The sequence below is a fragment of the Streptomyces sp. NBC_01217 genome, assembly GCF_035994185.1.
Classification (GTDB): domain Bacteria; phylum Actinomycetota; class Actinomycetes; order Streptomycetales; family Streptomycetaceae; genus Streptomyces.
In genome coordinates this window covers 5148133-5203769 of sequence record NZ_CP108538.1, presented here as the reverse complement: position 1 = coordinate 5203769, position 55637 = coordinate 5148133, and the positions used below count along the sequence as shown (strand labels likewise).

Genomic DNA, 55637 nt, shown 5'->3' with positions numbered 1-55637 from the left:
GTGAGACCGTGAGGGCAAGCCCGCGAACGTGACGTCGGTGGCGCGGGCGATGACTTCGAGATCGCTGCCGAGGGCCCACTCGGCGACCCGCGAGACCGTGGCGGCCGGTACCGCATCGCTGATTCCGGGCGCCGCCGGGATGTCCTGCGTCGCATGCGCATCGTGCGGCATGACGACCCGGTACCCCAGCGCCAGGGCCGTACGCGCCGTTGCCTGTACGCACATCTCGGACATCACACCGCAGATGGCGAGCGCCTGCACCCCCGAGTCGGTCAACAGGCGTCCCAGGGACGTCTCGTCGAAGCCGTCGTCCTTGGTCTTGCGGATCACGGTCTCCGTGAGGCCGGCCTCGACGGGGTGGTGGAGTTCCCAGCCGGGCGTGTGGGGCTCGTCGCCCGCTCCGGCCTTCCCGTCGTTCTGAATGTGGACGACGAGCGCCCCGCTCCTGCGCGCCCGCGCGATCAGGTCCGTCGTACGGTCCAGGAGCCGGGCCACCTCGGGTACCGCCCTGGCACCGGAGACGGCGGACGACTGAACGTCCACGACCAACAGGGCCTCTACGGGCAACGCGCGACTGCTCATGGCCGCCATCATCACCGTCGGCGCCGCACACCTCCACGTGATTTCGAACGGACGCAGAGAGTGCGCCCCTCCACTCCGCCGTGCATGTTGGTAGGATCGTCAGCTCAATATGGCGTGAACGCATGCATGGACGGGGGAACACCGGCATGAAGTTCGACATGGGGGCGCAGGTTCTTTCGACGTTGTCGTCGAAGTCGCGTGGGTCGAGCACTGATCTGGGGACGTTGATTCGGCAGTTGGTGCAGGCTGCGCAGCCGTTGGAGGGGAAGTTCAACGGTGCGGGGCGTGCGGCGTTCGATTCGTTCAAGGGTCGGTCGGATGAGATCACGGCGGCGTTGAACGGTTCGTTGTCGGCTCTTCTGGGTGGTCAGTCGGGGATGGAGTCGGCGTTCAGTTCGGGTGATCAGGAGCAGGGTGACAACGCGCGGCAGCAGATGTCGGCGGCGAACTTCGACGCGGCGCGCTTCGGCGGCCGTTGACAGACGGGGGTTGGGTTTCTGATGGCTGGTCAGAGTGATCGTCGTTCGTACGACACGGGTGCGTCCGCGGACGCGCAGGGCAACATCCAGGTGGTGATCGCGCAGCTGGAGTCAGTGATCGCTGCGCGTGATGCCCAGGTGAAGGCGGCGATGGCGGACTTCGCGGCGGATGGTGTGGCGGATGAGTACCACGGCAAGGAGCTGCGGTGGAACCGTTCGTCGCAGGAGGTCAAGAACATCATCCAGCTGCTGAAGACGACGCTGGAGAAGAACGACGGTACGGCGCAGCACACGATCACGCGCGCGAAGGCCGCGGTCGACAACATCGGCTGACACCGGTCTGGTTGGCGTTGTGTCCGGTGTTCGGTTCGTAAGTTCACGGGGGTGTTCTGATGACTGGGTGGGATCTGAAGCCGCAGGGTATTTCGGGTGTGCTGAGGACGACGGGTGAGGCGGCGGGGAAGATCCAGACGTATGCGACGGCGTACGGGGATCATCTGACGTCGGCGGCGTCGAGTGCGGGCACGATCACCGCCGAGGGCGGTGGCGAGGGCGGCGAGAAGGCCACGGGCGGGCTCGTCGCGCTCGCCTTGTCGCAGTTCGCGGAGCACACGACGTCCGATCTGAAGTACGTCGCGGCGCGGGCGGGCAAGTCCCTCCAGGGCGCGGTTGATGCGACCACCGCCTACCTCAACGGTGATCTGGAGATGGCCGCCGAGGCCCAGCGCAAGGCGCTGGGTGCGGTGGACCTGGATCCGAAGAAGCCCGGGGTGCAGGAGCGGTGATCAAGCCCGAGGCGATTCCGCAGTTCACCGGTGATCTGGGCCAGCTGGAGAAGGACCACGCAAGCCTGAAGACCGATGCCGGTCACATCCGGGACACCGGTTCCTCCGTCCACACCCACTTCCAGGGCCTGTCCGCCTACTACCAGGCGCCCGAGGCCGAGCAGCTGTTCGCGAGCACCAAGCCGGTCCAGGAGCGGGCCGACGGCTTCGCGGACGACCTGGAGAAGGTCGCCTCCTCGCTGTCGGACTACGCGACCGAGATCCGCCCCCTCGTCACCAGGCTCGCGCAGCTCAAGACGGATGCGGCGACGTTCGTGAACGCGAACAAGGACGACGACGAGTGGGAGTACGACGAGGACAAGGTCGAGGAGCACAACCAGCTCCGCGACGACATCACCGCGGCCGTCGCCGCGTTCTGGGCCGCCGAGCGCACCTGCCACAACAAGATCACCGCCCTGTTCGGCGGGACGCAGATGGTCGCCGGTGACGGCTCCGAACGCAAGGACCAGTACGGGTTCAACGCCGACGACCTCAAGAACGCCAAACTCCCCTGGGGCGACCCCGTCGAGGAGAAGCACCACGCCTGGGAAGTCGGGCACTGGGTCAAGTCGTTCGTGTGGGACGGGCTGATCGTCGACGGGGTCTGGGGCACCATCAAGGGCCTGGGCACCCTCGTCGGGTTCGGCGGCTGGGACGCCATGGGACAGGCCTGGAAGGGCCTGGCCCAGCTCGCCACCGGCCTCGTGATCACCTCGATCCCCGGCGCGGGCACCCTGTTCTGGGCCCTGCCCGACGACAAACTCCCCTCCTGGCTGCGCGACTCACGCACCGCGATGAAGGAGACCGGCAAGGCCCTGGTCGCCTGGGACGAGTGGGGCAAGAACCCCGGACGGGCCGCCGGAGCCGTCACCTTCAACGTCCTGACCACCGTCTTCACCGGAGGCGCAGGCGGCGCAGCAGCCGGAGCAGGCAAGGCCGGAGCCGTCGCCAAGGTCCTCTCCGTCGCCGGGAAGGCCGGCAAGGTCATCGACCCGATGACCTACATCGCCAAGGGCGCGGGCGCCGGACTCTCCAAGATCGGCGACATCACCAAGGGCCTCAGGGGCATCAGCAACATCGAGATCCCCAGACTCCCCGACGACGCGATCGTGCTGCCCGAGGGCTCCCTCAAACTGCCCGACGGCACCGTCCACCTCCCCGAAGGCGCAGCCATCCCCGACGGCGGCATCAAACTCCCCGACGGCAACATCAAATTCCCCGACGACGCCCCCCTCCTGCCCGAAGGCACCACCAAGCTCCCCACCCACACCGACGTACCCGTCCAGTACTTCGACCACGACGGCAACCTCCTCGACGAGAACGGCGGCATCGTCCAGCACGCCGACGACGCCCCCGTCGAGCCCTCCCCCGACGTCACGCGCACCGACAGCACGGACCCCACCACCCCGCACACCAACTCCCCGGTCAAGGAACCGGTCCTGGTCGGTGTCGGCGCCCACACCGTCGATGTCTCGGCCCACATCGGTGACAACGCCGCCCACCTCGGCAGCGACCTCGGCGACGCCGGCCGTCTCGGCGACGACCTGCCGGGCGGTCACACGGGAGACAACCTCCCCGGCGGCCACGCGGACGACCTCGGCCACGGCCCCTCCGCAAGCCATGAACCGCCCACCGGCGGGCACGGTGGCCACGGGGGCGACGGACCGAACGGACCGCACGACCCGCCCCCGCCCCACCACAATGACCACACCCCGAACAGCCATGCCGACGACGCCGCGCACCACGGTGCGGACGAAGGTGCCCCGCACCACGACGGCGGCAGCCACGACCCCGGCTCAAACCATGGCAACGAGGGCAACGGATCGGATGGTCGGCCCGACGGCGGGAGTCATCACGACGGCGGGAGCAATCCGGAGCCGATCCAGATCGGGGACACCCCCATGCCTCCACCGGGGCCGGGGCAGAAGGTTCTCGGCGTTCTGCCCGAGGAACTCGTCCGCCGCACGGAGGACGGCCTCATCTCCCATGTCGGCGACCAGCCAGTCAGCGAATTCATGGACCAGCTGTCGCACCAACGCGCCGAGGACTACCTGAGAGCCAAGGAAGCAGGGACCTTCCCCCGTTCGCAGACCGGAGCCTGCGTCGGGTCGGTGATCGACCTGCGGACCGGCAAGGTGATCGAGGGAATCAACGGTCCGAAGAAGGCTCCCCAGCTGATCGGTATGGACCAGTTGCACCCGACGCTCCTGGAGCGTTACGAACAGATCGCCGACGCTCCCCCTCACCACGCCCCGATCCTCGCCCACGCCGAGGTCAAGGCCGCCAACGAGTTGCTCTGGGCGCGCAAGGAACTCGGCCTGCCCGACGACGCGGCAGCCCTGACGGAGATGCGCGCATCGGTGCAGTTCCCCTTCATGATCGACGACATCACAGGAAAGCCTCCCCGCCCCGCACCGTTCTGCGGAAACTGCAACCATATGCTGGAAGGCGTGCCCAGTAGCTTCGGGCGCTTCCTCAAGGACCCGCCCGGACCTGAGAACTGGATTCCGTAATGACACTCCCACGGATCGACATCGACGACCCGGAATTCGAAATGGATGAAGGCGAGGTCGTCTTCTATCGAGGAGAGCGTTTCACCGGCGAGGTGGTCGAATACCAGAAGGGTGCGCTCGTCAGCCTCGTCACTTACAAGGATGGGCTGGAGGATGGCCCTTCCAAGGAGTGGTACATGGATGGAACCCTGAGGTCCGACGGAGTGTTGCGAGGAGGGTTCCCGGTCGGTGAGTCCAAGGATTGGCACCCCAACGGGAGGCTGGCCGCGCGTGTACTCATGAGCGAGAACGGGCTGCGGCAGTTGGAGATCACCGAGTGGGACGACGAGGGGAATCTGACAAAGGAGTGGCGCGCCGAGCGCGGTTGACGCCGGGCCGGGTCGACATCGACGACCTCGATGTCGACATGGACCAGGGGCAGCGCCTGCTGTACGGGGACGAACTCTTCACCGGCGAGGTCGAGGAGCGCCTGGGCGGTGCCGTCGTCAGCCTGGACTCCTACGTGGCGGGAGTGCAGCACGGCCCCAGCCGCGAGTGGTGCGAGGACGGCACGCTCCAGTCCGAGGGGACGGCCCGCGAGGGGCGTCCAGAGATCCGGGACGACTCCACGCCGTCACCGCACTCGCGCGCTCTTCACGTGGACTCGGCCGAGTTCACCGCGAGGGCAGCGACGCGTTCGCGCCACGGGACGTGAGGAGGCTGTTCTGCGTACGCGGCTGCGTGGGCGGCCCAGAATGCCCGCGCCTCCTCCTGACGGCACGGGGCGCAGTGTGTCTCGTCGCCCACCGCCCGGAAGACGTGGTCCTCTCCGGGGCCCGCGCACGGGACGAGTTCCCTGACGCGGGATGGCGCGGCGGCGTGGGCAGCGGTGGGTGCCGGGGGTTCCGGGAGCTTCTGTACGAGGCGGTGGCGCAGGAAACCGACCGCCGATCGCACACCGTCCGGGGGCAGTTCGCTGGTCAGGGCCCGGCGTAAGTCGGTGGTCGTGATGCCGCGCCGAATCCACTCCGCAGCCAGCTCGGCGAGGCCTTGGGCCTCGCGAACTCCCAGGTGCAGTTGAGGTGCTGCGTGGCGGAGCGACAGCAAGAGCCTTCCCGACACGCTCAGTTCGGGGTCAGGAGCGCTGTCGGGCTCAACTTCCGGCTCGGCTTCGGAGGGTGGGTGGGGACAGTTCTTCTCACGTTCTTCTTCTACCGGTGGTGAGTCACCGACCGGCCGAGCCCCCGGCCGACCGACCGTCCGTTCCTGCGCACTCGGCTGCGGCGCATGCGCCACCACCGGCCCCTCCTGGACCCGTCGGGCCTCTTCCTCCGTGAGCGGTACGTTCGAGCAGAGCTGGTCGGTGGCCCAGTGGCCCCGTCCCGCCTGCCGTCGCCGCTCATGCACGAAACCGTGCTCCACCAGCTGCTTCTTGGCCTTCTGGTACGCCCGCCCGGTGATCCCGAGCCGCCCCGCGTGCTCACTGAGCGCCCGCCCGGCCCGGTCTTCGGGAAGCCCCTGTACGTAAAGGAGGAGGATCTTCGCGTCACTGCCCAGACGCGGATGGCGCACAACATCGTGCGAAGCCTTCGTGAAGCGCCGAGACGGCGCGATAGCATGCCGAAGCATCCTGGTGGACCTCGGTATCCACTCGTGGTGAAGGCCCTCGGAGTGGTGTTGGTAGCACCCCCGGGGGCCGCCCCATCCACAGGTGTGGACAGAGCGTGATGACGCGATCACCGTACCGCACACCACGAGGAGCCTCGCCTCCTTCGCGCACATCGCTCGCGTAACAGATGTACACCTGATACATTCGCTACATGAGCGAGCCTGTCACTGAATCCATGGCAGAGGTACGCCGCCACCTCGCCGACGTCATCGACCGCGCGCGGCGGGACGAGACCCCGACGATCATCACTCGCCGCGGCAAGAGCGAAGCCGTGCTGGTCGACATCGACGAATACCGACGCCTGAAGCAGGTCGCGGAGCAATACGAGGACGAGTGGCTCAACCAACTGGCCGACGAGGCCGAATCCGAGGGCCCCGACGGCTCGGTCTCCATCGAGGAGATGGCCGCACTACTCCGATCCGCGCCCTGAACTCATGGGATACGTCACGCGGTTCACTCCGCATGCACAACGGAACCTGCTGAAGATTGCCCGTCAGGACGCGCTGCGCATTCTGTTCCGTCTCACCGAACTCCAGAAGGCATTGGACGCGGGAGACACCGCGACCTTCGACATCAAGGCTCTCCAGGGGCACGCGGACCGGTGGCGGCTGAGAATCGGTGACTACCGCGCCGTGTACACCCTTGAGGACGGTCAGCTCATCCTGTGGGTGCTGACCGTCGCGCACCGCGGCGAGGTCTGCCGCCGCGGCGTGTAACCCACCCCCTGCGCCTGCGGAGCCGTGCCCGCTGCCGGATCTCTACCCCTCCCTGGCCGTCACCTCCAGAACCAGTTCGTGCAGCACATCAGCGTCCACGAACGGCGTCTCGGCCGTGGGCAGTGAGCGCCAGTCGAGCGGCCAGGTCAGCCCGTTCAGCGCCGGCACCCCGACGAACGCCGCGTTCTGCCCGTAGCACCCCATCATCTGCGCCCCCGGCGGCCATTGGTGTGCGCGGGCGCTTCGCGGGGGCAGCAGGAAGTACATGCTGCGCTCCCCGATCCCCGACCGCACGATCGGGCCCGCCCGGAAACCCGTGAACTGCATGATCTCGTACGCGACTTGCTCGCCCAGTACGCCCGTGATCCGTACGGCGTCGAAGTGAACGCCGACGTGCCGAAGGGCATGCCCGGACGCGGGAATCCACGAAGGGGCCGGGGTGAGTGAAGTTTTCCGTTCCATGCGGAAAGCGTTGCGGTCGACACCTAATGTGACCAGGGATACAGGGCGTCTGTGCACTGTTGTGTACTCGGGAGGTGGAGTTGTGTACTCCGGTGGCCAAGGGAGCGAAAACGCTGAGATGTTCGGGGCGTTGATGCGTTTCTTCCGGGACCGAGTCGGGCTGTCCCAGGAGGCCCTGGGCCTGAAAATTGGTTTCTCCAAGTCGCAGGTGGCGATGGTGGAGCGGGGGGAGCGACCGCCGAAGGGGAACTTCGTACCACGTGCGGACAAGGTTTTGGCTGCACAAGGTGCACTGGTGGCTGCTGCGTCCAAGTTGCCAGTCAGCCATTTGGCCTCGTGGTTCACGGCGTTCGCCAAGGAAGAGTCGCGCGCTTCCAGTCGGCATGAGTACGAGACACACGTGGTGCCTGGTCTGCTTCAGACCGAGGACTACGCCCGCACAGTACTCAGCCATACGTACCCGCCGGTCGACGACGAAGAAGTCGAGGGGCGAGTCGCGGCCCGTCTGGAGCGCCAACGTCTCTTCTCTCGCAAGCCCGTTCCGGATATCGGCTTCGTTCTGGAGCTGAGCGCTCTCACCCGTCCTATCGGCGGCCACCAGGTGCGCAGAAAACAGCTCCACCACATCCTGGAGATCGCGCAGCTGCGACATGTACAGATGCAGGTGATGTCTCCGAACCGGAAGACTCATGCCGGTCTGGACGGACCATTCGTCCTGCTGGAGACCAAGCAACGACGCCAGCTCGCCTACATCGAGGGGCAGGGCGGCAGCTTCTTCATCAGCGAACAGCCGGACCTGGGAAACCTGTTCGGGAAGTATGGCATTCTGCGGGCGCAGGCGCTCAGCCCGGAAGCGTCCGTGAAGTTGATCGAACAGGCGGCAGAGGAACCATGACCACCGACCTCAACTGGTTCAAAAGCAGCTACAGCGGCAACGACAGCGGCAACTGCGTAGAGGTCGCCACGCGCCCCGAGGCCGTCCACGTCCGCGACTCCAAGGATCTCGCCGTCCCGGCCCTCGTCCTCTCCCCCGCCGCATGGGCCGACTTCCTCCCGTACGCCGCGCGATAAGTACGCCTCACCGTCGCTCACCCCGCCCGACTCGGCGGGGCCGTGATCCGTACGGTCAAGCGATGTGATCACTCGATCGTGAGTTTCTCCCCTCGTGTGCCCAGTGTGTCGCGATCCTGCAAGGACGGCGTGCAACCGGCGCCGCCCGGACGGGCTGTGGGTGGGGAGTGGCATGACGCACGATGCGGGACGACGCGGGGGCCTGGACGAGCGGGCGGTCCTGGTGGTGGCCGGACTGGCCGATCTGGCGGTGAGCACGGTGGGCTCGGCCCTGGGGGCGGTGCGGGGGCTGCTGCGGCGTTCGGACGCCGCGGAGCTGGCGGCGGAGGCCGAACATGACCTGATGGCGCGCGGGCGCCTGGTGCTGGACCGGTACGCGGCCGTGCCCCCTGCGCATCTGGAGACCCTTGCCCGGCACACCCTGGCTCGGCGGGCCGCCGATGACGTCTGACCGATGGGAGCCGGCCGTGTTCAAGGCCCGCGTCGACGAGGTACTCCATCGGTTCGTGGCCCAGGAGGCCGAGCAGTTCGCGGCGATCGATCCGGTGCTGGGCCCGGTGGCCGAGCAGTTGGAGGCCGCGGTCACGGACGGCAAGCGGCTGCGGGCGGCGTTCTGCTACTGGGGCTGGCGCGCGGTGGGGCAGCCGGACAGCGATGCGCTGGTGCGGGCGGCGGCGTCGATGGAGCTGGTGCATGCCGCCGCGATCGTGCACGACGACCTCATCGACGACAGCCCGTTGCGGCACGGCAGGCCCACCGCACACATCGCCCTGCGCGGTGCCTTACGCCGTCGCCCGCGCGCCGTCGCGGCCGCCAGGTCGCTGGCGATGCTGGTGGGGGATCTGCTGATGGGACTGGCCGGGCAGATGTTCGCCACCAGCGGTCTGCCCGCGGCGTATCTCGTCCGGGCCCGCCCGCTGTGGTCGGTGCTGGCCCGGGAGCTGATCGCGGGCGAGTGCCTGGAAATCCTGCGGACCGGAGCCGAGCCGGACACCACGGCGTCCCTGAAGGTGATCCGGTACAAGACCGCCAAGTACACCGTCGAGCAGCCCCTGCTGATCGGCGGCGCCCTGGCCGGGGCGGGCGGGCGGCTGCGTGAGGGTTACTCCGCGTACGGGCTGCCGCTGGGCGAGGCGTTCCAGCTGCGGGACGACGTCCTCGGCCTGTTCGGAAGCCCGGAACGCACCGGCAAGGCCAACGCCGACGACGTACGCGGCCACCGGCCCACGGCCCTGCTGGCGGAGACCTGGAGTGTCGCCGGTGATGACGACCGGGCAATGCTCCGCACCCTCCTGGGCCGACGCGACCTGGACGGGGAAGGTCTGGACGCGGTGCGCGAGGTGATGCGCCGACTGAAGGCACCCGAACGCGTCGAAGACATGATCACCGCTCGGGTCGAGGAAGCTCTCGGCGCTCTCCACGAGCTGGACGTTCCCGCGCACGCGGCCGCCGCCCTGACCGCCCTGGCGCAGTCGGCGGCGGTCCGCCTGTCCTGAACACCCGCCCGGAGGCGGCGCAAGCCCCTGCCGTGGACCACCCCGTGCAAAGACGAGGAGCCTGCCATGACCTACACCGAGACATCGATGGACAGCCTGCGCCAAGCCGGTGACGAACTCGCCGACGCCACCGTCGCCGCACTGTTCGACCGCGGGGAAGTGGGCAAGTTCAACACGCTGATGCGCTACGTCTCCACCGCAGGTGCTCCCCTGCCGGACGGGCTGCCCGATGTCGCCCGGGAGTACCTGGAAGCCACGAGTGCTCCGCCGGCCTGGGTCGACTGGGGGGAGATGGAGAGGGCCCGGCTGTTCTTCATCGACAACAACGTGCACATCTCCACCGCCCTGTCCTTCGCCTCCATGCCCGCCTGCTACGTCGTCCCGCACGTGGCGAAGCTCCTGTCGGCCACCCACGGGCTGAAGTACCCCTCCAAACGGATGGCGGAGACCGGCCAGTTCACCGTCCACCTGATGCAGCCCGGCGCGTTCGAGGCCGGCAGCCGCTTCATCCCCGCCGCCCAGAAGGTCCGCCTCCTGCACGCCTCCATCCGCCACCACCTCACGCGCGAGAACCGGTGGGACACCGACGTACTCGGAACGCCGATCTGTCAGGAGGACATGATCGGCGGGCAGATGTTCTTCTCCCTGCTCGTGCTGGACAGCCTGCACCGCCTCGGCATTCACATGTCGACGGAAGGCGCGGAAGCCTACTACTACGCCTGGCGCGTGGTCGGTGCCATGCTCGGCATCGAACAGGACTCCGTTCCCAAAGATCTCGACGAGGCCCGCCGGTTCCTCGACCTGTACATGATCCGGCACATGGGGCCGTCCGAAGAAGGCGCGCACCTGACCCGGCAGCTGATCGACCTCTACGAGGAGGTCGTGCCCGGGACCGTCTTCGACCCCATCGTCTCCGCGCTCATCCGCCATCTCGTCGGCGACACCTGCGCCGACTGGCTCCACGTGCCCCGCACCTCGTGGGACACCGTCGTCAAGGTTGTGCCCCACCTCCTCGGCATCCTGGAGACCATCGAGGACAGGTCACCCCTCGGCGCCTGGGCCCTGGACCGCCTCGGCCATCTCACCACCGTCCTTGAGCTGTCCTCACTGACCCGCGGACGCGTCATGCACTACGCCATCCCCGAACACCTCAAAAAGGAGTACGACATCTCCGACACGGTGCCCCGGTCCCGCCGATGGACCCCGCCGGCCGCCACGGTCTCCTGCTGACGCACGTGCTCGGGCCTCGCCTCACCCCAGGCCCGCGGGAAGACCGATGCTCCCCTTGAACACCCCGCGGTTCTCCTCGCCCACGTTCTGCCGGTAGGTGATGTTCCCGCCGTTGTACGGAATCAGGAAGCCGAACGTGAGCCGGTGGGCCTGGATCCGCCCGGTCCCGGCATCCAGCGTCAGCGTCTCGGTGAGCCGGGAGAGAGTGATCTGATCCTTGCCGGTGGCGACTCCGGCGCCCCGGAGCTGGGTGAGGACCGGATCGAGTTCCCGTACGGCGTTCTTCACATAGGCGCGATCCTGTACCTCGGTCAACTTCCTTGATACGAGCTTGACCTGAAGCTCGACGGTGGCGCCCTTCCGCACCACGGTGACGTCGTCGTTCCCCGCCTGGAGGTATCCCCGGTACGCGTCGATGGCGGCGACGGAGTCCTCGATCTTGTTCTTCATGGCGGGGTCGGTGGAGGCGCCGTATCCGAAGATCTCGGCGAGCTGCTTGTAGTCGCCGGGCAGCCGGATACCGAGCCGTGCCTCGACGGCGGCCCAGTCGACCGCATGGGCCTCACCGACCCACCCGGTCACGGCGACCACCCGCTCCACCCATGTGGCGTCGGCCGGCAGCCCCGCCACGTCGGGCGTGGCCCGCTCGGCGACGAGAACCACATGCCGTACGTCGCCCCGCACCCGTACCGTCCCGGCCCCGATCCACTGGTCGGCGTGCGCCCAGGCCCTCATGTCGACGACGTCGGCACCGAAGGGAGTGAGCAGGGGCAGCCCGGTGGTCGCGTCCACGGTGGGGTCCGCATGGCCGCGCGTGGCGAGGTTGCAAGAGGAGCCGAAGCGGCTGCTGATCCCGTCGATCACGTCGACGAGGTCGAGTTCCCCGGACGAGGCGAGGCACACGTGCCCGGCGCCGTGCCTGCGCTCGCTGCACTTGAAGCGCCGCGCGCCGGTTCCGACCAACCGCGTGACGACATCGACCAGTTCAGCCGACTCCATGGACTTCCTCCGCCTCCTGCGCTCACCCGTCCCGGGGAGCCGGGCCGGTTCTACAGCACACCGCCCCCGGAACGCGAGCGACCGGACCTTTCGGACATCGCGACCCGCGCGGCGAGGCGAGGCGAGCCGTCACGAAGAGCCGGGCCGTGTCGCGCTCCCTGTCAGCCTTGCGCTTCCCTTCCCTCCGGGGCCCGGCTCCAGCACAGAAGCCACGGCAGCGCTGCCCAGGCCACCGGGATCAGGATCCACAGGACGTACGCGATACCCATCGGTCTCCTTTCCTGCCGCTCAGTCGCCGAGGAGTGGACCGCGGAGCGCTCACCGCTCCGGGAACCGCTCCCCGCACCGGCTGCAGAACACCGGCTCCGGGTCCTGCGAGAGCCGGCCGCATCCGGGACAGACCCGGTCCAGCATGCAGGGCGCCTCGCCGCCCTCGTCCGCCGGTGAAGGCGCGACCGGGGCCGCGGCCGAAGCCTTGGCCAAGGGCTTGATCGTCAGGCCCGGACGGCGGCGGTGGACCGTCACATAGGCCAGCCCGTCCGGTCCCGCGACGAGGGCGCGGCGGGAGGTGCGGGGCAGCCAGAGAACGGTGGTCGGGGTCAGGTCGAGCGAGTCTCCGCCCCCGGCGACGACGACCCGGCCGCTGCCCGCGATGACGACGGCAAGGACGTCCAGGACGTCCTCCTGGTGCTCGCCGACCTCCGCACCCGGCGGAAGGCGTACCAGATTGGCGTCCAGCTCCCGGCCCTGTTCGGCCAGTTGCCACAGTGCCCCGCGTTCGTCGTGGGCGGCGGCGGTCAGCAGGTCGTCGAGCACGGCCAGTACCCGGGGTGCGGAATTCACAGCAATCAGGCTACGCCCGCCCTACGCTGGCCCCTTTGCCCGCCGAGCCGAGAAAGGCGCCTCGCCATGGACCGTGAGCCCGACGAGAAGTACCCGCCGGTCGAACCGTACGAGCACGGCATGCTCGATGTCGGGGACGGCAACCTCGTGTACTGGGAGGTGTGCGGGAACCCGGACGGCAAACCCGCCCTCGTCGTGCACGGCGGTCCGGGGTCGGGGTGCACCGAGCGGCCCCGGCAGTACTTCGACCCGGACCGCTACCGCGTCGTCCTCTTCGACCAGCGGGGCTGCGGCCGCTCCACCCCGCACGCGAGCGACCCCGCCACCGACATGCGGCACAACACGACCGCCCACCTCATCGCCGACATGGAGCGGCTGCGCAACCACCTGGGCATCGGCACCTGGCTGCTGTACGGCGGTTCCTGGGGCTCGACGCTGATCCTGGCGTACGCCGAGCAGCACCCGGAGCGGGTCTCGCAGATCGTGATCCCGGCCGTCACGACGACCCGGCGCTCCGAGATCGACTGGCTGTACCGGGGCGTGGGCCGGATCTTCCCCGAGGCCCGGGAGCTGTTCCGGGCCGGGGTGCCGGAGGCCGAGGGGGACGCTACGCCGGACGTCCTCGCCGCGTACGCCCGGCGCATGGAGAGCCCCGACGCCAAAGTGCGGGAGAGGGCGACTGCCGACTGGTGCGCCTGGGAGGACGCGGTGCTCTCCCAGGAGACGTACACCGGACCGCCGCCGTACAGCGGGCGCCCCGGGCGGGACCGGCAGGCGCTGGTGCGGATCTGCTCGCACTACTTCTCCCACGGCGCCTGGCTGGAGGAGGGGCAGCTGATCCGGGACGCGGGCCGGCTGAGAGGGATTCCGGGCGTGCTGGTGCACGGGCGGTTCGACCTGGCCGGGCCGCTGATCACCGCGTGGGAGCTGGCGAAGGCATGGCCGGACGCGGAGCTGACCGTGATCGGCGACGCGGGGCACCTGGGCGGTGCGGCGACGAGCCGGGCGGTGCTGGCGGCGCTGGACCGGTTCGCCCGGCAGCGGTGAAAGGACGGGCCGGAGACAGGGGTGGGGGTCCTGTTGTCACCGGGACATGGCAAGCTGTGCCTCCGTTGCGCACGCGCCAGCACTCGTACCCCCCACTGGTCTCGTCATGAGCCAGTGCTGTCGCCGCACGCAGCACCTGACGAAGCCGCTGTCCGACACGACCCGTGGGGTACGACTTGAGAGCGAAGAAACGAATATGGGTCACGGCTGCCCTGGCCACGTCCGCCGTGGCGGGTGTCCTGGTCTTCGAGGGGGTGACGGGCAACTCCTCGGTGGACTCCGACGCCAAGTCCGGCCCCGTCGAGGCCGCCGTGCACAAGACCTCGCTGAAGGTGGACGGTGACGGCACGTCCGCCGTCCTCGGCAAGCAGGACACCGAGCCGTTCAGCATGCTGGGCATCACCTGGACCGACCCCGCGGCCAAGGTCACCGGAGCCGTGGAGGTGCGGACCCGGTCCGCCGCCAAGGGCGACTGGTCGTCCTGGCTGCCGCTCGAAACCGATGTCGACGGGCGTACGGAGACCGGCAGGTCCGGCGTACGGGGGAGCACCGAACCGCGCTGGGTGGGCCCGTCCAACGGTGTCGAGGTCCGGATCAACGCGGGCGGCAAGGTCTCCGCGAAGCTGCCCGCGGGGCTGCGGCTGGACACCGTGGACCCGGGCCGGGGCAGCACCGTGAACGCGGACCCGGCCGCTTTCGCCGCCGACATCCCCGCGGCCGACGAAACGACCGCACCCGCCACCGATCCGACGGACACGGCCACGCCCGAGGCGCCCGCGCCGAGCGACAGCACGCAGCCGCCCGTCGAGCCGACGCCGGCCGACACCACGTCGCCGACCCCGTCCGCTCCCACCACGGAGCCGACCACACCCGCGCCGAGCGCGAGCACCACGGCGCCCACGAGTCCGTCCCCGTCCGAAACCCTGCCGCCCGCGCCGACCTCCACCGTGCCCAAGCCTCCGATCACCTCGCGTGCGGGCTGGGGCGCCGACGAGTCGATCAGCCCGGAGGCCCCGGAGTACCTGGACACGATCAAGGCGGTCTTCGTCCACCACACCGCGGGGACGAACGACTACTCCTGCGCCGACTCCGCGGCGATGGTGCGCAGCGTGTACGCGTACCACGTCAACAGCAACGGCTGGAAGGACATCGGCTACAACTTCCTGGTCGACAAGTGCGGGACGATCTTCGAGGGCCGTAAGGGCGGGGTGGACCGGCCGGTCCTCGGCGCGCACACCTACGGCTTCAACCGGGAGTCGACCGGCATCTCCGTCCTCGGCACCTACACGGACACGGCCGCCCCAAGCGCGGTGACCACCTCGGTGGCCCGGATCGCCGCGTGGAAGCTCGGCCAGTACAAGGGCGACCCGGCGGGCAGCACCATGCTCACCGCGGGCGCCACCGGCAGCAACCTCGCCGGCACGAAGTTCACCGCCGGTCAGCAGTACTCCTTCAAGCAGATCTCCGGCCACCGCGACGGCTTCGCGACCGAGTGCCCCGGCACCAAGCTGTACGGGCAGCTGCCCGCGATCCGCAGCCTCGCCGCGGGCCCCGTCACCGGGCTTGCCATCAAGTCGGTGACCGGCGCCGGGCTCGCGGGCACGACGTACTACACCAAGTCCTCGGTCACCGTGGGCTGGTCGGCGAGCACCCCGAGCGTGTTCATCTCCAAGTACGAGCTGCTGGTCGACGGCAAGTCCGTGGCCACCACCACGGGCACCGCCACCTCCGCCAAGGCCGCGCTCGCCATCGGCAGCCACCAGGTCGCGGTCCGCGCCACGCACCAGTCGGGCAAGGTCACCACGTCCACGGCGGCCACCGTGGTCGCCGAGCAGACGGCGCCGACGTTCAGCACCAAGCCGAACCTGGCCCTGCGCACCGGCACGGTGAACACCACGGCCGTCCCGGTCACCCTGAAGTGGAAGGCCACCGACGCCGCCTCGCTCAAGGAGGTCAGGCTCACCGCGCCGCTCGCCAAGACCTACGGCCCGACGACCACCAGCGCCTCGCACACCGCGAAGTCGGGTGTCGCGACCAGCTGGGCCATGACCGCGTACGACCAGGCGGGCAACACCGCCGCCGCATCGGTCTCCGGCACCCCGGTCATCGTCCAGGAGAGCTCGGCGACGAAGACGGGCACATGGACGACGAAGTCCTCGACCAGCTACCTCGGCGGGAAGTCGTACTCCAGCTCGTCCAAGGGCGCGAGCCTGAGCTGGACGTTCACCGGCCGCTCGGTCGCCCTGGTGGCCTCCAGGGCCAGCAGCTCCGGCCAGGTGTACGTCTACGTGGACGGCGTGAAGGTGTCCACCGTGGATCTGAAGTCCAGCACCACCAAGTACCGCGACGCGCTCTGGACGAAGAGCTGGTCCAGCAGCGCCAAGCACACCGTCAAGATCGTCGTCGTGGCCACCTCGGGCCGGCCGACCATCACCACCGACGGCATCGTGTACCTGAAGTGACCGGCGCACGGCAGCATCCGTAGAACGAGCCCTTGCCCCCCGGCAGCTGTCCGGGGGGCAAGACTCCTACCGGCCATCCTTGCTTCGAGCGGACTCGAAGGCGTTGGCTTGGTGTCCATGAAGTACACGCAGCTCGGACGCACCGGACTCAAGGTCAGCCGCCTCGTCCTCGGCACCATGAACTTCGGCCCGCAGACCAATGAGGTGGACAGTCACGCCATCATGGACGCGGCGCTGGACACGGGCCTGAACTTCTTCGACACCGCGAATGTGTACGGCTGGGGCGAGAACAAGGGCCGCACCGAGGAGATCATCGGCACCTGGTTCGCCAAGGGCGGCGAACGCCGCGACAAGGTGGTCCTGGCCACCAAGATGTACGGGAACATGGCCGCCGACGGCGAGGCCTGGCCCAACCACGACAAGATTTCCGCCGTGAACATCCGGCGCTCGGTCGAGGCGTCGCTGAAGCGGCTCCAGACCGACTACATCGACCTCTACCAATTCCACCACGTCGACCGGAACACCCCCTTCGAGGAGATCTGGCAGGCGATCGACGTCCTGATCCAGCAGGGCAAGATCCTGTACGCGGGTTCGTCGAACTTCGCCGGTTACAAGATCGCCCAGGCCAATGAAGCGGCCGCCAGGCGCGGCTCGTTGGGACTGGTCAGCGAGCAGTGCATCTACAACCTGATCGAGCGCCGCGCCGAGATGGAGGTCATCCCGGCCGCGCAGGAGTACGGCCTCGGCGTCATCCCGTGGTCCCCGCTGCACGGCGGCCTGCTGGGCGGTGTGCTGAAGAAGGAGCGCGAGGGCACGGCGGCGCGTTCGGCCTCCGGCCGCAGCGGGGACGCGCTGAAGAACTCGGAGCAGCGCGAGCAGATCCAGGCGTACGAGGACCTGCTCGACAAGCACGGGCTGGAGCCGGGCGAGGTCGGCCTGGCGTGGCTGCTCGCCCAGCCGGGGGTGACGGGTCCGATCGTCGGACCGCGCAACCAGGAGCAGCTGGACTCGGCGCTGCGGGCGCTGGAACTGGAGCTGTCCGCGGAGCTGCTGGCGTCGCTGGACGAGATCTTCCCGGGTCCGGGTCCTTCGCCGGAGGCATTCGCCTGGTGAGAATCACCTGACGGACCGACGGACCGACGGTCCGTCAGGTTCTGCGGTCACGGGCCGCCGCTGCTCTCGCTCCCGAAAGGGGCGGGGCAGTGGCGGCCCGTTTGCGCGTCAGACGGCCGACGCTTCGAGTCCCCTCAGCGTCTCCCCCAGCCAGCTCAGCTCCGCCTCGCTGGTCGCACGGGCGATCCTCAGCAGCCCCCGCCGGAACGGGTCCGCGAACTCCTCGGCGCCGAGCGGCTGCTCGCCCTCGTAGAAGAAGCTGCTCGGCTCCTCCAGGAACGCGAGCCGGCGCCGCAGCACCTCCGCCTGCTCGGCCGGGGACGCCAGATGGCGCAGGAAGGCGAGGACGGTGAACCAGCGGTTCTCGTCGCTGATGTCCAGCTCCCCGGCCTCCCGCAGCCGGCGCCGCAGCTCCTCGCGCCCCGGCTCGGTCAGGGTCAGCGTGTGGCGGGGGGCGGCCCTGCTGCCCGGCTCGGTCCGGCGCTCCAGCCAGCCGGACCGTTCCAGGCGCTTGATCGCCGGGTACAGCGTGCCGTCCGCGATGGGGCGGACGTGCCCGGTGAGCTGGGCGACCCGTCGCTTCAAGTCGTAGCCGTGCAGCGGCTGTTCGTACAGAAATCCCAGGATGGCCAGTTCCAGCATGCCTCTATCATCTCCGATGGCGTTATACATCGATGCCGATGTATAGTCTCACCGATGCTTTAACCGTGCACGGCGACGAGGAGGAAACATGCGACACGCTCAGGTGACGGCCGACGGCGCACGCATCCGCTGGGTGGAGCTCCCCGGCCGCCCCGGCACGACCCGCACCCGGGTCTATCTGCACGGGCTCGGGGCCTCGTCCGGCCCGTACTTCACCGCGAGCGCCGTCCACCCGTTGCTGGCCGACAGCCGGTCGCTGCTCATGGACCTGCTCGGCTTCGGGATCAGCGACCGCCCCACGGAGTTCGGCTACACCCTCGAAGAGCACGCCGACGCGGTGGCGGCGGCGCTGGAGGCGGCCGACGCGTACGACACGGATGTGGTCGCGCACAGCATGGGCGGCGCGGTGGCGATCGTGCTCGCGGCGCGCCATCCGCACCTGGTGGCCCGGCTGGTGCTGGTCGACGCCAATCTGGACCCGGTCGCCCCCGGTCCGGCGCGGCCGGGCAGCAGCGGCATCGCCGCCTACACGGAGGAGGAGTTCCTGACCGGCGGCCTGGCAAAGGTGCGCGAGCGGGTGGGTCCGCACTGGTGGGCGACCATGCGCCTCGCGGGCCCCGAGGCGCTGCACCGCACCGCGGTGAATCTCGCGCGCGGGACGACGCCGACGATGCGCGAACTGCTGCTGGACCTGAAGATTCCGCGCACGTATCTGCGCCCCCTGGACAACGGACCACTGCCCGGCGAGGACGCGCTGATCGAGAACGGGGTGCGGGTCGTGGCGGTCCCGGAGTGCGGGCACAACATCATGCTGGACAACCCCGAGGCGTTCGCCAGGCAGACGGCACTGGCCGTCGGGGCCTGACGGGGGAGGTACGCGGCCGCCGTACGCGTCACCCGCCGACGGCGGCTGCCACGGCGACGACGACGAACATCAGCACGAGCACGGAGGCCATGATGCGGTTTCTGGTCTTCGGATCCACCCCCCGAGCGTAACCGCCGGTCTCAGCGGCCCAGCGACCAGGATGCGGTCACCTCGTACCGCGGCTGCTCGCCGGCCACCCCGGCGACCGGCAGATTGCTGCGTACGAGGGCGATCTCACCGACCTCCCACACGGTGCCCTCGAAGCCGCCGAGCGCCTCGACGTAGGGGCGCAGGTCGGCCTCGGTGCGGCTGCGGGCGAGGGTGAGGTGTGCGGCGTAGCGGCGGTGCTCCTCCATCGGGATGCCGGTGCGGCGGGCGGCGGCGTCCGCCCGTTCGGCGAGAAGGCGCAGCGTATCCAGTGCTCCCGCGGCCCCCGCCCACAACGCCCGCCCGCCGAACCTGCCCGCCCCGTGGATGCGCAGCGGGAAGGGCTCGGTGCGGCGGGCCGCCCGTGCGAGGCGCTCATGCAGCTCGGGCAGCACGTCCTCGTCCACGGAGCCGAGGAACGCGAGCGTGAAGTGCCAGCCGGGCGTACCGGTCCAGCGCAGCTTCCCGGCGCCGGGGAGCGCGCGCAGCGGGTCGACGGCACGGCGCAGCTCCTGGACCGCGTGGTCGGGCGGCAGAACGGCGACAAAGAGTCTGAGGCGGCTCATGGGCCGAGTGTCGCACCGTGACGGCGTGTCCCGGGCTCCGTGCGTATCGTTGTGCCGGGCGGCTGCCCGCGCGCCCGTGCGGCAGCGGGGAGGAGCGCCACGGTGACCATCGCACTTGACGACGACAGGACCGACATGGCCGACAGCTACGGGTTCAGCTTGGACGAATGGTTCGAGCGGCTGAAGCAGATGCCTGTCCCCGAGGGTTACAAGGTCGAAATCGTCGAGGGGGCCATCACGATGTCGCCGCAGCGGGACGTCCGCTGGGAAATCATCCGCAGGATCGTCCGCGAGCTGGAGGACCGGTTCGGTATGGACGTCCGAGTGCTGTCGGATGTCCGGATCGACTTCGGGGAACAGAACGGCTTCGCACCCGACGTGGTCAAACTCGCCGCAGGCGCCAAGAAGGACATCCGGGGGCGCTGGCTGCCGCGGGACATCGAGTTCGTGGCCCAGGTGATCTCCAAGGGGACGGCGGCCTCGGACTACGGTCCGAAGAAACTCGCGTACGCGGCCGCGGCAGTGCCCGTCTACCTGATCGTCGACCCGTACACCGGCCAGTGCCTCATCCACAGCGAGCCCAAGGACGGCACGTACCACAAGCAGGTGTCCATGGACTTCGGTCTGGACATCGACCTGACCGGTACCGTCGTCGACCTGACGCTCAGGACGGACTGGTTTCCCCGCGACTGAAACTCCCGATACGTGACGCGGCTCCGACCGGTACCCACCGGACAGGGCCGCGTCACGTGCTCCGTGGACGGCCCTCAGGCCGCCGTGGCCAGCTCCTCACGCGGGACGAACCGCACGTGCCGGTGGCCCGGGCGGAGGTCGACCTTGAGGCGGAGGCCGCCCACGCGGGCCAGCATGAAGCCGACGCCCAGCGCGGCCGCCATGGAGAACGCACCGCCGACCGCCATGGCCGTACGGACCCCGTAGGCGTCGCTGATCCAGCCGACGATCGGGGCGCCCACCGGCGTACCACCGGCGAAGACCATCATGTACAGGCTCATGACCCGGCCGCGCATCGCCGGATCCGCGGCCATCTGGACGCTCGTGTTCGCGCTGATGTTGGTCGTCAGGCCGATCATGCCGATCGGTACCAGCAGGACCGCGAAGAGCCAGACGGACGGCGACAGGGACGCGACGATCTCCAGCAGACCGAACACCGTGCCCGCGGCCACCAGCATCCGCAGCCGCGAGGAGCGGCGGCGGGCGGCGAGCAGGGCGCCCGCGAGGGAACCGGCCGCCATGAGGATGTTGAAGAAGGAGTACATACCGGCGCCGCCGTGGAAGATCTCGTCGGCGAAGGCGGTGAGCCAGATCGGGAAGTTGAAGCCGAACGTGCCGACGAAGCCGACCAGGACGATCGGCCAGATCAGCTCGGGGCGGCCGGAGACGTAACGCAGGCCCTCCCGCAACTGGCCCCTGGCGCGCGGCACGACGGTGGTCTTGTGCAGTTCGCTCGTGCGCATCAGCATCAGGCCGATGAGCGGCGCCGCGAAGGACAGGCCGTTGAACATGAAGGCCCAGCCGCTGCCGACCGTGGTGATCAGGACACCCGCGACGGCGGGGCCGATGAGCCGGGCGGACTGGAAGTTCGCCGAGTTGAGGCTGACCGCGTTGCGCAGCTGGGCGGGGCCGACCATCTCGGAGACGAACGACTGACGAGCCGGGTTGTCGACGACCGTCACCATCCCGAGCAGGAACGCGATGAGGTAGACGTGCCACACCTGGACGACACCGGAGAGCGTGAGCACCGCGAGGGCGATCCCGCACAGGCCGAGCGCCGCCTGGCTGACGAGAAGAAGCTTCCGCTTCGGGAGCCGGTCGGCGATGACGCCGCCGTAGAGGCCGAAGAGAAGCATCGGGAGGAACTGGAGGGCCGTGGTGATGCCGACGGCGGCGGCGGACCCGGTGAGGCTCAGGACTAGCCAGTCCTGCGTGATGCGGGACATCCAGGTACCGGTGTTGGAGATCACGGCGCCCGTGGCGAACAGGCGGTAGTTACGGATCTTCAGCGACGAGAAGGTCCCGCCGGGCTTGCTCTCGTAGGTGGATTGCGGTGCGGGGGCGGAGTCTGCTCCGGGTCCCGTACTCAAAAGGGTTCGCCTCCTCGGGCGTATACATTTCGCTGACTGACGGGGATGCGGCGGCATGGACGGTGCGCCGGCTGTCGTCCGGCGCGGCCGCTGCCGCTACAGATGGGCGAGCTTCTCCAGCACGGGCGCCGCCTTGCGCAGCGTCTCCCACTCGTCCTCGTCCAGGCCCTCGGCGAGGGTGGTCAGCCAGGCGTTCCGCTTCGAGCGGCTCTCTTCGAGCATGGCTTCCGCCTGTTCGGTCTGGCTGACCATCTTCTGGCGACGGTCATCGGGGTGCGGTTCCAGTCTGACCAGTCCCTTTGCCTCCAGCAGCGCGACGATGCGGGTCATCGAAGGGGGCTGCACATGCTCCTTGCGGGCCAGCTCACCGGGCGTGGCCGAACCGCAACGGGCGAGCGTGCCCAGCACCGACATCTCGGTGGGGCTCAGCGACTCGTCGACGCGCTGGTGCTTCAGGCGCCGGCCGAGCAGCATCACGGCGGAACGAAGGGAGCTCACGGCGGCCGCACTGTCGCCGTCGTGGATCAGGTCAGGCATGTTTATTAGAGTAACTCATTACCTACCCTAAAGACCATTCGTGTGACGCGCACGAGAGCCACCTCACCCAATCGATCACCCAAACGAGTGAGTCGGATCCGGAAAGTGACGCGAAATGGCCTCCGGGGCCGTAACCCTGCTTGCCATGGGATCGACTGTGCTCAGCCTGCGTATAGACGGTGAGCTGCTCGACCGGCTCCGGCAGCATGCCGCCAGACGCGGAATGAGCGTCCAGGACTATGTCGTCCGGACGCTCATTCGCGATGACTTCGACGAGCGCTTCAAGGCGGCCGTCGACGAGACGGAGAAGTTCTACGGCGCGGAAGGGACCGCGGGAATCAGGGCCGAGGAGGTCACGTGAGGCCGAGGGCCGGCATCGCGTAGTAGAAGACGAAGACCGCTGAGACCACATACATGGCCACGGGCACCTCGCGCCCGCGCCCGGCCACGATCCGCAGCACGGAGAAGGCGATGAAGCCGATGCCGATGCCGTTGGTGATCGAGTACGTGAACGGCATCATCAGCATGGCCAGGAAGGCCGGGATGGCGAGCGTGTAGTCGCTCCAGTCGATGTCGCGCACCGAACCCGCGATGATCAGGAAGCCGACCGCCAGCAGCGCCGGGGTGGCGGCCTGCGACGGAACCATGGTCGCCAGCGGCGTCAGGAACAGCGCCACCGTGAACAGCAGACCCGTCACGATGCTCGCGAAGCCGGTGCGGGCCCCCTCGCCGACACCCGCCGTGGACTCCACGAAGCAGGTGGAGGCGGAGGAGGAGCTCGCACCGCCCGCGGCGACCGCGATGCCGTCCACGAACAGCACCTTGTTGATGCCGGGGAAGTTGCCGTCCTTGTCCGTCAGCTTCGCCTCGTCGCCGACGCCGAGGATGGTGCCCATCGCGTCGAAGAAGCAGGACAGCAGCACGGTGAAGACGAACAGGACGCCGGTGAGCACACCGACCTTGTCGAAGCCGCCGAACAGGCTGACCTTGCCGATCAGCCCGAAGTCCGGGGTGGCGACGGGATTGCCCGGCCACTGCGGGACGGTCAGGCCCCACGCCTCGCCCGGCAGATCGGCGATCGCGTCGATGGCCAGCGCGACGACCGTCATCGCCACGATGGAGATCAGGATGGCGCCCGGCACCTTGCGGACGATCAGCGCGAGCGTGAGCAGCGCGCCGATGACGAAGACGAGGACCGGCCAGCCGTTGAGATGACCGTCGCTGCCGAGCTGCAGCGGAACGGTGGTGTGCGCGGCGTCCGGGATACGGGAGACGAAGCCCGAGTCGACCAGGCCGATCAGCAGGATGAAGAGGCCGATGCCGATCGCGATGCCCTTGCGGAGCGACTTCGGCACGGCGTGCATCACGCGTTCCCGCAGTCCGGTCGCGACCAGCAGCATGACCACGATGCCCGCGAGGACGACCATGCCCATCGCGTCCGGCCAGCTCATCCTGGGGGCGAGCTGGAGGGCCACCACGGTGTTGACGCCGAGACCGGCGGCCAGCGCGATCGGCACATTGCCGATGACGCCCATCAGCAGCGTGGAGAGCGCGGCGGTCAGCACGGTGGCGGTGACCAGCTGGCCGCTGTCGAGCTGGTGCCCGTACATGTCCTTCGCGCTGCCGAGGATGATCGGGTTCAGCACGATGATGTACGCCATCGCGAAGAACGTGGCGAAACCGCCGCGGATCTCGCGCGCGACCGACGACCCCCGCTCGGAGATCTTGAAGAAACGGTCCAGGCCGTTGTGCGGCTGTGGAGCTATGGGCTGCCTGGAGTCGACCGAAGCGGTGGCCGAGGGGGACATGTAAGACCTCAGTCGTGCGTAGTGGGGGGAGAAAAACAGCCAGCCTTGGACTTTCACACGAATGAATCGAGCCAGCCGCAAGCAGTTTCAGTATGAATACATAAGGCGAAGATCGCTATCTCCGCGCGTAGACCCTTGGGCCGACTGGTCCGACCTGCTCTACATGGAGGCCGCATACACTGACCCCATGGCGAAGTGGACACCGAAGCACGAGGCACCCGAGCCCCTGGAGGGGCCCGTCGTCGCCACCATCACCGGCGGCACGATCCTCTGGTTCGTCCTCTTCCTGGTCCAGCTCCCGTTCTACGGCTGGTTCGACGACCACGGGCATCTGTGGTGGGTGTGGACATGCCTGGCCGGTGCGGGACTCGGCCTGATCGGCATCTGGTACGTACGGGGACGCGACGCGGCGATCAAGCGGGCGGCGGCCGGGGAGCCGGCCGGAACTCCGGCGCCCGGCGCCGGTACGGACACCGACTGACGCCGTCCGGCATCAGGGTCTCCCGTAACCGTCTCCTACCACCGCAGGACCATCCCCCTCCTCCCCCGGTCTGATCTTCCGATCCTCGGTGGGTGAATCGGACCATCGACCCGTACCGTCGGAACCATGACGCAGCGGGCACCCCATTCCTCCGGCGAACAGACTCCCGAGTCATCCGGTCCAGGCGGCCCCCCGGGGCCGGCCATGATCGACGCCGGGTCCGAGCTCGACCCGGTCCATCCGATGAAGCTGCCGACCCTGGCCGTCGACACCCGTGGGCTGACCGCGGCCGAGGTGGCCGAGCGGATCGCCCGCGGCGAGGTCAACGACGTACCCGTCCGCTCCTCCCGCTCCGTCACCGAGATCGTCCGCGCCAACGTCTTCACCCGGTTCAACCTGATCATCGGCGTGCTCTGGCTGATCATGCTGTTCGTCGCGCCGATCCAGGACAGCCTCTTCGGCTTCGTGATCGTCGCCAACACCGGCATCGGCATCGTCCAGGAGTGGCGGGCCAAGAAGACCCTCGACAGCCTCGCGGTCATCGGCGAGGCGAAACCCACGGTGCGGCGCGACGGCGTCTCCGCCGAGATCTCCACCTCCGAGATCGTCCTCGGCGATCTCGTCGAGCTGGGCCCCGGCGACAAGGTCGTCGTGGACGGCACGGTCGCCGAGGCCGACAGCCTGGAGATCGACGAATCGCTGCTCACCGGCGAGGCCGACCCGGTGCTGAAGCAGCCCGGCGACCCCGTGATGTCCGGCAGCTTCGTCGTCGCGGGCGGCGGCTCGTTCGCCGCCACCAAGGTCGGCCGCGAGGCCTACGCCGCGCAGCTCGCCGAGGAGGCGTCCCGCTTCACCCTCGTCCAGTCCGAGCTGCGCACCGGCATCTCCACCATCCTCAAGTACGTCACCTGGATGATGGTGCCGACCGCGATCGGCCTGATCATCAGCCAGCTCGTCGTCAAGAACAACGACTTCAAGGAGTCGGTCGCCCGGACGGTCGGCGGCATCGTCCCGATGATCCCGGAGGGGCTGGTGCTGCTCACCTCGGTCGCCTTCGCGATCGGCGTCGTACGGCTCGGCCGCAAGCAGTGCCTGGTGCAGGAGCTCCCCGCCATCGAGGGCCTGGCCCGCGTCGACGTCGTCTGCCTGGACAAGACCGGCACCCTCACCGAGGGCGGCATGGACGTCACCGAGGTGCGGGCGCTGGGCGATGCGGACGACGCGTATCTGCGCCGTGTGCTGGGCGCCCTCGGCGCCTCCGACCCCCGGCCCAACGCCAGCCTGCAGGCCATCCTCGACGCCTACCCGGACGGCGAGGAGTGGCGGTGCACGCAGTCGCTGCCGTTCTCCTCGGCCCGCAAGTACAGCGGCGCCGCGTTCGACGAGGGCAGCGGCCGGGCCTCGGCCTGGCTGCTCGGCGCCCCCGATGTGCTGCTGCCCGAACAGGACCCGGCGCTCACCGAGATCGAGCAGCTCAACGAGCAGGGGCTGCGGGTGCTGCTGCTGGCCCGGGCGCGGGGCGGACTGGACGGGCCGGACATCGCCGCCGGGGCCGTACCGAGCGCGCTCGTCGTCCTGGAGCAGCGACTGCGGCCGGACGCCGGTCAGACGCTGGCCTACTTCGCCGAACAGCGGGTCGCCGCCAAGGTCATCTCCGGCGACAACGCGGTCTCCGTCGGCGCGGTCGCCGGAAAGCTCGGCCTGCCGGGCGCCGAGAACACCATGGACGCGCGCCGGCTGCCCACCGACCCGGACGCCATGGCCACGGCCATGGAGGAGAACGCGGTCTTCGGCCGGGTCACCCCTCAGCAGAAGCGGGACATGGTCGGCGCGCTCCAGTCCCGCGGCCACACCGTCGCGATGACCGGCGACGGCGTCAACGACGTACTGGCGCTCAAGGACGCCGACATCGGCGTCTCCATGGGTTCGGGCTCCGAGGCGACCCGGGCCGTCGCCCAGATCGTGCTGCTCAACAACAGCTTCGCGACGCTGCCGTCCGTCGTCGCCGAGGGCCGCCGGGTGATCGGCAACATCACCCGGGTCGCCACCCTGTTCCTGACCAAGACCGTCTACTCGGTGCTGCTGGCCATCCTGGTGGTCTGCTTCCAGGTCGACTACCCGTTCCTGCCGCGCCATCTGACCCTGCTGTCGACGCTGACGATCGGCGTTCCGGCGTTCTTCCTGGCCCTCGCCCCCAACACGGAACGCGCCCATCCGCACTTCGTGCGCCGTGTCATGCGGTACGCGATCCCGTCGGGCGTCATCGCGGCCGTCGCCACCTTCGTGACGTATCTGATCGCCCGGCACCACTACTCCGGTACGGGTGCGCTGGACGCGGAGACCAGCGCGGCGACACTCACGCTGTTCCTGGTCTCGATGTGGGTCCTGGCGATCATCGCCCGCCCGTACACCTGGTGGCGGATCTGCCTGGTGGCGACGATGGGACTGGCGTTCCTCGTCGTGCTGGTGGTGCCGTGGCTGCAGGACTTCTTCGCGCTGAAGCTGGTGGGAGCGACGATGCCGTGGGCCGCGGTGGGGATCGCGGTGGTGGCGGCGGCCGGCCTGGAGTACGCCTGGCGGCTGGTCGGCCGCCGCTTCCCGTCGTAACCCTGTGCTGATGCCCGCGGGTTACTTCACGTCGACGAAGTCGCCCGCGGTGGTGACGGCCGGGGTGGTGGACGTACCGGCGAAGCTGTAACGCCAGTAGCCGTCGACCGAGGCCTTGACGGTCGTCTTCAGGTTGCCGGTGCTGTTCGTCTTGATGGTCTTGATGGTGGTGTAGGTGGAGCTGCCGCTCTTGCGGAACTGGAGCTTCACCGACTGGCCGGTGTAGCCCTGGTACTTGAAGGTCTCCCAGTTCGCCCGCGTGAGCTTGCCGGTGGCCGTGATCGTGGCGCCCTTCTTCACGGGCTCCGGGGAGGCGTTGACCGTCAGCTTCGACAGCCGCTGCACACGGGCGGTGCTGTAGAAGTCGGTGTAGGCGACGTCGGCGCCGGTACCGGCGAGCGCACCCGCCGAGACGTGCCAGGTGCCGGCCAGGGCGTTCTTGTACAGGTCGTAGCGCGGGTAGATCGTGAAGGTCAGCTTGCAGGTCGAGGTCGTCGCGCTGGCCTTGGTGCACGACGCGGCGTCCTCGTTCGGCAGGATCGCCCCGTCGATGGTGTCCGGTGAGGACGGGTCCGTGCCGTGCCACAGGTCGGCGTAGGCGTCGACGACACCGGACGCGTGCGAGGCGGTGACCGAGATGGAGATCGTCTTCGCGTTCGTGGTGCCCAGGACGATGTCCTTGCCGCCGTTGACGACGACCTTCGAGATGACGGGCTCCGCGGCGGCCGCGGTGGTGGCCGCGGCGGCCTTCGAGGAACGCTGCGCGGTGATGCCGAAGACCTCGGAGGCCGACGTCGGCTTGTTCAGGTTCGCAGCGGAGTGGTCGCCCGCGTGGGCGGCCGGAACGGCCAGAGCGGACAGAGCCAGGGCGCCGGAGGCGGCTGCGACAGTGGCGCGAATACGCATGTGTTTCCCCAGTGGAGAAAGGCCCGGCGAGTACGTGGTGCGACCCGGCCGGGCTCGTGTGGTCTGTGAGTCTGCTGACTCCACAGACCAGACCTCTTACGCAGGTGAAGGGTTGTACGCAATCCGGTGTTCTCTTGCACGTCACCCTGCGGCCCCGCGCGTGCCGCCCCACGGCGGACGGTCGACGCACGGGGCCACGAACCGCCGTCAGTCGAACCAGCGGTCCCGGGCCAGTTCCTCCGTACGGGACGGGTCCTCCAGCAGTGCCGCGACCTCGAAGCGGCGCGGCCACTGCCCGGCCGCCCAGGCCAGGCCCGCGGCGACGCCCTCCAGCGTGGCGGCGTGCACGGTCCCGTCGGGGGTGCGGCGCCAGTCCAGTTCGACGCCGCCCGCGCGCAGTTCGCCGTGTTCGATGTACGCCTCCGGGGTTCCGGCGCCGAGCAGCACCCGTACCGAGTCCGGCACCCGGTGCTCCTCGCCCTCCGTCGTCACCTGCGCCTCGACGCTCTCGCCGAGCCGCCGCACCTGGAACAGCTCGGTCAGCTCGGCCGCGCGCGTCGGGGCGACCGGCAGCAGCGGGAGCCCGCCGGTGAGCGGCAGCAGATCCGGGGCGTCCGCGATCACGGCGTCCGCCGCGTCGACGACCCGCGCCTCGCCGTCGACCACGGCCCGCAGTTCATCGGGCAGCGTGACCTGCTCGGGATCCAGATCGGCCAGGGCCGTGTACAGGGAGTGCAGTTGTACGGGACCGACCTCGCGGTCCTCGTCCGCGAGCCGGCCGAGGAGTTCGGCCGCGCCGCCCGGCTCGTCGAGGAGAGCGGCCACGGACGTCCGTACGCCGAGGGCGCGCAGCACCTGGGCGTCGTCGAAGCCCGTCGCGTCGGCGGAGTCGTACAGTCCGGCGAGCCGGGGGTCGCCGCTCGCCGCGCGCAGACCGGCGGGGCGGCGGCCGTCGAGCACGGGGTGGTCGCGCAGCCACCAGGCCGTGTACGGGCGGACCGACTGCGTCGTGCCGTCGGGCAGCAGCACCCGCACCGGCTGGGTCAGCGCGTCGCGCAGCGGCGGCCGGGCGAGCAGGGCGAGGGCCTGCGGCCACGCGTCGTCGTCGACGAGGTCGAGATCGCGTACGGCGACGAGTTCGGTGGCGACCGGCGGCACCGGGGTGTCGGGCAGCCGGTCGAGGATGTCCTCGCACCACACGTCCACGGCGTCGAGCAGTCCGGCGTCGTCGGGCTCGGCGAAGTCGCCCTCGCGGGGCTCCAGTTCGTCCGGGTCCAGGACGACATCGGTGGCCCGCACGAGGGCGAAGGTGGCGAGCACTCCACAGGCGGTGAGCGGCTGCTCGCCCCAGTGGTCGGTCAACTCCTGGTCGCAGAGCGCCAGTTCGCCTTCCCGCATGATGGATGCGAAGGGGCTTCCCGGCAGCACGAGTTCACCGGCGGGCGCGGGTTCGCCGTCCTCGTCGGGGAGGGCGAGCGCACCGAGCCAGGGCTCGTCGCCGGGGGCCAGTTCGGCGTCCCGTACGAGGGTGAGGACGGTCTCGGCGAGCTCGTCGGCGTCCAGCGCGTCCTCGTCCCAGATCTCGCCCGCGTCCAGCGATCCGGCGACGGCGGCCCGCACCTGCGGGGTCGTCAGCACGGCGCGCGGGGTGGCGGGCAGGGCGCCGAGCTTCTCCAGCAGCGGATGGGCGGCGTCCGGGTGCGCGACCTTCAGCCCGAGCCGGGCGAGACGTTCCAGGACGGGGCCTGTGAGCGCGCCCGGGAGCGGGAGGAGGACCTGGCGGGGGCCGATGGTGGTGCGGGGGGCGACCGGAATCCCGGAGTCCGACGGCTCGGCCCCGGCCGACGGGACGGGGAGATCTGTCCCGGCCAGCGGGACGGGGAGGCCGGAAAGGCGGTCCGGGTCGATGCCGGACAGGCTCTCGTAGAGCCGCCGCCACCATCCGGGGTCGCGCTCCAGACCGGCGAGCCGGTCGATCGCCTCGGTCAGCGGGACGCGGGCGATCCCGAGGGTGCGCAGTTCGCTGCGGCGCTCCAGTCCGGCGGGCAGCAGGCACGGCAGGACCTCGGCGAGCACCCGTACGGTCTCGGCGCCGACGCCCTCCAGCACCTCGGCCTCGATGGGGCGCAGCGCGGTGGTGGTCGTAGCGCGGATGCCGTCCGCCTCCGCGTCCCAGCTGTCCCACCGGTCCGTCTCGGTGGTGGGCTCGCGCGGGGCGGCGGGCTCCAGGAAGGCGACGCGCGGCAGCCGCGCCAGGATCGCGCCGCGCAGGGCGCCGTCCAGTTCGCCCTTGCCGAGCGGCCCGGGGACGAGGTCGATGGTGTCGATGGACACCGGCTGCCAGTCGGCGAGCAGTTCGGCGTACGCGTCGGCCGCGCGCTGCACCAGGAAGTCGGTCAGCGGTCCTGCCGCGGGGTGGCGGCGGGTGGTGTCGAGCGGCAGCGACGCGATGAGCAGCGCGGGGATGCCGAGGGGTTCGTCGGTGGGGGTCGGCGCGTGGACGACGGGGACGGTACGGGGGCGTACCGGGGCGCCCTCGGTGTCCACCGGGACCGCCCAGGTGACCGACCAGTGCGGTCGCAGCCGTTCCTCGCGGGGCCGGTCGGCGAGCAGGGCGGGCTCGACGGGGCCGTGGTGGGTGACGGTCCGCCAGCGGTGCGTGCCGTGCGCGGAGTCCTCGACGTGGGTGTACGGGCCGTGCTGCGAGCGGCGCAACGTCCGTACGGCGTCCGGGGTTTCGATCACGATCTCGCTGATGCCGCGCAGGGTGAGCAGGAGCGCGTCGTCGACCGCGTCGAGCAGCCGGACCACGAGGTCCTCGGCGCCGCCGTCGCGCAGCGGGAGGACGACGACGGTGTCGTACCCGTCGGGTGCGGTGCCCTCGGCGGGCAGCGGGAGCCGCAGCAGGGGCACGTGGCCGTCGCGGCGGCGCAGCTCGTCGCCGAGGCCGGGGCTGGCGACGGCCGTCCGCGCGGCAAGGTCGCGGGCCTCGGCGAGGGACCAGCGGACGCCGCCGTGCCGGCCGACGACGGCGGGCTCGTCGCTCACCGCGAGCACGGCGGCGAACCCGACGCCGAACCTGCCCACGGCGCCCTCGTGGCCCTCGCGCTTGGCGGAGGCGCGCAGGGTGGAGAGCGACTCCACGCCGGTGGCGTCGAGGGCGGCGCCGGTATTGGCGGCGGCGAGCACGGCGGGGGCGTCCGCGGTCGCCGGGTGAAGGGTGAGACGGAGCCGGCCGGGGACCTGTGCGCGGGCGGCGGCGTCGGCGGCGTTCTGGGCCAGCTCGACGACGAGGCGGTCGCGGTAGCCGCCGAGCGCGAGGTCCTCCTCGGCGTTGGCGTCCTCCCGGAACCTGGCGGGGCCCGCGCCCCAGGCGTCGAGCACACCGCGCCGCAGCCGTGCGGTCCCGAACGGGTCGGCCCCCTCGGTCGCATTCATGCTCACGCTCTGACTCCGCTCTTTCCGGTTACGCGTTGCCCGTGCCGCCAGTGTGCGCCCGAAGCTACCGGGTCCTCACGCCTGAGGGGGAACCACGTCTGCGGGGTTGCCCGCGGCAAGGCCGGATTCTGCCGCACCACGCACCACGGCCCCGGTTCCGTCCTCAAACGCCGAAAACCGGCCCGTCCGGCGAAGAACCAGCCTGCCCGGCGATTGAGGACAAAACCGGTCCGCCATAAGAACCCGCAGGCCCGACGGCCGGGCGCGCCGGAAAACCCGGAATCCCCGCACCCCTCCCCGTCAGGAGTGGCCGAGATCCTCGGTAGGACCGTCCGGCTCCGCCGGAACCGACCCGGAATCCCGCGCCGGGCGCAACGGATACTCATCCACCTGCATCGTGTCCAGCGCATGCGGCGCCGGCTTCGGCGGCTTCGGCATCACCGCCGCCTCCGAATGCCCACCGCACCCGTACGACAGCGACACCACATGCCCGTCCGCAGGACCGAACTCGTTCGCGCACACCCCGAACGCCTGCTTCAGCGACCCCGCCAGCGGCACCAGGAACGCACACGTGACGCACGACGCCGGAGCCGCCTGGGCCATCGGCGTCTTCGCGCCGAACGCCTCGTCCCACCGGTCGGCCGCCGTATGCAGCCCGTACCGCGACAGCACCCGCGCCCGGCGCATGCCGAGCTCCTCCGCGACCGCCTCGATCGAGCCCCGGCTCGTCGCCGCGGGGCGCGTCGTCAGCTCAGCGTCCTCCGCGTCGACGAGGTCGGCCAGCTCCCCGGACACCTCGGAAACCGCGGAGTTCGGCGCCGGCTCGTCCTCGCCGGAGTAGCCGGGCTCCAGGCGGATGTCGTCCGCCTCGGTGGGCAGCAGATCGCCCGGCCCCATGTCCCCGGGCCGCAGCCGCTCGCTCCACGGCACCCACTCCGGGGCGAGGAGCGCATCGCTGCCGGGCAGCAGCACCGTCTCGTCGAGGGTGACGTTCTTCGCGCGGGACGCCCGCGCGACGGTCACCGCCCAGCGCCAGCCCCGGTACCCCGGCTCCTTGCACTCGAAGAAGTGCGTGACGACCCGGTCCCCCTCGGAGACCAGGCCCACATGCTCACCGACGACCCCCGGCGCGGCTGCCTCCTCGGCCGCCGCGCGTGCGAGGTCTACCGCCTCGGCGCACAGACGGTCCGGGACAGGGGTACGGGCCGTACGGCTTCGCGTCGTCGCAGCACTCACAGGTCTCGCTTCTCTCCTACGCCAGTCTCACGAGCGCGCCAGCACATCCATCGATTCCGGCCATGACGGATGCGGGCGGAGCGGACCTGGGGGCCGCGTCGACGTCCACACCCGTTGTGCCTTCCTCGGGCGCACCTTCTGCTATCCATTCTGCGGGATCGCCGATAGGCGCGCGGCCGAGAACAACCGCCGGTGGCGCGCTACGCACGCTACCCTCTCCGCCGCCCCCCGCCCACCTGCACGTCCCAAACAAGGCCGTATACGACGCCGCATCCCGTATGAGGGCGGCCCCGGAACCGTCGCAAATGCCGGCCGGCCGGGCCCCGGCCTGTCCCGCCCGGGCCGGGCCGGCCACTGACCCGACAGGGCGGAGTGCACCGCGCCCCGCGCCGTTCCCGGTTCACCGCCGCCGCGACTGGGGCACTATGACGAAGTGACTTCCGTCAGGTCGCACAAGGATTCCGGCCCGCTCCGCAGGACGGGCCGGACGATCGGTCATGCCCTCCACACCCCGTTCACCGGCACCGCGAAAGGCATCCGGAAGGCGACGCACGCCCACGGCGCCGGGGAATCCGGGCTCGGCAAGCTGATCGAACTGCACGCGGTGAACGGCGCGGGCGATGTGATGATCACGATCGCGCTCGCCTCGACGGTGTTCTTCTCCGTGCCGACGGACGAGGCCCGCGGCCGCGTCGCCCTCTACCTCGCCGTCACCATGGCGCCTTTCACCCTCCTCGCACCCGTGATCGGCCCGCTCCTGGACCATCTTCCGCACGGCCGCCGCGCCGCGATGGCCGCTGCGATGCTGGCCCGTGCGGTGCTGGCGCTCACCATGTCGGGCGCGGTCGCCACCGGCGGCCTGGAGCTGTATCCGGCCGCGCTGGGCGTCCTGGTCTGCTCGAAGGCGTACGGAGTCGTACGCAGCGCGGTCGTACCGCGCCTGCTGCCACCCCGCTTCTCCCTGGTGAAGGCGAATTCCCGGGTCACCCTGGCCGGGCTCCTGGCGACCGGTGTGGCCGCCCCGATCGGGGCGGGGCTGCACACCATCGGGTCCCCCTGGCCGCTGTACGGCGCGTGCGTGATCTTCATCGGGGGGACCGTCCTCGCCTTCACGCTGCCGCACAAGGTCGACTCCGCGAAGGGCGAGCGGAAGGCCCACCTGGTGACGCCGCACGGCGTGACGACCCCCCGCCCGGAGACAAAGCGGAACGGGAAAGCCGGCGGAAGGACGAACGGGAAGACGAAGGCCCGCGAGCGGAACGGTGAGAAGCGGCCGGGGCTGCGGTCCGTGGGGCCGTCCGTGCTGAACGGCCTCCAGGCCAACACCGCGCACCGCGCGCTCTCCGGCTTCCTCATCTTCTTCCTGGCGTTCCTGCTGCGCGAGCATCCGCTCGCCGGGCAGAGCGCCGCCGTCTCGCTCGGCATCGTCGGAGTGGCGGCCGGTGTCGGCAACGCGCTCGGCACGGCGGTCGGCTCCTGGCTGCGGGCCCGCGGCCCCGAGGTGATCGTCGCCTCGGTGCTGGCCCTGGCCCTGGGCGTCGCCGTGCTCGCCGCGCTCTTCTTCAGCACCGTCATGGTCGCCGCGCTCAGCGCGACCGCCGGTTTCACCCAGGCCCTGTCGAAGCTCTCGCTGGACGCGATGATCCAGCGCGACGTGCCCGAAGAGGTACGGACATCCGCGTTCGCCCGGTCCGAGACCGTGCTCCAGATGGCCTGGGTGGTCGGCGGCGGCATCGGTATCGCCCTCCCCCTCAACGGCGTACTGGGCATGTCGGTCGCCGCGGGCATCCTCGCGCTGGGTGCCGCCACGTCCGTACGGGGGCTGCTGAGCGCCGCGCGGCGCGGCTCGCCGCACCCCCGCGTGGCGTGAGCCGGAGCGACCGATAGCCTTCGGCCCATGACCGTTGCGTTCTTCTCCGGTAAGGGCCGCCGAATCGGCGTCGCTCTTGGTGCCGTGTCCGCGGGACTCCTTGTCCTCTCCGCCTGCGACAAGCCGACGCCGCTCGCGACCGTAACGGTCGGCGGCAACTCGGTGAGCACCGAGGCGGCCTGCTACAACGACGGCGAGCCCCTCAAGACGTCCGAGATCCAGGGCTGCCTCAACAAGAAGGCGGAGAAGTCCGTCAAGGTCGCGATGGACGACAAGGTCCGCTTCGGCGTCGACCCGGAGATCGCGGACAACGGCTGGACGCTGTTCATCAACGGTCAGCAGGCCGAGCAGGAGCCGTACAAGAGGACCTACCGGTCCATCCCGGGCAGCGCCTTCTTCTCCAGCCAGACCGGCGAGACCACGGACAAGACGCAGATCAGCATCGTGGAGACCAAGGGCAAGAAGCTCACGGGCATCTGGCACTTCGAGCTGAAGAAGACCTCCTGACCTCCTGACCTCGGAGGATTCCCCCGTGCGTGTGCTCGTCGTGACCGCTGTCCCAGCAGAACGGGACGCGGTCACGCGTGCTTTCGGGGAGGTGTCCGGTCCCGCCGGGCACGAGGTGCCCGGTTCGCAGGTCCACCGCGTGGCCTGCAACAGTGGCTTCGCCGTGGTCGACGTCCTCGCGGGCGGCGTGGGACCGGCCGCGGCGGCGGCCGCCACCGCATTCGCCCTCGCCTCCGCCCCCGGACCGTACGACCTGGTCATCTCTGCCGGGATCGGCGGCGGGTTCGCGCCCCAAGCCCCGGTCGGCTCGCTCGTCGTCGCGAGCGGCATCGTCGCGGCCGATCTGGGCGCCGAGACCCCCGAGGGCTTCGTGCCCGTCACCGGTCTGGGCTTCGGGCGCGAGCGGTTCACGCCACCGCCCGCGCAGGTGGCGGACGTGGCCACCGCGACCGGTGCGCTCACCGCCGAGATCCTCACCGTCTCCACGGTGACCGGCAGCGCCGCGCGCACCGCCGCCCTGCTCTCCGCGCACCCGCGGGCGGCCGCCGAGGCCATGGAGGGCTTCGGCGTCGCCGAGGCCGCCGAGCGCACGGCCGTACCGGTGCTGGAACTGCGGGCCATCTCGAACGCCGTCGGCCCGCGCGACCGGGACGGCTGGCGCATCGGCGAGGCGCTGGCCGCGCTCACCGGGGCGTTCGGGAAGATCGTCCCCGTACTGGAAGGTTGGACCCACCATGACCGACACAACTGGTAACCAGTCGCGCCCGTTGGACATCGCTTTCTCGCCCTGCCCGAACGACACGTTCGTCTTCGACGCCTGGGCGCACGGAAGGGTCCCCGGCGCGCCCGCCCTCGATGTCACCTTCGCCGACATCGACATCACCAACAAAATGGCCGAGCGCGGCGAACTCGACGTACTCAAGGTCTCGTACGCGGTGCTGCCCTGGGTGCTGGACGAGTACGCGCTGCTGCCGTGCGGCGGGGCGCTGGGACGGGGCTGCGGACCGCTCGTCCTCACGAAGGAGGCGGGCACGGACCTGACGGGGAAGACCGTCGCCGTGCCGAGCGAGCGCTCGACCGCGTATCTGCTGTTCCGGCTCTGGGCGGCGGAAGTCGTGCCGGACGGGGTCGGCGAGATCGTCGTCATGCCGTTCGACGAGATCATGCCCGCCGTGCGCGACGGGAAGGTGGACGCCGGTCTCGTCATCCACGAGGCCCGTTTCACGTACCAGAACTACGGGCTGCACAACCTCGCCGACATGGGCCGGCACTGGGAGGAGACGACCGGGCTGCCCATCCCGCTCGGCGCGATCATCGCCAAGCGCTCGCTGGGAGCGGACACGCTGAAGCTGCTCGCCGAGTCGGTGCGCACCTCGGTACGGATGGCCTGGGACGACCCGGAGGCGTCACGGCCCTACGTCCTGGAGCACGCGCAGGAGATGGACCCGGCCGTGGCGGACCAGCACATCGGGCTGTACGTCAACGAGTTCACCGCCGACCTCGGCGAGGACGGTTACGCGGCGATCCGCGGACTGCTGACCCGCGCGGCGGCCGAGGGGCTGGTACCGCCCCTCGGCCCCGACGCACTGTCGTTCGTCTGATTTCCGCTTCCGCTTACGGCTTTCGCCTGCCGCTTTCGCTTTTCGCGCAGGTCACACGTCGAGCTGGTCGGCGACCGCGCGCAGCAGGCCGCCGATCTTCTTGCCTGCCGCCTTGTCGGGGTAGCGGCCGCGCTCCAGCATCGGCGTGATGTTCTCCAGCAGGGTGGTCAGGTCCTGCACGATGGACGCGAGCTCGTCCGGCTTGCGGCGCTGGGCGGCCGCGACGGACGGGGTCGGGTCCAAGATCACCACCGACAGTGCCTGATCTCCCCGCTGACCTGCGACGACACCGAATTCGACGCGCTGGCCGGGCTTGAGTGCGTCGACACCGTCGGGAAGCACGGAGGAGTGCACGAAGACGTCGCCGCCGTCATCGCGGGAGAGGAAGCCGAAGCCCTTCTCGCTGTTGAACCATTTGACCTTGCCAGTCGGCAAAGTACGCACCCCATCTCAACCCGTATGCCGGAACAAAGCCTCAGCAGGTCAGGCTATCCAGTGGTGGTGCTCCCCTGCTGGCAGAAGCCTCCCCAGGTGAAGTACCCCTCGTCAAGCCTGGTCATCCGGACTGTGTCCGGAAACGGGCGGGAACTACCCTGGCGGGGTGAGTACTTCTCCCTCTGGCGCAGGTGACCGGCTCGTCCGGATCGGCGCGATCGTCTTCTTCCTCGGAGCACTGGCCACGCTGGCCACGGTGGCCCCGCTGTTCCTCGGAACCCGTCCGCTTCCGTCCATCGCATGGTCACTGTGCATGCTGATGGGTGTGGGCTTCCTGATCGCCGCGGCAGGCGTGGTGCGGTCGGTACGGGCGGGGTCGCCGAAGCGGTGACACCGGGCTCGTCCGGCGGCCGCTCCGTCCTCAGACGCCGGACGGGCTCGATTTTGCCTGCACGTACCCGTTCAGCCACGACGGGAACTCCGTCAGCGTCGACAGGACGACATCCGCCCCCGCCGCCCGCAGCTCCTCCGCGTCGCACGGTCCCGTGGTGACCGCCACCGACAGCGCCCCGGCCGTGCGGGCGCCGCGTACGTCGCCGGTGTGGTCGCCCACGTACACATCCGCCCCGTGCTCCCGCAGCGCCACCCCCTTCGCCTCCGCCCACAGGCCGCCGATCACCGCGTCGGACTCGATCCCGAGGTGCGCCAGGTGGAGCTCCGCGCTCGGCCCGTTCTTCGCGGTGACGACGATCACCCGGCCGCCCCGCTCACGGATCGCCGCGATCGACTCCCGCGCACCCGGCAGTGCCGGGCTCGGCACGATGGCGTGTGTGGGATAGATCTCCCGGTAGCGGTCGGCGGTCGCGGCCACCGCATCGGCCGGAAACCAGTTCCGCAGCTCGTGGTCGACCGGTGGCCCGAGCCTGCTCACCACCAGATCCGCGTCGATCGGCGTGCCCGTCTCGGCGGAAAGTGCCAGGTAGGCGGCCTTGATACCGGGCCGGGAGTCGATGAGCGTCATGTCGAGGTCGAAGCCGACCGTCAGTGAGTGCGCAGGCATGGGATCCATTGTCGCGGGGCCGGACGCCGGACCCACCCGGATACGGCCCCGGGGCCCGGGGCCCCGCAACGCCGGTGCTTAGACTTAGCCGAGCCTAACTTTGCTTCGCTCTCGATTGGGTCCGATGTCAGCCGCCGCACCACGCCGCCCCAGACGCGCACTCGCGACGGCGGCGGCCGTCGCGGCGCTGCTGGTGGCGATACTTCTCAGCCTCGCCGTGGGGGCCCGCTCCATACCCCCGTCCGAGGTGATCGACGCCCTGCTGCACGGCGGGCACTCCGACGCCGCCGAAGTCATCCGGAACATGCGGGTGCCGCGCACCCTGATCGGGCTGATGGTCGGCGCGGCACTGGCCCTCGCGGGCACGGTGCTCCAGGGCATCACCCGTAACCCCATCGCCGACCCCGGCATCCTCGGCATCAGCCAGGGCGCCTCGGTGGGTGTGGTGCTGGCCATCGCGTACGCCGGAGTCCACACCCTGACGGGGTACGTGTGGTTCGGGTTCGCGGGGGCGGCGATCGCCTCCGTCGCCGTGTACGCGATCGCATCGAGCGGGCGCGGGGGCGCCACCCCCGTGAAGCTCGCCCTCGGCGGCGCGGCGATCAACGCGCTGCTGGTGTCGGTGACGATGGCGGTGCTGACGACCAAGGCGTCCGCGCTGGACGAGTTCCGCTTCTGGCAGGTCGGCTCGATCGCCGGGCGCGAGGCCGATGTGGCCCAGCAGATCTGGCCGTTCGTGCTGATCGGGACCGTGCTCGTACTGTCCGTCGCCCGCGGGCTCGACGCGCTGGCGCTCGGCGAGGACGTGGCGAAGGGGCTCGGACAGAAGGTCGCGACGGTACGGATCGTCGGCGGCGTCGGGGCCACCGTGCTGACCGGTGTCGGCGTAGCAGCGGCCGGGCCGATCGCGTTCATCGGGCTCGCCGTCCCGCACATCGCCCGCGCGATCGTCGGCGGCGACCACCGCTGGGTGCTGCCGATGGCGGCGCTGATCGGGCCCGTCATGCTGCTGGTCTCCGATGTCATCGGCCGCATCGTCTTCCCGCCGAGCGAGGTCCCGGCGGGCGTGATGACGGCGCTGATCGGGGTTCCCTTCCTGGTCACCCTGGTACGCCGGAAGGCGGTGCCCGCATGAGCGACACCACGCTGCGGGTGCGGCCCTCCGGGTACCACGTCCTGCGGATCGGGGCGCGGGGCCGGTTCCTGCTGCACCGGCGGGCGGCCGTCGTCGCCGCCGTCCTCGTCGTGCTGCTGGCCGCCGTCTGTGTCGCGTACCTCTGCGTCGGCGAGAGCTTCGTCGCGCCCGGCGAGGTCGTGAAGGTGATCCTGGGGCAGCCGTCCCCCGACGAGCTGGTGGTCGGCACGCTGCGGCTGCCGCGGATGGTCGTGGGGCTGCTGGTCGGCGCGGCGTTCGGGATCGCCGGTGCGCTGATCCAGACCGTCGCCCGCAACCCGCTGGCCAGCCCCGACATCATCGGCATCAGCCAGGGGGCAGGTGCGCTCACGGTCGGCGCGATGACGTTCGGCGTCACCTCGTACACCGTGCTGCCGTATCTCTCCGTCATCGGCGGAGTGGCCGCGGCGGCCCTCGTGTACGTCTTCGCCTGGCGCGGCGGGCTGCACGCCACCCGCTTCGTCCTCATCGGCATCGGCTTCGCCATCGCGCTGCGGTCGGTCACCACGCTGTTCCTGACGAAGGGCGACTATCTGGTCGCCCAGCAGGCGCAGATCTGGATGACCGGCTCGCTCAACGGCCGCGGCTGGTCCGAGGCCGCGCCGATCGGCTGGACGCTGCTGATCCTGCTGCCCGCCGCCTTGTGGGCCGCCCGTGCCCAGCGCACCGTCTCGCTGGACGACGACACCGCGACGGCGCTCGGGGTGCGGCTGGGACGGGTACGGCTGGGGCTGGTCGCCCTCGGTGTGATCCTGGCGTCCGTGGCGACGGGGACGGCCGGTCCGGTCGACTTCGTGGCGCTGCTCGCCCCGCAGATCGCCCGCCGCATGACCCGTACCGCGCAGATCCCGCTGCTGTGCTCGGCGCTGCTCGGCGCGCTGATCGTCGTCTTCGCCGATCTGCTGGCGCGCAAGCTCTTCTCGCCCACCGAGCTGCCGGTGGGCGTTCTGACGGCGGCGGTCGGCGCCCCGTATCTGATCTGGCTGATCATCCGCGGTCACGGTGGCGGTCGCGGCCGTAGTGGAGGCACTGCATGAGCTCGACCCGTACGTCCGACACGACGGCGACCGCGACCAGCCGGCTCACGGTGCGGGAGCTGACCCTCGCCTACGAGGACCGCACGGTCGTGCACGAGCTGGACCTCGCCGTTCCCGACGGCCGGGTGACGGTCATCGTCGGCCCGAACGCGTGCGGCAAGTCGACCACCCTGCGCGCGCTCGGCCGGCTGCTCAAGCCGCGCGGCGGGGCGGTACTCCTCGACGGTACGGAGCTGTCCCGGATCCCCACCAGGAAGATCGCCCAGTCGATAGGGCTGCTGCCGCAGACCCCGGTCGCCCCCGAGGCGATCACCGTCTGCGACCTCGTCGCCCGCGGCCGCCAGCCGCATCAGCGCTGGTGGCAGCAGTGGTCCCAGGAGGACGAGCGGGCGGTGACGGACGCCATGGAGCGCACGGACGTCACCGCGCTGGCCGACCGGTCGGTCGACGAGCTGTCCGGCGGGCAGCGCCAGCGGGTCTGGATCGCGATGGCGCTCGCCCAGGAGACCGATCTGCTGCTGCTCGACGAGCCGACCACGTACCTCGACATCGCGCACCAGGTGGAGGTCCTGGACCTGGTGCGCCGGCTCACCGCCCCGGCGGCGGACGGCACCCGCGGCCGGACCGTCGTCACCGTGCTCCACGACCTGAACCAGGCCGCCCGGTACGCGGACCATCTGGTCGCCATGAAGGAGGGCCGGATCGTCGCCGAGGGCCACCCGGAGGACATCGTGACCGCCGAGCTCGTACGCGAGGTCTTCGGCCTGGAGGCGGTGATCGTCCCGTGCCCGGTGACGGGGGCGCCGCTGGTGGTGCCGGGGGCGCCGTGGACGCCGTCGACGCCGTCCGGCGCGTCGTAGGGCGGGGCCCATGGACGGCGCCGGATCCTGAAGGGGCTGGATTGCCGCGGCGTCGAAACCCGCTCACACCACGACGAGGCGCACCCTGTCGCCGCACAGTTTGCCCATGTCGTCAGTGTCCGATGTCAGCATGACAACAGGACGTCGCTGCCGCAGAGCGGCCTCGGCCACTGCCGCGTCGATGGCGTACTCGTGGCCGTGCAGTCCGGCCGCCATCAACAGCACCGAGGCCGCCTTCGCCTCTTCGTCGCCCACCGGGACGGTGCGCAGACCGGACAGCACCCAGGCCAGCCGGGCCTTGTTGGTGCGGGCATGCACGGCTTCGATGATGGTGAGCGCGGAGATGACCACTTCCATCCCCCTGGACCGCGCCTCCGCGACCAGTGCCACCGCCGTCTCGTCATCGTTGAGCAGCTTGGAGAGTCCCTCGCTGTCGAGGACGAGTGTGCCTTCGTGGTTCAGCTTGCGGCGGGCCACTGCCCCTCCTCGGCGAACACCTCGTCGAGGACCTGCCGCGCCCGCTGCCGCGCCTGCTCGGAGACCGGACCCTTACGGCTCTCGTAGTCCGCCAGGTACTCATCCAGCACCTGCCCCCGAAGCTCCCGCTCGACGGCTGCGGCGATGAACGCGGAGAACTCCCTCTTACCGGCCCGGGCACGGATCGCTTCAGCGGTCCCTTCGGGCAGAGAGAGGCTGACCCGCGTCGCCGGTCCCTCACCGATGCTGTAAGTCGTCTCGGACATGAGCTCATCGTATCAAACAAGTAGGAAACGAAATGTCTACTTGCGCTTGCAGACTTCCCGCCCGTCGGGTGAGCGGGAGCATGGTCATGCCGTGGCGAGTGATGGGCTGCAGGTGCAGGCGGGGGTCGCCCGTCTGCGGTGCGCCGATGAGCTGGCCGATGTCCACGCGTAGCTCCCGGGCCAGGGGCAGGAGCAGTTCGAGGGTGGGGCGGCGCTGGCCCGACTCCAGTCGCGAGAGCGTGCTGAGGGAGATCCCGGTGGCCTCCGCCAAGGCTGTCAGGGAAAGGCTGCGATGGGTCCGCAGCCCTTTGAGGCGAGGGCCGACCGCCGCCATCGTCGACTGTGTCTCTTCGTCCATCCCTTCACCTTGCCACCGCAGCAAGGATCTTTGCGCGTTGCCGTGGGCGGCCTGACTGTGGAGGCAGGCGCCCTGCCCGGGTTCGCCGCACGGGATGGGAGAGACGCGATGAGCCAGGACAGCGGAACCGAGGTGCCGGACGCGCAGCGGGCCGTGGCGCCGCCCGAAGCGGCGGTGGCGGTGCGCCGTGGTTCGGTGGCGCTGGCCGTGGTGATCTTGGTGCTGACGCAGCTGATGTTCGTCGTGGATACCTCGATCGTGAATGTGGCTTTGCCAGACATCGGCCGCGAGCTGGGCTTTTCCAGCGCGGGTCTGTCCTGGGTGGTCACCGCCTACGCACTGACGTTCGGCGGCCTAATTCTGCTGAGCGGCAAGATCGGCTCCATGATCGGCCCGCGCCGCGCTCTGGTCCTGGGCGTCATCGTCTTTGTGGTCGCCTCCGTCGCCGGGGGTCTCGCGGGTTCAGCTGGGGTCCTGGTGGCGGCGCGAGCACTGCAGGGAGTGGGCGCGGCCATGGCGGCGCCCAGCGTGATGGTGCTGCTGGTGGGGATCACCGCGCCGGGCCCACAACGGTCGCGTGCGATGGCGATGTTCGTCCTGGCCGTCGGCGCAGGAGCCGCGGTCGGGCTGCTAGCGGGCGGTGTGCTGACGCAGACGCTGGGCTGGCAGTGGGTGATGTTCGTCAACGCCCCCATCGGGGTGCTGGTCCTGCTGGGCGCGGTGCGCAATCTGCCGGAGATGGAGCGTCGGCGCACCTCGCTGGACCTCGGCGGCGCCGCAGCCTCGATCCTGGCGATGGTGGCCCTGGTGTTCGCCTTCACCTCCGCCGCCGACCGCGGCTGGAACAGCGCCCTGGTGATGGGGGCGTTCGCCGTCGCCGCACTCGCGCTCGCGGCCCTGGTCGTTTGTGAGCGCAGGAATCCGCATCCGGTGATGCCGCTGGCGTTCTTCTCCTCCGTGCGCAGTGCAGGCCCGCCGCTGTCGATGCTGGTCGTCCCGGCCGGGCAGGTCGGCTTCCTGTTCTTCACCACCCTGCTCACCCAGCAGGTGCTCGGCTTCACACCGATCCAGACCGGTCTGGCCCTGGTGCCTTTCACCGTCGGCCTGATCGCCACCAATCAGCTCACCCCCCGGCTGCTTCCGCGCCTGGGCGAGCGCATCATCGGCAGTACGGGCCTTGCCGGACTGGTGCTGGGCATCGCCTGGATGGCGCTGGTGGCCGCCGACGCCGACGCGAACACCTCGATCGTCACCGTGCTGCTGCCCTCGATCCTGCTCGGCGCGGGCGCAGGCGCCACCTTCGCCCCCGTCACCGCCGTGATCATGCACCAAGCTCCCGCCGAGCACATCGGCGCCGCCGCCAGCCTCAACCAGGGCCTGCAACAGCTTGGCGGCGGCATGGGCCTGGCCGTCCTGACCAGCGTGCTCTCCGCCACCGGCGGACTGGAGGACGGCCTGGGAGCAACCTTCCTTGCGACCGCCGCCTTCCCCCTGGCCGGCCTGCTCCTGTTCGGCCTCTGGGCGCGCCGCATCCCCGCCCCCGACACCACCCCCGCATGATCACCACAGCCCCCGACCACACCCTGGAGAACTCCTGATGAGTGACACCGATCCCCGCTACGAAGCCGCGTTCTGGGACCAGCGCTACAACGCCCCCAACCCGCTGTGGAGCGGTCAGCCCAACCCCGCGCTCGTCGAAGAAGTCACCGCACTGACGCCGGGGATGGCCTTGGAGGCAGGCTGCGGCGAGGGCGCCGACGCCATCTGGCTGGCCCAGGCGGGCTGGCAGGTCACCGGCACCGACTTCTCCGCCCAGGCCCTCGCCCGCGCAGCCGACCACACCCCCACGACGCTGACCGGACGGCTCACCTGGCAACAGGCCGACATCCGCACCTGGACACCTCAGGACGACGCGCCCCACTACGACCTGGTCACCGCCTCCTTTCTTCACTTCCCCTCACCCCTGCGCCGCGCCGTCTTCGCCGCTCTCGCCGCACGGGTTGCCGGCAACGGACATCTGGTGATCATCGGCCACCACCCCAGCGACCTGGACACCGCGATGCCCCGCCCGCCCGAGCCCGACATCTTCTACACCGCCGACGACCTCATCAACGACCTGCCCGCACCCGGCTGGAAGGCCGTCACCCTCACCGCCCGCCCCCGCACTTCCACCACACCCGACGGCCGGCACGTCACCATCCACGACACCGTCCTGACCGCCCAGCGCACCCAGTAGCCCACCCCTCACCCACACGCCACGCAGAAACGAGTACGACCATGCAGCACGGCCTCGCACACCAGACCGCCCTGGTCACCGGAGCCACCGCCGGTATCGGCCGGGCCACCGCGCTGGCCCTGGCCGCCCGCGGCGCCGACATCATCGTCCACGGCCGCGACAAGGAACGAGCAGCCGACACTTTGAAGCGCATCTCAGCCCTCGGCGCCACAGCCCGCTTCGAGCCGGCTGATCTGTCCGACCCCGCACAGGTGACAGACCTGGCCGAACGCGCCGGGCAGGTCGACATCCTGGTCAACAACGCGGGCATCTTCCACTTCGCCCGCACCGCCGACACCACCCCCGCCACCTTCGACGCTCACATCGCCATCAACCTGCGCGCCCCCTACCTCCTCGTCCAGGCCCTCGCCCCCGGTATGACCGAACGCGGACACGGTGCCATCGTCAATGTCAGCAGCGGCGCCGCCGGCACCCCCGGTCTTGGCAGTGGCATCTACGGCGCCACCAAGGCAGCCCTGGAATCCCTGACCCGCGTCTGGGCAGCCGAATACGGGCCCGCCGGAGTCCGCGTCAACGCCGTCGCCGCCGGCCCCACCCGCACCGAGGGCACCGCCGCCTACGGCGAAGCCTTCGAATCAGCCGGACAAGCCGTCGCCCTCCAACGCCTGGCCGACCCCGAAGAGATCGCAGGAGCCATCGCCTTCATGGCCTCCCTTGACGCCAGTTACGTCAACGGCGCCACCCTCAGCGCCATGGGCGGCCAACCCGCCCTCGGATGATCCAGCACAGCCAGGAGCACTGGTCGGCCAATCCGGCATGCGAGCGACAAGGACGGCACAAGGGCCGCTCGATCAGTGCGCGCCGTCATCCACATCGTCCTCGTCCAGCTCGGGCACATCCGGGTCGCGCAGTGAGCGCAGGACACCGGCGGCCGGAGTGGAGGCGGTGAAGCTGTAGCGGCCCAGCAGGTTCAGGTTGCGGTGCTTGAGCGGGGACAGGCGGGCGATGTCCTCGTCCCGCAGTTCGTGGCCCTCGGCGCGGAGCTGGGCGACTGCGGCGTCGAGGTACTTCGTGGTCCACAGCACGATGGCGTTGAGGACCAGGCCGAGCGCGCCGAGCTGGTCCTCCATGCCGTCGCGGTACGCCTGGTGGATGGTGCCGCGCTTGCCGTGGCACACGTCCCGGGCCAGCTTGTGGCGGGACTCCTGCACGGTGAGCTGCCGGTTCATCTGGCGGCGGTAGGTGTCGTCGACCGGGTCGACCACCCGCAGCAGGTGCTCGGTCTTGGCGATCCGCCCGTACTCCGCGAACGCCGCCCCCAGCGGCGTCGGGCGTCCGTCACGTCCGAACATGCGCAGCAGGTCGTAGGCGCGGACCTGGTTGGTGACCAGGGAACCGGCAACCTTCAGCATGTCCGGCCAGGGCATGATCACCTTGTTCAGATTGACCCGGTTACGGGCCAGGTCCTCCACCGCGCCGTAGTGGCCGGTCTCGACGCCGGGCATCGTGGCCCGCCAGAACCGCTGGTCGTCCAGGTCGCGGAATCGGGGGCTGAAGTTGTAGCCGAGGATCTTGAACAGGCCGAACACCATTTCGGAGTACGAGGCGTTGTCGGTCGCCAGCATCTCCGGCTTGACCCCGCCGTCGAGGTTCAGCAGTGCGTCCAGGATGTGCAGGGAGTCACGCGGGGTGCCGGGCACGACCATCTGCCCGATGCCGGCGACCTGGTCGTTGACGGCGTTGAGCCAGGTGATGCCCCGCTTGAACCCGAAGTACTTCGGCGACGGGGCGGCGTTGATGGTGCGCACCGGCACCTGGAAGCGCAGCCCGTCCACGGAGGCGAGCAGCCCGTCGCCCCAGTAACGCACGATCGTGATGCCGGCCTGGGCGGCGATCAACGCGGCGTTCGCCGCGGCGATGGTGTCGGCGCGCAGGTAGTACTGGTCGATGTGCACGAGCCGGGCCCGGGTCAGGGCCTCGTAGCCGGGGTTCACCACCGGGGCCAAGCCGATGTTGCACGCCTCCGACACCAGCAGCGCGACCACCGAGGTGGGCAGGTCCTTCATCCGGGTGGTGCCGTCGCCGAGGTGGACGAAGGCGTCGAAAAACCCGGTCCAGGCGTTCACCTCGAACAGCAGGTCCGGCAGGTCGATCTTCGGGAGCATCTTCTCGACCCGCTTGCGCAGCCAGGCCAAGGACTTGGGCTCGCCGAGGGCGCCGAGCTTGTCGACGTTCAGCTTCACCCGCCCGTCGTCCTGCACCTCGACGGAGACCTTCGCCGCCGGCCCCGCTTCCTCCAGACGTTCGGCGAGCTGCTTCCACCCGGCGTCCAGGCCCCGCACCAGCTCCGCCAGGTGCTCCTGGACGGGCATGTCCAGGCTCAGGGCAGCCAGGACGTCCTCCTCGACCGCGTCCCAGTCCGGCCCGTCCAGCAGGCGGGCCCGCGGGTTGGACCAGCGATGCGAGGGCGAGGCGAACACGTCGCGGTTGTTCAGGGCCCGGTGCAGCTGCTCCAGCACGCACACCACGTACGCGTCCCGGTCCACCGCGGCCTGCGGCAGATCCGGGTTGGCGTACACCACCTTGCGCCACGCGGGCGGCACGAGCTTGTCGTCCACCTCGCGCGGCAGCAGCGGCTTGACGCCCACCTTCCGCCGGGCCAGCGCCGGCAGGCCGCGCACCCCGGCCAGGACCCGCTTGCCCGCGCTCGCCGCGTCCAGCGCCTTCGACTCACCCAGCAACGCGAGGAACGGGCGCACCGTGGCGTACCGGTTCACGAGCGCGGCCCGCATGGCGACCTCAGCCGAGTTCTCGTCCTCGGGCACCAGCGAGACCACCGTGGCCGCAGCACTCATCACGGCAGCGCGCGGGGCGACCTCCTCCACCGCCGCCCACAGCGTGACCACGTCCAGGTCCGCCTCCTGCTCCTCGACCAGCTCCAGCTCCTCGAACAACACCTTCGCCGCCCGCGCGAGCACCCGCGACGCCTTCTCAGCTGCGGCAGCGTCGACAGCCGCTCCTTCTCCGTCTTCCGCTTCGCCGTGTTCAACAGGCGCGTGGCCATCAGGACCTGGAACAGGTCCAGCGCCTCATCGATCGCCTTCGCCTCCAGGTGCCGCATCACCGCGGTGAGCATCGCCGTGCGCTTGGGCTCCCCCGCCCGCTCCAGCAGCGGCGCCTTCGACCCCAGCGCATATCGGGCCAACGCCGCCATCCGGTTCGGCGGGATCTGCGACAGCCTCAGCCGTCCGAGCCGGTACGCGCCGATCTCGTCCACCCGCTCCAGCGCGCGGGCGAACGCCGTCCCGGTGGTCCGCGTCGGCGGCCGACGCAGCCGCTCAAGCTCCGAGAACCGCGAGCCCTCCGGCGTCTTCAGCGTCGCCACCAGTTCTCCGGGCAGCGCCGGGTCCACGCGGCGAGCGGCGCCCGCGACGGTGGCGTGCAGCCGCTTGTCCGCGACCTTCCGCACCTCCGACACCTGCCGGGCCAGCACCGAGACGCCCGGCAGCAGCACCCGGTTGCGGCGCAGCCAGCCCGCCGCGTGGTCGAACAAAGCCTTCGGGCCCTCGGCATGCGTCCACGCCCGCCCGTGCAGGAACGTACGGAACCGCCGCGACCACTCCGCATCGTCGTACTCGTGGTACTCGTAGGCGTCCCGGATTTCCCACGCGTGCTCGTACGCCGTCTTCGGCCGCTCGGTGTACCGCTTCACCACCGACGGGTCCTCGATGCCGAGCTGTGCGGCCAGGTGCTCGACTACCGGCCACGGCGCCTCCAGCGGGTCGTCCGGGAGGAACCGGCCGATGTAGCGAACCGTGCACATCTGGAGCGCAAAGCCGAGCTGGTGGTGCGTGGAGCGTCGCCGGGCGATCAGATCGCGGTCGACGTCGTCCAGGAAGAAGAACCGCTCCAGTTCGGGGCGGGTCGGCTCCTCGCCGGGGCAGCACCAGTTCGGCGAACCTATGCGGTCACAGCACTAGCCGATCATGATCGTTCTCAGCGCCAACCGCTGTACCGATGTTCCCCAAGGCCGAGCATGGCGGCGTGAAAGACGGCACCTGACGCCCACCCGCCTACCCCACCCGCTTCCGCGCCCGCCACACCAGGAACACCGCCGACGCCACCGCGGCCACGCGTACCGCCACGGGCCATACATCGCTCAGCGCGTCCGCCATCCCGTCCTGCGGGATCGGCTCGCCCCAGCGGCCCTCCGTGCGACCCCAGATCCAGACGAGGGCACCCGCCACGACCACGCCCGGCAGCCCCATCGCCGCCCACTTCGCCGCCGCCCGGGACAGCGTGCGAGAGCCGTACGCGAGCAGCCAGCCGCCTGCCAGGGCCAGCCAGGAGCCCATCGCCGCTCCCACGACCAGCAGCGCGGCGGCGAGCAGCAACAGCGGGTGTGAGAACCCGCGGCCCGCCGCCCCGCCCTCACGCGCGCCGCGCCGGCCCAGTCGCAAAATCCGCCGCTGTCGCGGGGCCTCGTCCTCGAAAACGCCGTCCTCGTCCACCGAGTCCACCGGGCCCACCGAGCCGCGCGGCCCCGGAACCCCGCCCCCGCCCACCCGCGGCGGCGGCGGCGTCGGTGGCGTCAGCATGTCCGGGATCTCCACCCCGCCGACGAACCCCGGCACGGCGACCCCCTCACCCAACGGCCCCGGCTCGATCCGCCACCAGTCGGGCTCGCTCCCGGACGGCCCCAGCTCGTCCGTGCCGGCCATGTGCGGCGGCGAGGGCACCCGCCCGGACGCCGCTTCCGGAACCACGGAGTCCGCCAGGTCCTCCTCCGAACCCTCCGATCGCTCCGGACCCCCGTCCGACGCGCCCTTGCGGGAACCGTCTTTCCGGAGCATCCCCTTGCGCGACCGACGCGGGCGCGGAATGCCGCGCCCCTCCCCCGCGACGGCCTCCGGTCCCTGCGGCAGCCGCACCGTCCCGTCCGCCGACGCGGCCGCCGCGGCGACGAGTTCGTCCGGCGTGCCGAGACGCCCGATGATGCGGCGGACGGCCGCGGGGGAGTCCCCCGACTGCCCTCCGCGCTGCCGGTCGATCTCGCCCCGGAGCGTCGAGACGAGCCTCATCCGGGCGCCCGATGACAGCTGTTGCTGCTGCGCCAGGTCCCCGACCCGGCTCAGATAGTCGTAGACGAGCTGGTCGCTCTCGATGCCCACGCGATGGTTCCCCTCTACCGCCCTGCACCGACGGTAGCGCCCTCGGGCCTGTCCGGAGCGACTACCGTGGGTTGGATGGGGATGACCACACCACCGCGGACGCTCGCCGAAGCTCTCCGCGCCCGGGACGACGAGTCGTTGGCGGGGCTGCTGCGTGCCCGCCCGGATCTCCTCACCCCCGTACCTGGCGACATCACTCAGCTCGCGACGAGAGCCGGCACGCGTGCCTCCGTCGTACGTGCGCTGGAGCACCTCGACCGGTTCGCACTGCAGACCGCGGAGGCGCTCGCGGTGGCCCCCGACCCCGCCCCGTACGAGACGCTGCTCGGCCTGCTCACCGGCGACGGCCGGGGCGACGGCGAGCGCCGCGACGGCGCGGACGCGGCGATCGTGGACGCGCTGCCCGCCGCCCTGGCCACGCTGCGCGAACAGGCACTCGTCTGGGGCGAGAACGACCGGCTGCGGCTGGTGCGCACCGCGCGCGAACTCCTCGCGCCGTCCCCGCAGCACCCCTCCCCCACCGGTCTCGGCCCGACCGTCGCCGAGGCGACCGCCGGGATGTCGCCGGGCCGCCTCCAGGAGATCCTGGCGGCCGCCGGACTGCCCGCCACCCATGACCCGGTCTCCGCCGTGACGTCCCTGACCGCGCTCTTCACCGACCGGGCCAGGATGGGCGCGCTGCTGGACACCGCCCCCGCCGAGGCCCTGTCCGTGCTGGACCGGCTGGTGTGGGGGCCGCCGTACGGGGAAGTGACCCCGAACCCCACGCCGCCCGTGAAGTGGCTGCGCGACCACGGGCTGCTGCTGCCCGTGTCGACCCGCACCGTGGTGCTGCCGCGCGAGGCCGCCCTGCATCTGCGGGCCGGGCGCGCCCACCGCGTGCCGGAGCCGCGGCCGCCCGTCGTGGAGGCGGTCGCGAACCGTGATCCCCAGGCTGTGGACAGCGCCGCGGCCGGCCAGGCGTTCCTGGCGGTGAACACCGTCGAGGAGCTGCTCAAGAGCTGGAACGGCGGCGGCCCGGCGATACTGCGCGCCGGCGGGCTCAGCGTGCGCGAGCTGAAGAAGACCGCCACCACCCTCGACGTCTCCGAGCCGGTCGCCGCGTTCTGGACCGAACTCGCCTACGCGGCCGGGCTGCTGGCCTCCGACGGAGAGGCCGACGAACGGTACGCGCCGACGCCCGCGTACGACGACTGGGCCGAACTCCCCGCCCAGGACCGCTGGGTGCGCCTCGCCACCGCCTGGCTCGCCGCGACCCGCACCCCCGGCCTGGTCGGCGGCCAGGACGCCAAGGGCCGGGCCCTGTCCGCGCTCGGCCCCGACCTCGACCGCTCCGCCGCCCCCGAGGTGCGCCACCGGGTCCTCGCCCTCCTCGCCGCCCTGGCACCGGGCAGCGCCCCCGACCCGGAGACCGTGCTCGCCCGGCTCCGCTGGGAACGCCCCCTGCGCGGCGCCTCCGTCTCCCCCGGGGACACCACCGACCTGCGGTCCCGGATCGCCCTGTGGACGCTGAACGAGTCCGAGCTCCTCGGCATCACCGGCCGCGGCGCGCTCGCCGCGCACACCCGCGCCCTGCTGGACTCCGGGCCGGACGAGGCCGCCGCGCTGCTCGCGCCCCTGATCCCGGAGCCGCTGGACCACGTGCTGCTCCAGGCCGACCTGACGGCCGTCGCCCCCGGCCCGCTGGAGCGCCCCCTGGCGGACCTGCTCTCCGCCCTCGCGGACATCGAGTCCAAGGGCGGCGCGACGGTCTACCGGTTCACCCCCGGGTCGGTGCGCCGCGCCCTGGACGCCGGACAGTCGGCCGCCGATCTGCACGCGTTCCTCGCCGCCCACAGCCGTACGCCGGTGCCGCAGCCGCTCAGCTACCTCATCGACGACGTCGCCCGCCGCCACGGCCATCTGCGGATCGGCGCCGCCTCCTCGTACGTACGCTGCGACGACGAGGCCGTGCTGAACGAGATCCTCGCCGACAAGCGCTCGGCCACCCTGCGCCTGCGCCGCCTCGCACCGACGGCGCTGGCCGCCCAGGTCGACCCGGCGTCCCTGCTCGACGGGCTCCGCGAGATGGGCTACGCGCCGGCCGCCGAGTCCGCCGAGGGCGATGTCCTGATCACCCGCGCGGGCGCCCGCCGCACCCCGCCCCGCACGGCCCCCGTCCCCGTGCCCGAGGGCCCTCCGGTCCCGGACACCACCCTGCTCGGTGCGGCGGTCCGGGCGATCCGCGCCGGGGACACCGCCGCCACGGTGGTCCGCAAGGACCAGCCCGACGCACCCGCGGGCCCGGCCGGCTCCCTGCCCCGCACGACCTCCGCCGAGACCCTCGCCACCGTCCAGGCCGCCGCGATGACCGGCTCGGCACTCTGGATCGGCTATGTGAACGCCGACGGGGCGGCCAGCCAGCGCGTCATCGCCCCGGTCCGGGTCGAGGGCGGCTTCGTCACGGCCTACGACCACACGGCGGACGAGGTCCGTACCTACCCCCTGCACCGCATCACCGGCGTCGCCGAACTGGCCGACGACGCGACGTCCTGAGCCCGGACCGGCATCGGGGGACTTCACCCCATGGCCGCCCGATGCGGCACACTGGACGTTTGGCCGCACAGGCGGCCGCACCCCGTAGAAAGGGCCGAGACGCGTGACCGGACCCCTCATCGTCCAGAGCGACAAGACGCTTCTCCTGGAAGTCGACCACGATCAGGCGGACGCCTGCCGTCGTGCGATCGCGCCCTTCGCCGAGCTGGAGCGGGCGCCCGAGCACATCCACACCTACCGGCTGACCCCGCTGGGTCTGTGGAACGCGCGCGCCGCCGGGCACGACGCCGAGCAGGTCGTCGACGCGCTCGTGAAGTACTCGCGCTATCCCGTTCCACACGCGCTGCTCGTCGACATCGCCGAGACGATGGCCAGGTACGGCCGCCTCACGCTGTCCAAGCACCCGGTGCACGGGCTGGTGCTGACCTCCACCGACCGGCCGGTGCTGGAGGAGATCCTCCGGTCGAAGAAGGTCCAGCCGCTGGTCGGGGCGCGGATCGATCCGGACACCGTGGCCGTGCACCCCTCGGAGCGCGGGCAGATCAAGCAGACGCTGCTGAAGCTGGGCTGGCCGGCCGAGGACCTCGCCGGGTACGTCGACGGCGAGGCGCACCCGATCGAGCTGGCCGAGGACGGCTGGGCGCTGCGGCCGTACCAGAAGCAGGCCGTCGAGGGGTTCTGGCACGGCGGCTCGGGTGTCGTCGTGCTGCCCTGCGGTGCGGGAAAGACGCTGGTCGGAGCCGGTGCGATGGCTCAGGCCAAGGCGACCACGCTGATCCTGGTGACGAACACCGTCTCGGCCCGGCAGTGGAAGCACGAGCTGGTGAAGCGGACGTCGCTGACCGAGGACGAGATCGGCGAGTACAGCGGTACGCGCAAGGAGATCCGGCCGGTCACCATCGCCACGTACCAGGTGCTGACGACCCGTCGCAAGGGCATCTACCCGCACCTGGAGCTGTTCGACTCCCGCGACTGGGGTCTGGTGATCTACGACGAGGTGCATCTGCTGCCCGCGCCCGTCTTCAAGTTCACCGCCGATCTGCAGGCCCGGCGGCGCCTCGGCCTCACCGCGACGCTGGTGCGCGAGGACGGCCGCGAGTCGGACGTCTTCTCGCTGATCGGGCCCAAGCGCTTCGACGCCCCGTGGAAGGAGATCGAGGCGCAGGGCTACATCGCGCCCGCCGACTGTGTCGAGGTGCGCGTCAATCTGACGGACTCGGAGCGGCTCGCGTACGCGACCGCGGAGACCGAGGAGAAGTACCGGTTCTGCGCGACGACCGCGACGAAGCGGAAGGTCACGGAGGCGCTGGTACGCAAGCACCGGGGCGAGCAGACCCTGGTCATCGGGCAGTACATCGACCAGCTCGACGAGCTGGGTGAGCATCTGAACGCCCCGGTGATCAAGGGCGAGACGAGCAACGCCCAGCGCGAGAAGCTCTTCGAAGCGTTCCGGCAGGGCGAGCTCAGCGTCCTCGTGGTGTCGAAGGTCGCGAACTTCTCCATCGACCTCCCCGAGGCGACCGTCGCCATCCAGGTGTCGGGAACGTTCGGCTCACGGCAGGAGGAGGCCCAGCGACTCGGCCGCGTGCTGCGCCCGAAGGCCGACGGGCACGAGGCGCGCTTCTACTCGGTGGTCGCCCGCGACACGATCGACCAGGACTTCGCGGCACACCGCCAGCGGTTCCTGGCCGAGCAGGGGTACGCGTACCGGATCGTGGACGCGGACGAGCTGCTGGCCGACGGCTGACAGGCGGCCGGCCCGCTCCGGTGGGGTGCCCGGCCGCGGGGCTCCGGCGCCTCAGTGCGCGCGGCGGCGGACGCCCGCTTCCTCCGCGTACTCGCCGAGGACGACCACGCCGAACGCGGCGCGGACGTAGATCTTGACGGCACGCAGGGCGTCGCCGACGCGGTGGGTGTACGGGTGGCCGGTGGCCGCGGTCGCGCCGTGTGCGGGGCCGGTGCCGCGGGGGTGCAGGGTGACGGTGCTCATGTATTCCATGGTCCTGCGCCCGGCCCGTGAAGGCATCGACCCGCGGACGGAACCCGTCAGCCGTGCGCGTAGGTCTGCGGTCGCACGCCGTCCCCTGCGGGTAGGACCCGGCCCGGCGCGAAAACCGTTCGACCGTGACGGGGACGGTCGATACAATCGCCGGTCTGCCCGCCTCCCGCACCGTGGTACCGGCCGTCGCCGGCAGCCGGGGGAGCGCCGCCGACCGGACGGAAACCGGCCGACAGCGGTACGTACACCTGCGTGCGTACCCAGTGATCGATCCCCGAGCGGACCGCATCGCCCCGAGCCGTGACCGGGACGAGGTGCGGTCCGCCGTCCTGCGTTGAAAAGCCGGAGGCAACACCGTGCCCGCGCACGAACACGAAAGCGACACCACCACCGATCCCCTGGCTCGTGAACGCGCCCATCTCGCCGCGTCCCGCTCCGCGTTGCGCGCCATGCGCGAGGACGCCCAGGCCCTCGACATCCGCGACGTCACCGCGAACTGGGTGAACGCGGCCGTCCTTCAGGCCCAGATCGACGAGCGCATCAAGTCCCTCGCCGACCTCTCCCACACCCCGCTCTTCTTCGGGCGCCTGGACTATCTGCACCCGGTCGGTGCCGAGCAGGCCGAGGGTGCGTCAAAGGGGGCGGCGCGCAGCGCCTCGGCCAAGGGTGGCGGTGGGCGACGGGAGGGCCAGTTCTACATCGGGCGGCGCCATGTCCATGACGCCGACGGCGATCCGATGGTCATCGACTGGCGTGCGCCCGTCTCGCAGCCGTTCTACCGGGCCTCGAAGAAGGACCCGCAGGACGTCGGACAGCGCCGCCGCTTCGGGTACACCGGCGGCGAGCTGACCGCGTACGAGGACGAGCACCTCAGCGACCCCACCGAGGCCGCGCAGACCAGCAAACTGCTCCAGGCGGAGATCGAGCGGCCGCGCGTCGGCCCGATGCGTGACATCGTCGCGACGATCCAGCCCGAGCAGGACGAGATCGTCCGCAGCGACCTCGGCGGCACGGTCTGCGTACAGGGAGGGCCCGGCACCGGCAAGACCGCCGTCGGCCTGCACCGGGTCGCGTATCTGCTGTACGCGCACCGCGAGCGGCTCGCCCGCACCGGCACGCTGGTCATCGGACCGAACCGTTCCTTCCTCCACTACATCGAGCAGGTGCTCCCCGCCCTCGGCGAGCTGGAGGTGAAGCAGGCGACCGTCGACGATCTCGTGACGGCGGGCAT

The 55637-nt window shown here is 70.6% G+C and carries 56 protein-coding genes and 1 pseudogene (3 of these 57 cut by a window edge); 36 read left to right on the top strand and 21 right to left on the bottom strand.

Annotated features, from left to right (window positions below; genetic code table 11):
* On the top strand, window positions 1-4 hold the 3' portion of the coding sequence (locus tag OG507_RS23315; protein ID WP_327369133.1) for a class I SAM-dependent methyltransferase. Its footprint begins 746 nt before the window's first position; only the last 4 of its 750 coding nucleotides appear in the window; the start codon falls outside the window, past its left edge; the stop codon is at window positions 2-4.
* Here OG507_RS23315 and OG507_RS23310 read toward each other — a convergent pair.
* Window positions 1-582: the 5' portion of an isochorismatase family protein gene (locus OG507_RS23310; RefSeq protein WP_327369132.1), read on the bottom strand. Its footprint begins 3 nt before the window's first position; only the first 582 of its 585 coding nucleotides appear in the window; the start codon lies at window positions 580-582; its stop codon lies off the left edge, out of view. The two genes, OG507_RS23315 and OG507_RS23310, sit on opposite strands and share 7 nt — an antisense overlap.
* A 146-nt stretch (window positions 583-728) precedes the next feature.
* Here OG507_RS23310 and OG507_RS23305 point away from each other — a divergent pair, with 146 nt between their 5' ends.
* The 6 genes from OG507_RS23305 to OG507_RS23280 are packed head-to-tail and all read left to right on the top strand — an operon-like array spanning window position 729 to window position 5092.
* On the top strand, window positions 729-1061 hold the full coding sequence (locus OG507_RS23305; protein WP_327369131.1) for a hypothetical protein: 333 nt from the start codon (window positions 729-731) through the stop codon (window positions 1059-1061).
* Between the two features lie 21 nt (window positions 1062-1082).
* The gene (locus tag OG507_RS23300) at window positions 1083-1394 is read left to right on the top strand and encodes a pore-forming ESAT-6 family protein (RefSeq protein ID WP_327369130.1); all 312 of its coding nucleotides are present in this window, start codon (window positions 1083-1085) and stop codon (window positions 1392-1394) included.
* Between the two features lie 59 nt (window positions 1395-1453).
* Complete coding sequence (locus tag OG507_RS23295; protein WP_327369129.1) at window positions 1454-1846, top strand: DUF6507 family protein; 393 nt, start codon at window positions 1454-1456, stop codon at window positions 1844-1846.
* Complete coding sequence (locus OG507_RS23290; RefSeq protein ID WP_327369128.1) at window positions 1843-4398, top strand: hypothetical protein; 2556 nt, start codon at window positions 1843-1845, stop codon at window positions 4396-4398. The genes OG507_RS23295 and OG507_RS23290 overlap by 4 nt, the downstream gene beginning before the upstream one ends.
* On the top strand, window positions 4398-4766 hold the full coding sequence (locus OG507_RS23285; protein WP_327369127.1) for a toxin-antitoxin system YwqK family antitoxin: 369 nt from the start codon (window positions 4398-4400) through the stop codon (window positions 4764-4766). Before OG507_RS23290 ends, OG507_RS23285 begins: the two co-directional genes overlap by 1 nt.
* Window positions 4745-5092 (top strand): hypothetical protein, encoded by a 348-nt coding sequence (locus tag OG507_RS23280; protein WP_327369126.1) that lies wholly within the window; start codon window positions 4745-4747, stop codon window positions 5090-5092. Before OG507_RS23285 ends, OG507_RS23280 begins: the two co-directional genes overlap by 22 nt.
* Here the strand turns inward: OG507_RS23280 and OG507_RS23275 are convergent.
* Window positions 5032-6006 (bottom strand): hypothetical protein, encoded by a 975-nt coding sequence (locus OG507_RS23275; RefSeq protein ID WP_327369125.1) that lies wholly within the window; start codon window positions 6004-6006, stop codon window positions 5032-5034. The two genes, OG507_RS23280 and OG507_RS23275, sit on opposite strands and share 61 nt — an antisense overlap.
* Before the next feature lie 191 nt (window positions 6007-6197).
* Here OG507_RS23275 and OG507_RS23270 point away from each other — a divergent pair, with 191 nt between their 5' ends.
* Entirely contained in the window at window positions 6198-6476 is a 279-nt protein-coding gene (locus tag OG507_RS23270; RefSeq protein ID WP_327369124.1) for a type II toxin-antitoxin system Phd/YefM family antitoxin, read from the top strand.
* A 4-nt stretch (window positions 6477-6480) separates the two neighbouring features.
* Window positions 6481-6762 carry a type II toxin-antitoxin system RelE family toxin gene (locus tag OG507_RS23265; RefSeq protein ID WP_327369123.1) on the top strand — a complete coding sequence of 94 codons (282 nt, stop codon included), beginning with the start codon at window positions 6481-6483 and terminating at the stop codon, window positions 6760-6762.
* Between the two features lie 42 nt (window positions 6763-6804).
* Here OG507_RS23265 and OG507_RS23260 read toward each other — a convergent pair whose 3' ends face one another.
* The gene (locus OG507_RS23260; protein WP_327369122.1) at window positions 6805-7224 is read right to left on the bottom strand and encodes a hypothetical protein; all 420 of its coding nucleotides are present in this window, start codon (window positions 7222-7224) and stop codon (window positions 6805-6807) included.
* Between the two features lie 118 nt (window positions 7225-7342).
* On the opposite strand from OG507_RS23260, the gene OG507_RS23255 reads away from it, so the two are divergent.
* From OG507_RS23255 to OG507_RS23235, 5 genes are all read left to right on the top strand, one after another.
* Window positions 7343-8119, top strand: coding sequence for a helix-turn-helix domain-containing protein (locus OG507_RS23255; RefSeq protein WP_327369121.1), 777 nt, complete (start codon window positions 7343-7345; stop codon window positions 8117-8119).
* Window positions 8116-8295 carry a DUF397 domain-containing protein gene (locus OG507_RS23250; RefSeq protein WP_327369120.1) on the top strand — a complete coding sequence of 60 codons (180 nt, stop codon included), beginning with the start codon at window positions 8116-8118 and terminating at the stop codon, window positions 8293-8295. The genes OG507_RS23255 and OG507_RS23250 overlap by 4 nt, the downstream gene beginning before the upstream one ends.
* Before the next feature lie 172 nt (window positions 8296-8467).
* A complete protein-coding gene (locus OG507_RS23245; RefSeq protein ID WP_327369119.1) occupies window positions 8468-8746 on the top strand; it encodes a polyprenyl synthetase in 279 nt (92 codons plus the stop codon).
* Window positions 8736-9791 (top strand): polyprenyl synthetase family protein, encoded by a 1056-nt coding sequence (locus OG507_RS23240; RefSeq protein WP_327369118.1) that lies wholly within the window; start codon window positions 8736-8738, stop codon window positions 9789-9791. Before OG507_RS23245 ends, OG507_RS23240 begins: the two co-directional genes overlap by 11 nt.
* Window positions 9792-9857: 66 nt before the next feature.
* Complete coding sequence (locus OG507_RS23235) at window positions 9858-11021, top strand: oxygenase MpaB family protein (RefSeq protein WP_327369117.1); 1164 nt, start codon at window positions 9858-9860, stop codon at window positions 11019-11021.
* A 21-nt stretch (window positions 11022-11042) separates the two neighbouring features.
* On the opposite strand, the gene OG507_RS23230 is transcribed toward OG507_RS23235, so the two are convergent.
* Window positions 11043-12020: an SMI1/KNR4 family protein gene (locus OG507_RS23230; protein WP_327369116.1), complete on the bottom strand. Its 978-nt coding sequence runs from the start codon at window positions 12018-12020 to the stop codon at window positions 11043-11045.
* Between the two features lie 318 nt (window positions 12021-12338).
* Window positions 12339-12863, bottom strand: a complete 525-nt coding sequence (locus tag OG507_RS23225) for a cupin domain-containing protein (protein ID WP_327369115.1) — start codon at window positions 12861-12863, stop codon at window positions 12339-12341.
* Between the two features lie 66 nt (window positions 12864-12929).
* Here OG507_RS23225 and pip point away from each other — a divergent pair, with 66 nt between their 5' ends.
* The 3 genes from pip to OG507_RS23210 all read left to right on the top strand — a co-directional run bounded on the left by pip (window position 12930) and on the right by OG507_RS23210 (window position 17485).
* Window positions 12930-13910, top strand: a complete 981-nt coding sequence (pip, locus tag OG507_RS23220) for a prolyl aminopeptidase (RefSeq protein WP_327369114.1) — start codon at window positions 12930-12932, stop codon at window positions 13908-13910.
* 176 nt (window positions 13911-14086) lie between these two features.
* Window positions 14087-16372 carry a peptidoglycan recognition protein family protein gene (locus OG507_RS23215; protein WP_327369113.1) on the top strand — a complete coding sequence of 762 codons (2286 nt, stop codon included), beginning with the start codon at window positions 14087-14089 and terminating at the stop codon, window positions 16370-16372.
* A 117-nt stretch (window positions 16373-16489) separates the two neighbouring features.
* Window positions 16490-17485: an aldo/keto reductase gene (locus OG507_RS23210; RefSeq protein WP_327369112.1), complete on the top strand. Its 996-nt coding sequence runs from the start codon at window positions 16490-16492 to the stop codon at window positions 17483-17485.
* A gap of 108 nt (window positions 17486-17593) precedes the next feature.
* On the opposite strand, the gene OG507_RS23205 is transcribed toward OG507_RS23210, so the two are convergent.
* Window positions 17594-18127: a PadR family transcriptional regulator gene (locus tag OG507_RS23205; RefSeq protein WP_327369111.1), complete on the bottom strand. Its 534-nt coding sequence runs from the start codon at window positions 18125-18127 to the stop codon at window positions 17594-17596.
* 88 nt (window positions 18128-18215) lie between these two features.
* On the opposite strand from OG507_RS23205, the gene OG507_RS23200 reads away from it, so the two are divergent.
* Entirely contained in the window at window positions 18216-18992 is a 777-nt protein-coding gene (locus OG507_RS23200) for an alpha/beta fold hydrolase (RefSeq protein ID WP_327369110.1), read from the top strand.
* Window positions 18993-19132: 140 nt separating this feature from the next.
* Here the strand turns inward: OG507_RS23200 and thpR are convergent, their stop codons facing one another.
* Window positions 19133-19705, bottom strand: a complete 573-nt coding sequence (thpR, locus tag OG507_RS23195; RefSeq protein WP_327369109.1) for an RNA 2',3'-cyclic phosphodiesterase — start codon at window positions 19703-19705, stop codon at window positions 19133-19135.
* Between the two features lie 135 nt (window positions 19706-19840).
* Here thpR and OG507_RS23190 point away from each other — a divergent pair, with 135 nt between their 5' ends.
* Complete coding sequence (locus tag OG507_RS23190; RefSeq protein WP_327372059.1) at window positions 19841-20398, top strand: Uma2 family endonuclease; 558 nt, start codon at window positions 19841-19843, stop codon at window positions 20396-20398.
* A 74-nt stretch (window positions 20399-20472) separates the two neighbouring features.
* Here the strand turns inward: OG507_RS23190 and OG507_RS23185 are convergent, their stop codons facing one another.
* Window positions 20473-21807 (bottom strand): MFS transporter, encoded by a 1335-nt coding sequence (locus tag OG507_RS23185; RefSeq protein ID WP_327369108.1) that lies wholly within the window; start codon window positions 21805-21807, stop codon window positions 20473-20475.
* Window positions 21808-21903: 96 nt separating this feature from the next.
* Window positions 21904-22344 (bottom strand): MarR family winged helix-turn-helix transcriptional regulator, encoded by a 441-nt coding sequence (locus tag OG507_RS23180; protein ID WP_327273742.1) that lies wholly within the window; start codon window positions 22342-22344, stop codon window positions 21904-21906.
* Between the two features lie 145 nt (window positions 22345-22489).
* Between OG507_RS23180 and OG507_RS23175 the strand changes: the two genes are divergently transcribed.
* Entirely contained in the window at window positions 22490-22705 is a 216-nt protein-coding gene (locus OG507_RS23175) for a ribbon-helix-helix protein, CopG family (RefSeq protein WP_327369107.1), read from the top strand.
* Here the strand turns inward: OG507_RS23175 and OG507_RS23170 are convergent.
* Entirely contained in the window at window positions 22698-24152 is a 1455-nt protein-coding gene (locus tag OG507_RS23170; protein WP_327369106.1) for an NCS2 family permease, read from the bottom strand. The genes OG507_RS23175 and OG507_RS23170 overlap by 8 nt on opposite strands.
* A 187-nt stretch (window positions 24153-24339) precedes the next feature.
* On the opposite strand from OG507_RS23170, the gene OG507_RS23165 reads away from it, so the two are divergent.
* Window positions 24340-24633, top strand: a complete 294-nt coding sequence (locus OG507_RS23165) for a DUF2530 domain-containing protein (RefSeq protein ID WP_327369105.1) — start codon at window positions 24340-24342, stop codon at window positions 24631-24633.
* A 126-nt stretch (window positions 24634-24759) separates the two neighbouring features.
* The gene (locus tag OG507_RS23160; RefSeq protein WP_327369104.1) at window positions 24760-27240 is read left to right on the top strand and encodes an HAD-IC family P-type ATPase; all 2481 of its coding nucleotides are present in this window, start codon (window positions 24760-24762) and stop codon (window positions 27238-27240) included.
* Window positions 27241-27261: 21 nt separating this feature from the next.
* On the opposite strand, the gene OG507_RS23155 is transcribed toward OG507_RS23160, so the two are convergent.
* From OG507_RS23155 to OG507_RS23145, 3 genes are all read right to left on the bottom strand, one after another.
* Window positions 27262-28146, bottom strand: a complete 885-nt coding sequence (locus OG507_RS23155; protein ID WP_327369103.1) for a DUF5707 domain-containing protein — start codon at window positions 28144-28146, stop codon at window positions 27262-27264.
* Between the two features lie 207 nt (window positions 28147-28353).
* Window positions 28354-31584: a sacsin N-terminal ATP-binding-like domain-containing protein gene (locus OG507_RS23150; protein WP_327372058.1), complete on the bottom strand. Its 3231-nt coding sequence runs from the start codon at window positions 31582-31584 to the stop codon at window positions 28354-28356.
* Window positions 31585-31884: 300 nt separating this feature from the next.
* Window positions 31885-32820, bottom strand: a complete 936-nt coding sequence (locus OG507_RS23145; protein ID WP_327369102.1) for a DUF3027 domain-containing protein — start codon at window positions 32818-32820, stop codon at window positions 31885-31887.
* A 433-nt stretch (window positions 32821-33253) separates the two neighbouring features.
* On the opposite strand from OG507_RS23145, the gene OG507_RS23140 reads away from it, so the two are divergent.
* From OG507_RS23140 to OG507_RS23125, 4 genes are read left to right on the top strand one after another with little or no spacing between them, the layout of a single operon-like run.
* Window positions 33254-34690, top strand: a complete 1437-nt coding sequence (locus OG507_RS23140) for an MFS transporter (protein ID WP_327369101.1) — start codon at window positions 33254-33256, stop codon at window positions 34688-34690.
* 27 nt (window positions 34691-34717) lie between these two features.
* Window positions 34718-35197, top strand: coding sequence for a DUF2771 domain-containing protein (locus OG507_RS23135; protein WP_327369100.1), 480 nt, complete (start codon window positions 34718-34720; stop codon window positions 35195-35197).
* Between the two features lie 25 nt (window positions 35198-35222).
* Entirely contained in the window at window positions 35223-35951 is a 729-nt protein-coding gene (locus OG507_RS23130; RefSeq protein WP_327369099.1) for a futalosine hydrolase, read from the top strand.
* Window positions 35932-36798: a 1,4-dihydroxy-6-naphthoate synthase gene (locus OG507_RS23125; RefSeq protein ID WP_327369098.1), complete on the top strand. Its 867-nt coding sequence runs from the start codon at window positions 35932-35934 to the stop codon at window positions 36796-36798. Before OG507_RS23130 ends, OG507_RS23125 begins: the two co-directional genes overlap by 20 nt.
* 51 nt (window positions 36799-36849) lie before the next feature.
* On the opposite strand, the gene OG507_RS23120 is transcribed toward OG507_RS23125, so the two are convergent.
* Window positions 36850-37233: a cold-shock protein gene (locus OG507_RS23120; RefSeq protein ID WP_327369097.1), complete on the bottom strand. Its 384-nt coding sequence runs from the start codon at window positions 37231-37233 to the stop codon at window positions 36850-36852.
* Between the two features lie 166 nt (window positions 37234-37399).
* On the opposite strand from OG507_RS23120, the gene OG507_RS23115 reads away from it, so the two are divergent.
* Window positions 37400-37624: a hypothetical protein gene (locus tag OG507_RS23115; RefSeq protein WP_327369096.1), complete on the top strand. Its 225-nt coding sequence runs from the start codon at window positions 37400-37402 to the stop codon at window positions 37622-37624.
* A gap of 30 nt (window positions 37625-37654) precedes the next feature.
* Here OG507_RS23115 and OG507_RS23110 read toward each other — a convergent pair whose 3' ends face one another.
* Window positions 37655-38302: an HAD family hydrolase gene (locus tag OG507_RS23110; RefSeq protein ID WP_327369095.1), complete on the bottom strand. Its 648-nt coding sequence runs from the start codon at window positions 38300-38302 to the stop codon at window positions 37655-37657.
* Between the two features lie 115 nt (window positions 38303-38417).
* On the opposite strand from OG507_RS23110, the gene OG507_RS23105 reads away from it, so the two are divergent.
* From OG507_RS23105 to OG507_RS23095, 3 genes are read left to right on the top strand one after another with little or no spacing between them, the layout of a single operon-like run.
* The gene (locus OG507_RS23105; protein WP_327369094.1) at window positions 38418-39428 is read left to right on the top strand and encodes a FecCD family ABC transporter permease; all 1011 of its coding nucleotides are present in this window, start codon (window positions 38418-38420) and stop codon (window positions 39426-39428) included.
* Window positions 39425-40504, top strand: a complete 1080-nt coding sequence (locus tag OG507_RS23100) for a FecCD family ABC transporter permease (RefSeq protein ID WP_327369093.1) — start codon at window positions 39425-39427, stop codon at window positions 40502-40504. The genes OG507_RS23105 and OG507_RS23100 overlap by 4 nt, the downstream gene beginning before the upstream one ends.
* Window positions 40501-41364: an ABC transporter ATP-binding protein gene (locus tag OG507_RS23095; protein ID WP_327369091.1), complete on the top strand. Its 864-nt coding sequence runs from the start codon at window positions 40501-40503 to the stop codon at window positions 41362-41364. The genes OG507_RS23100 and OG507_RS23095 overlap by 4 nt, the downstream gene beginning before the upstream one ends.
* Window positions 41365-41427: 63 nt before the next feature.
* Here the strand turns inward: OG507_RS23095 and OG507_RS23090 are convergent, their stop codons facing one another.
* Genes OG507_RS23090 through OG507_RS23080 form a run of 3 tightly spaced genes read right to left on the bottom strand, consistent with a single transcriptional unit; the run spans window position 41428 to window position 42465 of the window.
* On the bottom strand, window positions 41428-41841 hold the full coding sequence (locus OG507_RS23090; RefSeq protein ID WP_327369090.1) for a DNA-binding protein: 414 nt from the start codon (window positions 41839-41841) through the stop codon (window positions 41428-41430).
* A complete protein-coding gene (locus OG507_RS23085; protein WP_327369089.1) occupies window positions 41823-42107 on the bottom strand; it encodes a hypothetical protein in 285 nt (94 codons plus the stop codon). The genes OG507_RS23090 and OG507_RS23085 overlap by 19 nt, the downstream gene beginning before the upstream one ends.
* 4 nt (window positions 42108-42111) lie before the next feature.
* On the bottom strand, window positions 42112-42465 hold the full coding sequence (locus OG507_RS23080) for a helix-turn-helix domain-containing protein (RefSeq protein WP_442811005.1): 354 nt from the start codon (window positions 42463-42465) through the stop codon (window positions 42112-42114).
* 108 nt (window positions 42466-42573) lie between these two features.
* On the opposite strand from OG507_RS23080, the gene OG507_RS23075 reads away from it, so the two are divergent.
* Genes OG507_RS23075 through OG507_RS23065 form a run of 3 tightly spaced genes read left to right on the top strand, consistent with a single transcriptional unit; the run spans window position 42574 to window position 45480 of the window.
* Window positions 42574-44025 carry an MFS transporter gene (locus tag OG507_RS23075; RefSeq protein ID WP_327369088.1) on the top strand — a complete coding sequence of 484 codons (1452 nt, stop codon included), beginning with the start codon at window positions 42574-42576 and terminating at the stop codon, window positions 44023-44025.
* 37 nt (window positions 44026-44062) lie between these two features.
* Window positions 44063-44701: a class I SAM-dependent methyltransferase gene (locus OG507_RS23070; RefSeq protein WP_327369087.1), complete on the top strand. Its 639-nt coding sequence runs from the start codon at window positions 44063-44065 to the stop codon at window positions 44699-44701.
* Between the two features lie 41 nt (window positions 44702-44742).
* Complete coding sequence (locus OG507_RS23065) at window positions 44743-45480, top strand: SDR family NAD(P)-dependent oxidoreductase (protein WP_327369086.1); 738 nt, start codon at window positions 44743-44745, stop codon at window positions 45478-45480.
* 72 nt (window positions 45481-45552) lie between these two features.
* Here the strand turns inward: OG507_RS23065 and OG507_RS23060 are convergent.
* A pseudogene (locus OG507_RS23060) lies at window positions 45553-48665 on the bottom strand (Tn3 family transposase).
* 109 nt (window positions 48666-48774) lie between these two features.
* On the bottom strand, window positions 48775-49872 hold the full coding sequence (locus OG507_RS23055) for a hypothetical protein (protein WP_327369085.1): 1098 nt from the start codon (window positions 49870-49872) through the stop codon (window positions 48775-48777).
* Between the two features lie 75 nt (window positions 49873-49947).
* Between OG507_RS23055 and OG507_RS23050 the strand changes: the two genes are divergently transcribed.
* Together OG507_RS23050 and OG507_RS23045 are read left to right on the top strand one after the other, a co-directional pair.
* A complete protein-coding gene (locus OG507_RS23050) occupies window positions 49948-52407 on the top strand; it encodes a helicase C-terminal domain-containing protein (protein ID WP_327369084.1) in 2460 nt (819 codons plus the stop codon).
* Window positions 52408-52510: 103 nt separating this feature from the next.
* Window positions 52511-54154 (top strand): DNA repair helicase XPB, encoded by a 1644-nt coding sequence (locus OG507_RS23045; RefSeq protein WP_327369083.1) that lies wholly within the window; start codon window positions 52511-52513, stop codon window positions 54152-54154.
* A 51-nt stretch (window positions 54155-54205) separates the two neighbouring features.
* Here the strand turns inward: OG507_RS23045 and OG507_RS23040 are convergent, their stop codons facing one another.
* On the bottom strand, window positions 54206-54397 hold the full coding sequence (locus OG507_RS23040) for a hypothetical protein (protein WP_327369082.1): 192 nt from the start codon (window positions 54395-54397) through the stop codon (window positions 54206-54208).
* A 365-nt stretch (window positions 54398-54762) separates the two neighbouring features.
* Between OG507_RS23040 and OG507_RS23035 the strand changes: the two genes are divergently transcribed.
* Window positions 54763-55637, top strand: the 5' end (the start) of a protein-coding gene (locus OG507_RS23035; protein ID WP_327369081.1) for a HelD family protein. It continues 1246 nt past the right edge of the window; only the first 875 of its 2121 coding nucleotides appear in the window; the start codon lies at window positions 54763-54765; its stop codon lies off the right edge, out of view.

What these genes read in the sequence shown, in the direction of transcription:
- OG507_RS23300 (WP_327369130.1), top strand. Translation starts at nt 1,083, where the DNA reads ATGGCTGGTCAGAGTGATCGTCGTTCGTACGACACGGGTGCGTCCGCG.
- OG507_RS23165 (WP_327369105.1), top strand. Translation starts at nt 24,340, where the DNA reads ATGGCGAAGTGGACACCGAAGCACGAGGCACCCGAGCCCCTGGAGGGG.
- OG507_RS23155 (WP_327369103.1), bottom strand. Translation starts at nt 28,146, where the DNA reads ATGCGTATTCGCGCCACTGTCGCAGCCGCCTCCGGCGCCCTGGCTCTG.
- thpR (WP_327369109.1), bottom strand. Translation starts at nt 19,705, where the DNA reads ATGAGCCGCCTCAGACTCTTTGTCGCCGTTCTGCCGCCCGACCACGCG.
- OG507_RS23135 (WP_327369100.1), top strand. Translation starts at nt 34,718, where the DNA reads ATGACCGTTGCGTTCTTCTCCGGTAAGGGCCGCCGAATCGGCGTCGCT.
- OG507_RS23105 (WP_327369094.1), top strand. Translation starts at nt 38,418, where the DNA reads ATGTCAGCCGCCGCACCACGCCGCCCCAGACGCGCACTCGCGACGGCG.
- OG507_RS23270 (WP_327369124.1), top strand. Translation starts at nt 6,198, where the DNA reads ATGAGCGAGCCTGTCACTGAATCCATGGCAGAGGTACGCCGCCACCTC.
- OG507_RS23235 (WP_327369117.1), top strand. Translation starts at nt 9,858, where the DNA reads ATGACCTACACCGAGACATCGATGGACAGCCTGCGCCAAGCCGGTGAC.
- OG507_RS23150 (WP_327372058.1), bottom strand. Translation starts at nt 31,584, where the DNA reads ATGAATGCGACCGAGGGGGCCGACCCGTTCGGGACCGCACGGCTGCGG.
- OG507_RS23085 (WP_327369089.1), bottom strand. Translation starts at nt 42,107, where the DNA reads ATGTCCGAGACGACTTACAGCATCGGTGAGGGACCGGCGACGCGGGTC.
- OG507_RS23070 (WP_327369087.1), top strand. Translation starts at nt 44,063, where the DNA reads ATGAGTGACACCGATCCCCGCTACGAAGCCGCGTTCTGGGACCAGCGC.
- OG507_RS23255 (WP_327369121.1), top strand. Translation starts at nt 7,343, where the DNA reads ATGTTCGGGGCGTTGATGCGTTTCTTCCGGGACCGAGTCGGGCTGTCC.
- OG507_RS23175 (WP_327369107.1), top strand. Translation starts at nt 22,490, where the DNA reads ATGGGATCGACTGTGCTCAGCCTGCGTATAGACGGTGAGCTGCTCGAC.
- OG507_RS23110 (WP_327369095.1), bottom strand. Translation starts at nt 38,302, where the DNA reads ATGGATCCCATGCCTGCGCACTCACTGACGGTCGGCTTCGACCTCGAC.
- OG507_RS23305 (WP_327369131.1), top strand. Translation starts at nt 729, where the DNA reads ATGAAGTTCGACATGGGGGCGCAGGTTCTTTCGACGTTGTCGTCGAAG.
- OG507_RS23205 (WP_327369111.1), bottom strand. Translation starts at nt 18,127, where the DNA reads ATGCTGGAACTGGCCATCCTGGGATTTCTGTACGAACAGCCGCTGCAC.
- OG507_RS23190 (WP_327372059.1), top strand. Translation starts at nt 19,841, where the DNA reads ATGGCCGACAGCTACGGGTTCAGCTTGGACGAATGGTTCGAGCGGCTG.
- OG507_RS23180 (WP_327273742.1), bottom strand. Translation starts at nt 22,344, where the DNA reads ATGCCTGACCTGATCCACGACGGCGACAGTGCGGCCGCCGTGAGCTCC.
- OG507_RS23075 (WP_327369088.1), top strand. Translation starts at nt 42,574, where the DNA reads ATGAGCCAGGACAGCGGAACCGAGGTGCCGGACGCGCAGCGGGCCGTG.
- OG507_RS23125 (WP_327369098.1), top strand. Translation starts at nt 35,932, where the DNA reads ATGACCGACACAACTGGTAACCAGTCGCGCCCGTTGGACATCGCTTTC.
- OG507_RS23170 (WP_327369106.1), bottom strand. Translation starts at nt 24,152, where the DNA reads ATGTCCCCCTCGGCCACCGCTTCGGTCGACTCCAGGCAGCCCATAGCT.
- OG507_RS23200 (WP_327369110.1), top strand. Translation starts at nt 18,216, where the DNA reads ATGCGACACGCTCAGGTGACGGCCGACGGCGCACGCATCCGCTGGGTG.
- pip (WP_327369114.1), top strand. Translation starts at nt 12,930, where the DNA reads ATGGACCGTGAGCCCGACGAGAAGTACCCGCCGGTCGAACCGTACGAG.
- OG507_RS23295 (WP_327369129.1), top strand. Translation starts at nt 1,454, where the DNA reads ATGACTGGGTGGGATCTGAAGCCGCAGGGTATTTCGGGTGTGCTGAGG.
- OG507_RS23265 (WP_327369123.1), top strand. Translation starts at nt 6,481, where the DNA reads ATGGGATACGTCACGCGGTTCACTCCGCATGCACAACGGAACCTGCTG.
- OG507_RS23285 (WP_327369127.1), top strand. Translation starts at nt 4,398, where the DNA reads ATGACACTCCCACGGATCGACATCGACGACCCGGAATTCGAAATGGAT.
- OG507_RS23100 (WP_327369093.1), top strand. Translation starts at nt 39,425, where the DNA reads ATGAGCGACACCACGCTGCGGGTGCGGCCCTCCGGGTACCACGTCCTG.
- OG507_RS23210 (WP_327369112.1), top strand. Translation starts at nt 16,490, where the DNA reads ATGAAGTACACGCAGCTCGGACGCACCGGACTCAAGGTCAGCCGCCTC.
- OG507_RS23250 (WP_327369120.1), top strand. Translation starts at nt 8,116, where the DNA reads ATGACCACCGACCTCAACTGGTTCAAAAGCAGCTACAGCGGCAACGAC.
- OG507_RS23275 (WP_327369125.1), bottom strand. Translation starts at nt 6,006, where the DNA reads ATGCTTCGGCATGCTATCGCGCCGTCTCGGCGCTTCACGAAGGCTTCG.
- OG507_RS23065 (WP_327369086.1), top strand. Translation starts at nt 44,743, where the DNA reads ATGCAGCACGGCCTCGCACACCAGACCGCCCTGGTCACCGGAGCCACC.
- OG507_RS23080 (WP_442811005.1), bottom strand. Translation starts at nt 42,465, where the DNA reads ATGGACGAAGAGACACAGTCGACGATGGCGGCGGTCGGCCCTCGCCTC.
- OG507_RS23260 (WP_327369122.1), bottom strand. Translation starts at nt 7,224, where the DNA reads ATGGAACGGAAAACTTCACTCACCCCGGCCCCTTCGTGGATTCCCGCG.
- OG507_RS23040 (WP_327369082.1), bottom strand. Translation starts at nt 54,397, where the DNA reads ATGAGCACCGTCACCCTGCACCCCCGCGGCACCGGCCCCGCACACGGC.
- OG507_RS23240 (WP_327369118.1), top strand. Translation starts at nt 8,736, where the DNA reads ATGACGTCTGACCGATGGGAGCCGGCCGTGTTCAAGGCCCGCGTCGAC.
- OG507_RS23160 (WP_327369104.1), top strand. Translation starts at nt 24,760, where the DNA reads ATGACGCAGCGGGCACCCCATTCCTCCGGCGAACAGACTCCCGAGTCA.
- OG507_RS23050 (WP_327369084.1), top strand. Translation starts at nt 49,948, where the DNA reads ATGGGGATGACCACACCACCGCGGACGCTCGCCGAAGCTCTCCGCGCC.
- OG507_RS23230 (WP_327369116.1), bottom strand. Translation starts at nt 12,020, where the DNA reads ATGGAGTCGGCTGAACTGGTCGATGTCGTCACGCGGTTGGTCGGAACC.
- OG507_RS23095 (WP_327369091.1), top strand. Translation starts at nt 40,501, where the DNA reads ATGAGCTCGACCCGTACGTCCGACACGACGGCGACCGCGACCAGCCGG.
- OG507_RS23245 (WP_327369119.1), top strand. Translation starts at nt 8,468, where the DNA reads ATGACGCACGATGCGGGACGACGCGGGGGCCTGGACGAGCGGGCGGTC.